Origin of the sequence: Mucilaginibacter myungsuensis, from assembly GCF_015222005.1 — a bacterium.
Lineage (GTDB): Bacteria > Bacteroidota > Bacteroidia > Sphingobacteriales > Sphingobacteriaceae > Mucilaginibacter > Mucilaginibacter myungsuensis.
Window position 1 is genome coordinate 173,015 of the sequence record NZ_JADFFL010000006.1, and the last position, 57,671, is coordinate 230,685.

General features: G+C 47.7%; 43 protein-coding genes (2 of these 43 running past the window's edge). 21 read left to right on the forward strand and 22 right to left on the reverse strand.

Annotation, left to right across the window (positions count from 1 at the left end):
- Window positions 1-1,754, forward strand: partial view of a leucine-rich repeat protein gene (locus IRJ16_RS16195; RefSeq protein ID WP_194112661.1) — the 3' portion only. It extends 1,066 nt beyond the left edge of the window; only the last 1,754 of its 2,820 coding nucleotides appear in the window; its start codon lies off the left edge, out of view; its stop codon occupies window positions 1,752-1,754.
- Window positions 1,755-1,860: 106 nt separating this feature from the next.
- On the opposite strand, the gene groL is transcribed toward IRJ16_RS16195, so the two are convergent.
- The 7 genes from groL to miaB form a co-directional block, all read right to left on the reverse strand.
- A complete protein-coding gene (gene groL, locus IRJ16_RS16200; protein ID WP_194112662.1) occupies window positions 1,861-3,495 on the reverse strand; it encodes a chaperonin GroEL in 1,635 nt (544 codons plus the stop codon).
- 125 nt (window positions 3,496-3,620) lie between these two features.
- Window positions 3,621-3,917, reverse strand: coding sequence for a co-chaperone GroES (locus IRJ16_RS16205; protein WP_194112663.1), 297 nt, complete (start codon window positions 3,915-3,917; stop codon window positions 3,621-3,623).
- A gap of 725 nt (window positions 3,918-4,642) precedes the next feature.
- Complete coding sequence (gene secG, locus IRJ16_RS16210; RefSeq protein ID WP_194112664.1) at window positions 4,643-5,005, reverse strand: preprotein translocase subunit SecG; 363 nt, start codon at window positions 5,003-5,005, stop codon at window positions 4,643-4,645.
- A 13-nt stretch (window positions 5,006-5,018) separates the two neighbouring features.
- On the reverse strand, window positions 5,019-6,842 hold the full coding sequence (locus tag IRJ16_RS16215) for a hypothetical protein (protein ID WP_194112665.1): 1,824 nt from the start codon (window positions 6,840-6,842) through the stop codon (window positions 5,019-5,021).
- A 17-nt stretch (window positions 6,843-6,859) separates the two neighbouring features.
- Window positions 6,860-7,381, reverse strand: a complete 522-nt coding sequence (gene lptE / locus IRJ16_RS16220) for an LPS assembly lipoprotein LptE (protein ID WP_194112666.1) — start codon at window positions 7,379-7,381, stop codon at window positions 6,860-6,862.
- Window positions 7,382-7,394: 13 nt separating this feature from the next.
- Window positions 7,395-8,657 carry a sigma-54 interaction domain-containing protein gene (locus IRJ16_RS16225; protein ID WP_194112667.1) on the reverse strand — a complete coding sequence of 421 codons (1,263 nt, stop codon included), beginning with the start codon at window positions 8,655-8,657 and terminating at the stop codon, window positions 7,395-7,397.
- A 62-nt stretch (window positions 8,658-8,719) separates the two neighbouring features.
- Complete coding sequence (gene miaB, locus IRJ16_RS16230; protein ID WP_194112790.1) at window positions 8,720-10,192, reverse strand: tRNA (N6-isopentenyl adenosine(37)-C2)-methylthiotransferase MiaB; 1,473 nt, start codon at window positions 10,190-10,192, stop codon at window positions 8,720-8,722.
- A 126-nt stretch (window positions 10,193-10,318) separates the two neighbouring features.
- Between miaB and IRJ16_RS16235 the strand changes: the two genes are divergently transcribed.
- Both IRJ16_RS16235 and IRJ16_RS16240 read left to right on the forward strand, forming a co-directional pair.
- Window positions 10,319-12,256, forward strand: a complete 1,938-nt coding sequence (locus IRJ16_RS16235) for a hypothetical protein (RefSeq protein WP_194112668.1) — start codon at window positions 10,319-10,321, stop codon at window positions 12,254-12,256.
- 7 nt (window positions 12,257-12,263) lie between these two features.
- Entirely contained in the window at window positions 12,264-14,072 is a 1,809-nt protein-coding gene (locus IRJ16_RS16240; protein ID WP_194112669.1) for a hypothetical protein, read from the forward strand.
- 50 nt (window positions 14,073-14,122) lie between these two features.
- On the opposite strand, the gene IRJ16_RS16245 is transcribed toward IRJ16_RS16240, so the two are convergent.
- The 6 genes from IRJ16_RS16245 to IRJ16_RS16270 all read right to left on the reverse strand — a co-directional run bounded on the left by IRJ16_RS16245 (window position 14,123) and on the right by IRJ16_RS16270 (window position 21,385).
- A complete protein-coding gene (locus IRJ16_RS16245; protein WP_194112670.1) occupies window positions 14,123-14,491 on the reverse strand; it encodes a YraN family protein in 369 nt (122 codons plus the stop codon).
- Window positions 14,491-16,413 carry a DNA primase gene (gene dnaG / locus IRJ16_RS16250; RefSeq protein WP_194112671.1) on the reverse strand — a complete coding sequence of 641 codons (1,923 nt, stop codon included), beginning with the start codon at window positions 16,411-16,413 and terminating at the stop codon, window positions 14,491-14,493. The genes IRJ16_RS16245 and dnaG overlap by 1 nt, the downstream gene beginning before the upstream one ends.
- A 195-nt stretch (window positions 16,414-16,608) precedes the next feature.
- Window positions 16,609-17,712, reverse strand: a complete 1,104-nt coding sequence (locus IRJ16_RS16255; RefSeq protein ID WP_194112672.1) for a carboxypeptidase-like regulatory domain-containing protein — start codon at window positions 17,710-17,712, stop codon at window positions 16,609-16,611.
- Between the two features lie 12 nt (window positions 17,713-17,724).
- On the reverse strand, window positions 17,725-18,840 hold the full coding sequence (locus tag IRJ16_RS16260) for a carboxypeptidase-like regulatory domain-containing protein (protein WP_194112673.1): 1,116 nt from the start codon (window positions 18,838-18,840) through the stop codon (window positions 17,725-17,727).
- A gap of 126 nt (window positions 18,841-18,966) precedes the next feature.
- On the reverse strand, window positions 18,967-20,127 hold the full coding sequence (locus tag IRJ16_RS16265) for a carboxypeptidase-like regulatory domain-containing protein (RefSeq protein ID WP_194112674.1): 1,161 nt from the start codon (window positions 20,125-20,127) through the stop codon (window positions 18,967-18,969).
- Window positions 20,128-20,221: 94 nt separating this feature from the next.
- Complete coding sequence (locus tag IRJ16_RS16270; RefSeq protein WP_194112675.1) at window positions 20,222-21,385, reverse strand: carboxypeptidase-like regulatory domain-containing protein; 1,164 nt, start codon at window positions 21,383-21,385, stop codon at window positions 20,222-20,224.
- Between the two features lie 130 nt (window positions 21,386-21,515).
- Between IRJ16_RS16270 and namA the strand changes: the two genes are divergently transcribed.
- Together namA and IRJ16_RS16280 are read left to right on the forward strand one after the other, a co-directional pair.
- The gene (namA, locus tag IRJ16_RS16275) at window positions 21,516-22,589 is read left to right on the forward strand and encodes an NADPH dehydrogenase NamA (RefSeq protein WP_194112676.1); all 1,074 of its coding nucleotides are present in this window, start codon (window positions 21,516-21,518) and stop codon (window positions 22,587-22,589) included.
- Between the two features lie 75 nt (window positions 22,590-22,664).
- Complete coding sequence (locus IRJ16_RS16280; protein ID WP_194112677.1) at window positions 22,665-23,084, forward strand: OsmC family protein; 420 nt, start codon at window positions 22,665-22,667, stop codon at window positions 23,082-23,084.
- A gap of 95 nt (window positions 23,085-23,179) precedes the next feature.
- Here IRJ16_RS16280 and IRJ16_RS16285 read toward each other — a convergent pair whose 3' ends face one another.
- On the reverse strand, window positions 23,180-24,292 hold the full coding sequence (locus tag IRJ16_RS16285) for an AI-2E family transporter (RefSeq protein WP_194112678.1): 1,113 nt from the start codon (window positions 24,290-24,292) through the stop codon (window positions 23,180-23,182).
- Window positions 24,293-24,588: 296 nt separating this feature from the next.
- Here IRJ16_RS16285 and IRJ16_RS16290 point away from each other — a divergent pair, with 296 nt between their 5' ends.
- Both IRJ16_RS16290 and IRJ16_RS16295 read left to right on the forward strand, forming a co-directional pair.
- Complete coding sequence (locus IRJ16_RS16290) at window positions 24,589-25,050, forward strand: peptidylprolyl isomerase (protein WP_194112679.1); 462 nt, start codon at window positions 24,589-24,591, stop codon at window positions 25,048-25,050.
- Between the two features lie 94 nt (window positions 25,051-25,144).
- Window positions 25,145-25,645: a DUF5606 family protein gene (locus IRJ16_RS16295; protein WP_194112680.1), complete on the forward strand. Its 501-nt coding sequence runs from the start codon at window positions 25,145-25,147 to the stop codon at window positions 25,643-25,645.
- 264 nt (window positions 25,646-25,909) lie between these two features.
- Here IRJ16_RS16295 and IRJ16_RS16300 read toward each other — a convergent pair whose 3' ends face one another.
- Together IRJ16_RS16300 and rlmH are read right to left on the reverse strand one after the other, a co-directional pair.
- Complete coding sequence (locus IRJ16_RS16300) at window positions 25,910-26,818, reverse strand: cation diffusion facilitator family transporter (protein WP_194112681.1); 909 nt, start codon at window positions 26,816-26,818, stop codon at window positions 25,910-25,912.
- Window positions 26,819-26,942: 124 nt separating this feature from the next.
- A complete protein-coding gene (gene rlmH, locus IRJ16_RS16305) occupies window positions 26,943-27,416 on the reverse strand; it encodes a 23S rRNA (pseudouridine(1915)-N(3))-methyltransferase RlmH (protein WP_194112682.1) in 474 nt (157 codons plus the stop codon).
- A gap of 95 nt (window positions 27,417-27,511) precedes the next feature.
- Between rlmH and IRJ16_RS16310 the strand changes: the two genes are divergently transcribed.
- Entirely contained in the window at window positions 27,512-29,314 is a 1,803-nt protein-coding gene (locus tag IRJ16_RS16310) for a MutS-related protein (RefSeq protein ID WP_194112683.1), read from the forward strand.
- Window positions 29,315-29,501: 187 nt separating this feature from the next.
- Here IRJ16_RS16310 and IRJ16_RS16315 read toward each other — a convergent pair whose 3' ends face one another.
- Entirely contained in the window at window positions 29,502-35,399 is a 5,898-nt protein-coding gene (locus tag IRJ16_RS16315) for a TonB-dependent receptor plug domain-containing protein (protein WP_194112684.1), read from the reverse strand.
- Between the two features lie 294 nt (window positions 35,400-35,693).
- Here IRJ16_RS16315 and IRJ16_RS16320 point away from each other — a divergent pair, with 294 nt between their 5' ends.
- The 3 genes from IRJ16_RS16320 (at window position 35,694) to IRJ16_RS16330 (ending at window position 37,662) form a co-directional block, all read left to right on the forward strand.
- Window positions 35,694-36,053 (forward strand): hypothetical protein, encoded by a 360-nt coding sequence (locus IRJ16_RS16320; protein WP_194112685.1) that lies wholly within the window; start codon window positions 35,694-35,696, stop codon window positions 36,051-36,053.
- Between the two features lie 214 nt (window positions 36,054-36,267).
- Window positions 36,268-36,939 (forward strand): hypothetical protein, encoded by a 672-nt coding sequence (locus tag IRJ16_RS16325; RefSeq protein ID WP_194112686.1) that lies wholly within the window; start codon window positions 36,268-36,270, stop codon window positions 36,937-36,939.
- A 111-nt stretch (window positions 36,940-37,050) separates the two neighbouring features.
- Window positions 37,051-37,662 (forward strand): hypothetical protein, encoded by a 612-nt coding sequence (locus tag IRJ16_RS16330; RefSeq protein WP_194112687.1) that lies wholly within the window; start codon window positions 37,051-37,053, stop codon window positions 37,660-37,662.
- 98 nt (window positions 37,663-37,760) lie between these two features.
- Here IRJ16_RS16330 and asnS read toward each other — a convergent pair whose 3' ends face one another.
- Genes asnS through IRJ16_RS16345 form a run of 3 tightly spaced genes read right to left on the reverse strand, consistent with a single transcriptional unit; the run spans window position 37,761 to window position 40,259 of the window.
- Entirely contained in the window at window positions 37,761-39,197 is a 1,437-nt protein-coding gene (gene asnS, locus IRJ16_RS16335) for an asparagine--tRNA ligase (RefSeq protein WP_194112688.1), read from the reverse strand.
- A 33-nt stretch (window positions 39,198-39,230) separates the two neighbouring features.
- Window positions 39,231-39,719, reverse strand: a complete 489-nt coding sequence (locus IRJ16_RS16340; RefSeq protein WP_194112689.1) for a hypothetical protein — start codon at window positions 39,717-39,719, stop codon at window positions 39,231-39,233.
- A 45-nt stretch (window positions 39,720-39,764) separates the two neighbouring features.
- Window positions 39,765-40,259 carry a hypothetical protein gene (locus tag IRJ16_RS16345; protein ID WP_194112690.1) on the reverse strand — a complete coding sequence of 165 codons (495 nt, stop codon included), beginning with the start codon at window positions 40,257-40,259 and terminating at the stop codon, window positions 39,765-39,767.
- Window positions 40,260-40,333: 74 nt separating this feature from the next.
- Here IRJ16_RS16345 and IRJ16_RS16350 point away from each other — a divergent pair, with 74 nt between their 5' ends.
- Window positions 40,334-41,200 carry a DMT family transporter gene (locus tag IRJ16_RS16350; RefSeq protein ID WP_194112691.1) on the forward strand — a complete coding sequence of 289 codons (867 nt, stop codon included), beginning with the start codon at window positions 40,334-40,336 and terminating at the stop codon, window positions 41,198-41,200.
- A 68-nt stretch (window positions 41,201-41,268) separates the two neighbouring features.
- Here IRJ16_RS16350 and IRJ16_RS16355 read toward each other — a convergent pair whose 3' ends face one another.
- On the reverse strand, window positions 41,269-41,739 hold the full coding sequence (locus IRJ16_RS16355; protein WP_194112692.1) for a universal stress protein: 471 nt from the start codon (window positions 41,737-41,739) through the stop codon (window positions 41,269-41,271).
- Window positions 41,740-42,020: 281 nt separating this feature from the next.
- Between IRJ16_RS16355 and IRJ16_RS16360 the strand changes: the two genes are divergently transcribed.
- From IRJ16_RS16360 to IRJ16_RS16400, 9 genes are all read left to right on the forward strand, one after another.
- Complete coding sequence (locus IRJ16_RS16360) at window positions 42,021-42,857, forward strand: hypothetical protein (protein WP_194112693.1); 837 nt, start codon at window positions 42,021-42,023, stop codon at window positions 42,855-42,857.
- A gap of 4 nt (window positions 42,858-42,861) precedes the next feature.
- Window positions 42,862-43,635: a hypothetical protein gene (locus IRJ16_RS16365; protein WP_194112694.1), complete on the forward strand. Its 774-nt coding sequence runs from the start codon at window positions 42,862-42,864 to the stop codon at window positions 43,633-43,635.
- Window positions 43,636-43,953: 318 nt separating this feature from the next.
- Window positions 43,954-46,227, forward strand: coding sequence for an NADP-dependent malic enzyme (locus tag IRJ16_RS16370; protein ID WP_194112695.1), 2,274 nt, complete (start codon window positions 43,954-43,956; stop codon window positions 46,225-46,227).
- 220 nt (window positions 46,228-46,447) lie between these two features.
- Window positions 46,448-47,032 (forward strand): Holliday junction branch migration protein RuvA, encoded by a 585-nt coding sequence (gene ruvA / locus IRJ16_RS16375; protein ID WP_194112696.1) that lies wholly within the window; start codon window positions 46,448-46,450, stop codon window positions 47,030-47,032.
- Window positions 47,033-47,056: 24 nt separating this feature from the next.
- The gene (gene sov / locus IRJ16_RS16380) at window positions 47,057-54,094 is read left to right on the forward strand and encodes a T9SS outer membrane translocon Sov/SprA (protein ID WP_228080250.1); all 7,038 of its coding nucleotides are present in this window, start codon (window positions 47,057-47,059) and stop codon (window positions 54,092-54,094) included.
- A 155-nt stretch (window positions 54,095-54,249) separates the two neighbouring features.
- The gene (locus tag IRJ16_RS16385) at window positions 54,250-55,326 is read left to right on the forward strand and encodes a glutaminyl-peptide cyclotransferase (RefSeq protein ID WP_194112697.1); all 1,077 of its coding nucleotides are present in this window, start codon (window positions 54,250-54,252) and stop codon (window positions 55,324-55,326) included.
- A gap of 115 nt (window positions 55,327-55,441) precedes the next feature.
- The gene (locus IRJ16_RS16390) at window positions 55,442-55,936 is read left to right on the forward strand and encodes a DUF5004 domain-containing protein (protein ID WP_194112698.1); all 495 of its coding nucleotides are present in this window, start codon (window positions 55,442-55,444) and stop codon (window positions 55,934-55,936) included.
- 76 nt (window positions 55,937-56,012) lie between these two features.
- Window positions 56,013-56,591: a phosphoribosylglycinamide formyltransferase gene (gene purN / locus IRJ16_RS16395; RefSeq protein WP_194112699.1), complete on the forward strand. Its 579-nt coding sequence runs from the start codon at window positions 56,013-56,015 to the stop codon at window positions 56,589-56,591.
- Between the two features lie 67 nt (window positions 56,592-56,658).
- The gene (locus tag IRJ16_RS16400) at window positions 56,659-57,582 is read left to right on the forward strand and encodes a restriction endonuclease (protein ID WP_194112700.1); all 924 of its coding nucleotides are present in this window, start codon (window positions 56,659-56,661) and stop codon (window positions 57,580-57,582) included.
- On the opposite strand, the gene IRJ16_RS16405 is transcribed toward IRJ16_RS16400, so the two are convergent.
- Window positions 57,564-57,671, reverse strand: partial view of a hypothetical protein gene (locus IRJ16_RS16405; RefSeq protein WP_194112701.1) — the 3' portion only. Its footprint extends 147 nt past the window's final position; only the last 108 of its 255 coding nucleotides appear in the window; its start codon lies off the right edge, out of view — the gene reads right to left on this strand; the stop codon is at window positions 57,564-57,566. The genes IRJ16_RS16400 and IRJ16_RS16405 overlap by 19 nt on opposite strands.

Below are 57,671 nucleotides of genomic sequence, written 5' to 3' on the forward strand. Positions count from 1 at the left end.
ACATAGAACTATTCGGCGATAAGCTGACCACATTGCCGGAGGGTGACTATCGTTGCAAGAAGTTGCGATCTGCTAAGATCATCTACTCGGCGCTGACCAATATACCCGAGGCTTTTACGTCCCTTACCAAACTCGAGGATATCAATTTCGGCAGCAATCAGATCAGTAGCATCCCCACACATGGTTGGGAACGCTTGACCAAACTTAAACACCTTAACTTAAGCAGTAATAAAATATCGGTCTACCCGGGTGGCGTGGAGCAGTTGACGGGCTTGCAAACGTTGGGCTTGTTCGATAACCGCATCAGCAGTATGCCCGATCTGCCAGGCAGTGGCTATCAGCTTACATCTTTGTTGTTGAGCAGTAATAACCTCAATGTATTGCCCGAACACATCGGTAAATATGATCAGCTGACCTTTTTGGGTATCTCGCAAAATAAATTGACTACCCTACCTGCATCCTTAGGCAATTGCACCAAATTAAGGCGATTTGAAGCGGCTGTATTCCCCAGACCAAAGCGTGCCGACGGCACTGCAGATAGTACTTACTATATTAACGCCCTGCCCGAGGGCCTGAAAAATACGCCCGATATGGAGGTACTTAACGTGAGCGGGAACCGTGGTATCGACCCGGCATCTGTGTTTAATGTGATCCTGGCTATGCCCCGCTTTAATTTTGTAGCTAATTGCTCGGACATTGGTTTAACAGAGATCCCCCCGAGCGATCAATGGCGCAATGTGGTGTTAGGCAGGTTTGATCTGGACAACAATCAGCTGACCACTTTACCGCCCCAATTTGCGGCAATGAAGACCGTCCGCAATATGGATCTGCGTAAAAATCCCTTCCCCGGCAACGCGGCCAATTTGGCAAAGAGCGAGATAGACAGTAAAGGTCAGCTAATCGCATTATATAACGAATTACGGGTCGCGCTACCGCAAAATATCGTGTCGGCTGCGGACTATGCTACGGGCCTCGCGTTAAGCATATCTGAAATGGTTGAGGCTAAAATGTTTGCCAAAGCAGTGGAGTATGCAGAAAAATCGATCAAACTGGACTCAGCCGCTTATAATAGAACCGTACGTTGGGACGATATTGCCGTTGCGCGCTATCATACCAAAGATTATACGGGCGCCATTACCGATCTGGAGCGTTATTTGCTTAAGGACAAAAAGAACTTTATCATTATAGGCGGTATGCCGGAGCGGGCGCTAAAGTATAAGGCCGGGGCGCACATCATCCTGGGGCAAAAGGAACAGGCTGCCCAAACTTTCGAGTATTTCGCCCGCCAATACCATGTTGCCGGCGCCTTGCAGAATGCTGCATTAACTTATAAAGAGATCGGCCGGGATGATAAATTTGATCAGTTGATGGATACGGTAATTAAGCACCAAAAATTTTCTCAAGAATTTAATATTAAACAAAAAAGAACAGATGTCGGCTCGATATTGGATCATGCCGAAAGCCTCATCGTGGCTGGTAAGCCTAATGAGGCGATCAAGGTCATTAATGGGTTGGATACTAAACTTTATACAGGTAACTACCTTCCGATCAACAACTACTTGTTAGCCACTGCCAACTACTTGCTGGCACCCGAGCAATTTGAACAGATAAAAACCAAGCTCACGGCCGACATCAAAACGAACGGCAAGATGAGCGGCTGGAATTTTGACATGTTCAACAAATGGGTGGAATTGAACTTTGCAGATGCTGATAAAAAAGCAAAATTAATGCAGTTGCAGGCGCTAGGTAAATAAGAGCAACGCAAAGAAAACGCAGTCGCGCAAGTTGATGAAACAGGCAAAAGGCGAAAGGTCATCAAAAACCTTTCGCCTTTTACCTTTATGCTTTGAGCTTAAATGATTACATCATGCCGCCCATGCCGCCCCCCATTGGTGGGTGGCCGCCGCCTTTATCTTCTTCAGGCTCGTCTGCTAACACACACTCGGTAGTTAACAACATCGATGCGATAGACGCAGCGTGCTCTAATGCTACACGGGCAACCTTAGTAGGGTCGATAACGCCTGCACCGATCAGGTTCTCGTAAACGTTGGTGCGTGCATTGTAACCAAAGTCGGCAGTGCCTTCTTTAACTTTTTGCACCACGATAGAACCTTCGATACCTGCGTTCTCGCAGATCTGACGCAATGGCTCTTCGATAGCGCGACGGATGATCTGGATACCAGTGTTCTCGTCGTCGTTCTCGCCTTTAAGGTCGGCCAAAGCAGCAACCGCGCGGATGAAAGCAACACCACCACCGGCTACAATGCCTTCTTCAACAGCGGCACGGGTAGCGTGTAAAGCATCGTCAACACGGTCTTTTTTCTCTTTCATTTCAACTTCAGATGCAGCACCGATATATAGTACGGCAACACCACCTGAAAGCTTAGCTAAACGCTCTTGTAATTTCTCTTTATCGTACTCAGATGTAGTGTTCTCAATTTGAACACGGATCTCGCTAACACGAGCCAAGATCTGATCCGGGTTACCTGCACCGTTAACGATGATGGTATTGTCCTTATCGATAGATACTTTCTCAGCCTGACCTAACATATCCAGATCAGCCGACTCTAATTTAAAGCCACGCTCTTCAGAGATAACGGTACCGCCTGTTAACACAGCGATATCCTCTAACATCGCTTTTCGGCGATCGCCAAAGCCCGGTGCTTTAACAGCAGCTACTTTCAGCGAGCCGCGGATCTTGTTAACTACCAAAGTAGATAATGCTTCGCCATCAAGGTCTTCAGCAATGATCAGCAATGGTTTGCCTGTTTGCACTTGTTTCTCCAAGATCGGCAATAACTCTTTCATCGACGAGATCTTCTTGTCGTAGATCAGGATGTAAGGGTTATCCAATTCAGCCTCCATTTTGTCGGCATTGGTCACAAAGTAAGGAGATAAGTAACCGCGATCAAATTGCATACCTTCTACGGTCTTCACTTCGGTCTCGGTACCTTTAGCTTCCTCAACGGTGATCACACCGCCGGTGCCTACTTTCTTCATCGCGTCAGCGATCATTTCACCGATCACTTCGTCATTATTAGCAGAGATAGAAGCAACTTGTTTGATCTTGCCAAAGTCGTCACCTACATCTTGTTTCTGTGCACGCAAGCTTGCAACAACAGCGGTAACCGCTTTGTCTATACCGCGTTTAAGGTCCATTGGGTTAGCGCCTGCAGCTACGTTCTTGATACCTGTAGTTACGATAGCCTGAGCCAAAACGGTTGCAGTAGTCGTACCATCACCTGCAATATCAGCAGTTTTTGAGGCAACTTCTTTAACCATTTGAGCGCCCATGTTCTCGATAGGGTCTTTCAGATCGATCTCTTTCGCTACCGATACACCGTCTTTAGTGATAGATGGTGAACCGAATTTTTTGTCGATAATTACGTGACGGCCTTTAGGGCCTAATGTCACTTTTACTGCATTAGCTAAAATGTCAACGCCTCTTTTCAGCGCGTCACGAGCTTCTACATTATATTTTACTTGCTTTGCCATTATTGTATTTTAAATTTTTTGTTGTTGTAAAGTTGAAATGTTGCAAGGTTGGAATGTTTTGTTTTTAAAGATCGAGCAGAGCGCAAGGCAACTTTTCAACCTTAAAACGTTACAACCTTAAACCCTTATCCTAATACTACGTAGATGTCAGATTCGCGCATGATCAGGTAGTCTTTACCCTCAAGGGTAAATTCCTGACCGGCAAATTTACCGTATAATACTTTATCGCCAGGTTTTACGCTGATAGGGATCAGTGTGCCGGTCTGCTCGGCATACCTGCCTTGGCCAACGGCTACTACAGTACCGCGTTGTGGTTTCTCTTGTGCAGTTTCAGGGATGTAAATACCTGATGCAGTTTTGGTCTCAGCCGGAGCAGCTTCAATTAATATCCTGTCTCCAATAGGTGTAACGTTTAACGACATTGTTTTAAATTTATATGATGTTCAGTTTTATTTCTGTATCACTATATCCTCATCAATTATGCCAATGCACGGCTCGTCCTGAAATTGTCAGGGCATACTGTTTAATTGTCAGCAAAAGGTAACCCGCAGGTTTTAAGCTTACAATTTAGTAATAAAAGCAGTGTCAGGTTGGCAGTTGAGGTATAATGGTAGCGCGGCAAATATAGGATAATTTGTGAGAGGGGGGCAATCCTAACATCGCAATTGTAGGTTTAACGCGGAGTGCCTATGATAACATAAGAGAGGGATAGTAGGATTTCAATTCTCTTCTTGGGGACTACCGTATGCCCACATCTTTGAAATTGGATCATCTGCCCAGAGGGGGCTACCTGTTTATAGCAATGATCGTAGAAAAAGAAATTCTTCCAGAAGAAGTACCCTCAAGCTAAGCATATCCACGAAGGGTAGCCTCTTTGAGGCATTATCATATTGACTTGTTTTTCTATAAACAGATAGTACCTCCGGCACATAAAAAGATGTGGGTACACGATAGTCCTTGGGGAGGGGTGCGGAGAACATGAGCGCAAATGCAGGGAGGGGTTTCGGCGATATGTTTTGTGACTAAACCCTCCCTGCATTTTCAGCACAAACTTATCCCACCCCTCCCCAGGGAGGGAATTAAAATAAAACAAAAAAAGGCCCCGGTTTCCCGAAGCCTTTCCATATTTCTTATTCCTGAAAGGAAATTATTTCTTAGCAGTATCAGCCGGTTTAGCTGCACCAGCGCCCGGCAATACCGGAGTAGCGGCAGGAGTTGTTGTGGTTGATGGTTTTGACACCTTCTCGATCAGCGCGTCGTCGGCAGAATTATCAGTGCCTGATGATACACCTTTAACAACAACGTTAATGCCCAGTGACAATACCATTAAAGCGATAGCCAGGAACCAGGTACCTTTTTCAAGGAAATCGCCGGTCTTTTGAACGCCCATTAATTGAGATGATGCTGAGAAGTTTGAAGCCAAACCACCGCCTTTAGGATTTTGGATCAGCACAATGGCGCCTAACAGCACACAAACAAGAATGGCGATCACTAACAGGATGTAAAACATTTTTTAAATATGATTAATTAGTACGTTTTTCTAAATTTTCGATACGGGATGCAAAGTAACGGCTTTTTTCCGGATATTTCAACATTAATTTTTTGTAAGTCGCTATCGCTTTAGGGAATAGCATCTGATCGGCATATATGCGGGCTAAAGTTTCGGTCACCATGTCCAGGTCGTCTTCTGATGAGCGTTTGGCTTTATTCTCGGTGTTCAATTTTTCACCTACCGGTGGGTGGATATGCGGGTCCTGTTCAATAAAACGCTGAATGATCAGGTCCTCTTTGCGCTCCATGTCAAACTCTACGGTCTTGGCGTCTTCGGCTACAAGATCTTCGGTCGTCAGGTGGAATATGTTCTCTACATATTGCTGCTGTAAAGCGTCGCCTGTCGGTTTTGAGGCCGGTGTTTCAGCCGCCGGGCGGTTAACAGGCGCTTTAGCATAAGGCTGATACAGGTTGCCATGCTCGCGACGTGTTTTGTCCAACCACCACATAAAGGTGTATGGCATCTTTTCGTCGTGATACATCGATACATCCTGATGCGTGTTCTCCGGCTCTCCGGCTTGAGCAGCAAATTGCTGATCTGCCGGCGGTGTAGTTTCGGTGGAAGGTCGTTCCGGCTCACCAAATGCCTTATCAAAACGGAAGAAATCTGTAGCTGCGATATTGCCCATGATCAGGCGCTCCTCATCGGCTGGTTTGGCCGGTTGAGCTGGCTCGGCTGCAAGCGGTGCTGCCTCTTCGGTCGTCTCCGCGATAGCCTCGGCAACAGGTTCAGCTATCGGTTCAATAGCAGGGATCGGCTGATGCTCGTAAGCAGCTTCGGCTGCCATTTGCGCCAGGCCAATATCTTCTATACTGGTTATCTCGTCGTAAACATCGTCGTGTATCGGTGTTTCCTGATAAGCATAATTAACGGGTTCGGGAGCTTGCTCAACCTCTTGCGCCGGGGCAGGTATTTGCTCTTCGGCATCGTACTCATCCTCTAACGATGCCCAATAAGCCAGCTTGGCGGCCATCTCATCGTCGATAGTATTGGTTTCTACAGGTGCGGTCACCTCCTCGGTCTGCCATTGGCTTTCTGCGGCACCAGGTGCAGTTTCTTCGGGCTGATCTAAGCTGTTGATCGGCTCTTCCCAGCCATAACGTTGGTCGGATGATGCTTCGGTAGCCACAGGCGCTTCCTCCTCGTCCTCATCTTCTTCCCATGGTGCACGGCCAAGCGGTTGCTCATCGTCGCCGATCTGCTCGGTCACGGTAGGCGTTATCTCCCATGGAGCCGGCTCAAATGGCGGCAGGGCAGGTGCTTCGTCGTGTTGTTCTATCTGCTCCAACTCAGGGATCGGCGGCGGAGTTTCACGGTCGTCCGCTACATGTTCGTCCGCGGGTAAAGTTTCCTCTACAGGGATAGCAGGCGGTTCGGCAAAGTCGTTACTTTGGAATGCCGCCGGGATATCGGCCGGTTTATCGGCATATATCGTGGTGTCGATATCGGCCAGTTGCTCAGGCGTCACAAAGTGCGGCTCGTCTGCCGGCATTGCCAGCGGCTGACCGAATAGTTTACCATCAGGTTGAATAGCCACTTGCTCGTTGGCTATCGGCGTCAGGTTATCATGGCGATATAGTAGTTTGTGCAGCGCGTTGCTGTCAAAATAACCACTGGCCACATGCGGGGCAGGCTCGTTCAAAGCACGGCCATATAGCGCGCGGAGCAGTCCCGATCGCGGGTGGATCTTCACCATCTCCTGCAAATTAGAAAGATAGGCGGAGCCTGTATCGGCCGGATCGGCCAACAGCCGGAGCAGAATTTCTTTTTGCCTGTTGTTTAAATAGTCCTCCACGGGGTTGAAACTACGTTTTATTCCCAATTTGCAAAAGCCTTATTGAAAATATCTTCTGTAAGTTGTTTGTTTATGGTAGCCACAAGGCCAGCTTCTTTTGATGCCAGATCGCCGGTGTAATCGCCGTAACGGGTAAAATCCTGTTCAAAATCCAGTTTCTTGTCTTTTTTGTAAGTGTACTTAATGTGTACCACAATGGTTAAACGGCTGGCATTAGCCAAAGGCGGCTGATTGGGGTTGCCCGTTGATTGTACCGACACCGGCGCGGCTGAATAAGAAATGATATTGCCTGTAAAAACACCATCGGCCTCGGCACTGGTGGTAATGCTTAGGGCCGTTTGCGAACGGATACGTGCTTTCAGCGCCTCGGTCATATCCTGGGATAGGGTCGTTTTTACCAGCGGGGCATTGTTCTCAAAGGTCGGGATGTTCACCGTTTTCATCTCTGGGGGGATGGATGCACCGCTCAGCGTGAACGAGCACGCCGCGAACATTCCCAACGCACTAAACAATAACAGACCGGCTACAATTCTTTTCATTGGGGCTATCACCTTACAAATTCAGTTCTTTTATTTTACGATACAGCGTACGCTCGGATATACCTAACTCCTGAGCCGCCATTTTACGTTTACCCTTATGCTTTTTTAAAGCCTTGCGGATCAGGTCCGATTCCTTATCGATCAGCGACAGGGATTCTTCTACCTCCTCGGCATTGTGGGTAATGTTAAAATGGTCGTTACCGGTATTGATAACATTGTTATTAACGGGCTGCTGCAAGGTAAATTGTGGCGTATCGCGATGATGGTGGTTGTCGTTATTGGGCAATTCGATATCGCGGTAAAGCTGATTGATGGTATGCGAGTGATCATCATAATTGGACACAACGCCGCCATGTTCAATAATATCGGCCACCAGTTTTTTTAACTCCACCATATCCCGCTTCATGTCGAACAGTACCTTATAAAGAATATCCCTTTCGGATAGGTCCTCTTTAGGTTGGTTATCCAAACGCATGGGCAGGTTGCGGCTGTTATTCTCTACCGGGATATAGTTCATCAGCGTTTGCGCGGTGATGGTGCGGTCACGCTCCAGAACGGCCAGTTGCTCGGCCATATTCTTTAACTGGCGCACGTTACCCGGCCACGAGTAGTTGATGAGCATTTGCTGTGCATCCTCATCCAGATGGATAGGCGGGGTACGGTACTTGTCGGTAAAATCCGAAGTGAACTTTCTAAAGATCAGGTAAACATCCTCTTTACGCTCGCGCAATGGCGGTATCTTCAGCGGGACGGTGTTCAAACGGTAATAAAGATCCTCGCGGAATTTTCCATTCTTCACCGCATCGAAAACATCAACATTGGTAGCAGCGATCACGCGTACGTTGGTCTTCTCTACTTTTGATGAACCAACTTTGATGAACTGACCTGATTCCAATACCCGCAACAAACGGGCTTGGGTACCCAAAGGCATCTCGGCTATCTCATCTAAAAATATCGTACCGCCGTTAACGGTCTCAAAGTAACCTTTACGCTCGCCCACGGCGCCGGTGTAAGCTCCTTTCTCGTGTCCGAATAGTTCCGAATCGATAGTACCCTCGGGTATCGCACCGCAGTTCACCGCAATGAACGGCCCGTGCTTACGCGGACTCATCTGGTGAATGATATGCGAAAACACCTCTTTACCGCTACCGCTCTCGCCGGTGATCAGCACCGAGATATCGGTAGGCGCTACCTGATTTGCAATATGTATAGCCCTGTTCAATAACGGCGAACTACCGATAATGCCAAAGCGTTGTTTAATTTCTTGTATATCCATGTTAGGTAGTGATCGGTTAACCAGTTGATCGGTGGTCAGTTAGGGCTGGTCGACCTGATAAATTATTCTACGATGGTGCCAATTAATGTCGCCGTTGTACATCTGTCTATCATAACGTTGGCGTATTGCCCGGGTTTGTAGCGTTCATCCACCGGGAAGATCACAACCGCGTTACCATCACTACGGCCTGAATAATCCTGATCTGATTTTTTTGATAAACCTTCTATCAGCACTCGTTGTACTGTCCCTATCTTGCGCTTAGAGTTAACATGAGCGTATTGCTGTTGCTTGTCTATCACCTCGCGCAATCTGCGGGATTTTACGTCCTCGGGGATGTCATCAGCAAAACGTTTGGCCGCTAAGGTACCCGGACGTTCGGAGTAGGTGAACATGTAAGCGAAGTTATACTCCACATAGTCCATCATAGTGATGGTATCCTGATGCTCTTCCTCGGTCTCGGTGCAAAAACCGGTAATGATATCGGTAGATATCGCACACCCCGGGATGATGCGTTTTATGGCATCGATCCTTTCCATATACCACTCGCGGGTATAGTTGCGGTTCATGATATCCAGTACACGGCTATTTCCCGACTGTACCGGCAAGTGTATATAATTACAAATGTTATCGTACTTGGCTATGGTGTACAGCACATCATCCAACAGATCCTTAGGATGCGATGTAGAAAAACGCACACGCAATTCCGGACTGATCAGTGCAACCATCTCTAACAGATTAGCAAAGGTAACAGTAGGGGTAGTTGCCGTAGCATCTGCGGCCTCTTCAGTTTCTGACTGCTCACTGCTCACTGACAACTGCTTACTCCATTTATAAGAGTCCACATTCTGTCCTAACAAGGTTACCTCACGGTAACCGGCGTCGAACAGATCCTGGCATTCTTTAACGATAGATAACGGCTCACGGCTACGCTCGCGGCCACGGGTGAATGGCACCACGCAGAACGAACACATATTATCGCAACCACGCATGATCGATACAAATGCGTTGATGCCGTTGCTGTTCAGGCGTACAGGGTTAATGTCCGCATAAGTTTCCTCACGTGATAGCAGTACGTTCACCGCTTTTTGGCCACCATCTACGGTATCTATCAGATTTGGCAGGTCGCGGTAAGCATCGGGGCCTACAACAACGTCAACCAGTTTTTCTTCTTCTAAAAATTTAGCTTTCAGGCGTTCGGCCATGCAGCCTAATACCCCTACGATCATGCCCGGATTTTTGGTTTTGGCTGCTTTAAACTCTTTAAGGCGGTTACGTACGCGTACCTCAGCATTATCACGTATCGAACAGGTGTTGATGAAAACCACATCAGCACCGTTAAAATCCTTGGTGGTCTCAAATCCGCTGTCCTGCAAAATAGAAGCTACGATCTCGCTATCCGAAAAATTCATGGCGCAGCCATAGCTTTCGATATATAATTTACGGCCGTTGTTCTTCCCTACAGTGGGCTCCAGCATTAAGGCCTCGCCCTGTCTCGCTTCATCATGCTCCTTGTTCGGGATCTCCAGGTCTATCATCTCGTTCGTCATACTTTAAGATTGCAAAAATACATAATTTTTGATCCCTTGTGTGACACTTTGTCAGCCAATTAACAAAATCATAAGTTTGTTGTTATACCTCACATTACAATAGACTATTGAGCAATGGAACAAACCCCAACAACAAAAAAAGGTATGCCGCGCTGGCCATTTGTACTTACCTTGATACTGGTGTTACTCGCCGGAGGTGGTTATTACGCCTACCAAAGATTTTTGGGGGGCAATAAATGGAAGACCTTACTACAGGAACAAATGAAGGACCTGGTGGCAAGTTCTACTGATAGTTTGTACCGCATAGAATACTCGGACTTCGACCTTAATATCACCTCGGGCAACGCCACGCTGACCGATTTTAAATTAGTGCCCGATACCAATGTTTACAACAAGATGGTGGCCGATAAGAAGGCACCGGATAACCTGTTCACCCTTGGCGTAAAAAAGCTGAGTATCAAAAATGTGGGCGCTAAAAAAGCGTATCAGGAAAAGGTGCTGAACATTCATGATATCATCATCGAGAACCCCGACCTGACCATCGTAAACAAACGGATGGCCTACAACGATACCGTAAAGGTGGGCAAGCCGAAGACCCCGTACGAGATCATTAAAAAAATATTTAAACGATTACAGATCGATACTATCGGGCTAAAGAACATCAGCCTTACCTATATCAACAAAAGCGGCCCGGTCACCAAAACTAACGCCATCAAAAACCTGGATATCGGCGTATCACAGATCCTGATCGATTCGTTATCGGCGCAAGATCCCGAACGTTTTTACTATACCAAAGGTGTGCAATTTACCTTGCGCGATTATAAACTGGCCACTGCCGATAGCCTGTACCTGGTGAAAGTTAAGCAATTGCAATTCTCTACCGCTCAACGCAGTTTGATACTTACAAAGCCCGCGTTGGTGCCGCGTTATGATAAAAAAGCTTTTTACCGTAAGATAAAACGTGCCGATGATAGGTTCGACCTGGCTTTTGAGCGTATCGCTATTACCGACGTTGACCTGCAGCGATTTCTGCGGGATCAAAAACTATATGCTGGTCTGCTTTACATTAACAAAGGCCGTGTAGAGATCTATCACGACGGGCGTTATAAAGGTGGCCCTAAAACCAGTAAGATCGGTAAAGACCCTCATCAACAGCTGCAAAAAGTGGCCCTGGATATGAAGATAGCCCGCATCCGTTTAGAGAAGACCAGTATCACCTACGCCGAGACTGACGCTACATCGGGCATCACAGGGGTGATCAACTTCGACCATACCACCGGCGACTTTACTAACGTCACCAACGACCCCGAGGCAAAAAAACTGAACCATTTTATGACGGCGCGTATCCGCACGTCGTTCCTTAATGCCGCACCCTTATCGGTCAACTTTAAATTTGATCTTAATGATAAGGCGGGGGCATTTAACTACAATGGAACGCTAAGTAATTTAGACGGCCGCAAGCTGGATAAACTGTTGCGCCCGCTGGCCATGGTGCATATTAAGTCGGCAGATATTAAAAGGCTGCATTTTAACGTTAATGCTAATAATTACTCGGGCAAAGGCGGTTTGGAGTTTTACTACAAGAACCTGAACGTAGAGTTGCTGAAGAAAGACACCGCCACTAACAAGCTGGTGGCCCAGGGTTTTATATCAAAAATTGCCAATAGTTTGGTGATCGATAACGATAACCCGGATAAAAAGGGTAATTTCAGGCCGGGCCCGATAAACTTGAAACGCGACCCGACAGTGTCGTTCTTTAGCTTTTTGTACAAGGGGCTGCTTGATGGTATTAAGCCAAGTGTTGGTTTTAGCAAAAAGACCGAAAACAATATCACCACGGCGGTAGAGAAAGTTAGCGGCGTGCTATCTAAGTTTAAGGAGTTTAAAGAGAACCGCAAAAAACGCCGCGAAGAGAAAAAGAAAGCCGAAGCGATAGAAGAGCAAAAAGAGCAAGAACAGAAGGAAAAAGAGAAGGCCGAAAAAGAAAAGAAGAAAGCTGAAGAAAAGGCCAAAAAGCAGCAAGAGCAAGAACAAAAGGAAAATACGCCCTAAAACATAAATGACCCTGAACCTGAATTTTTTAAAACAACGCTGGCAACGAGTGACGGCCCGGGTGGTGATCATTACAGCCGCCGTGGTTTTGATCGGGTCGTTTTTGATCAACTTATATTTTTCGCCCATATTGGGGCGTACAGTAAAAAATACCGTGCTGGAAGCTTCTGATAGCCTTTATCACGTCGATTTCAGCAGGGCCGACCTGCATGTGTTGCGCGGCAAGATCGTGATCTTCAATATCAATGTGCAGCCTGATATGGCAGTTTATAACAGGTTAAAGGCGCGTAACCTGCACCCCAATAACCTGTACCGCGTCCATATTAAAAAACTGGCGCTGAATCATATTCATCCGTTCACGCTATATTTTAAGCGCAAACTGAACATCGGCCAGATCATTCTTAGTGCCCCCGAATTGAATGTGCAGTATCAACAGAACCGCACTAAGGATACTACTCCTGTGGATAAACGCTCGCTATATGAGCGTATCAGCAAAACCCTGCATTCCATCAATGTTGGTTATATAGGATTGAATGATGTGCAATTTAAATACGAAGACCATAGCGGCAACAAGGTAGCCATATCCGAACTAAAGGAGATGAACTTAAGTGCTACCGACCTGCTGATCGACTCGACGTCGATGAAAGATACCAGTCGCTTCCTTTACTGCCGCGATGTGGTGACCGAACTGAATAACTTTACCGGCAAAGCCCCTAATGGCCTATACAAATACCGGATGAAGTCGCTGACGCTATCGACACGGTCGCGCCAGTTGAATATCCAGAACCTGCAACTGGAGCCGGTAGATCCTGACCGTTTTTTTGATAAAAGCAGGAATGACCGGTTCACCATCAATATGGACTCGGTACAACTGAACGATTTTGATTTCCTTAGCTATCACAAATATCGCAAGCTTAGTGCAAGTAGCCTTAAACTAACTAACGGACGATTGGGCGTGTTCAATAACCCATACCTGAAAGAGCGTAACCGAATAGCGCAGGGTAAAAAGCAGATAGGCGACCGTGCGGTCACGTTCCCCAATGCAGGAATCTATAAATTAAAGACCGATCTAAAGATAGATTCCGTTCAGATCAAAAACCTTCACGTTAGCTATACTGAGTTGAACGCCAAGTCGCAAAAAACTGGCTACGTTACCTTTAACCATACAAATGGCACTATCACTAACCTGACCACCAATGATGAGGCATTGCAAAAGAACAAGTATTGCAACATTATATTAAAGACCAACTTTATGAGCAAGGCGGCGCTTGAGGTGGCTTTTAAATTTGATATGGCGGGCAGAGATCTTGCTTATAGTTATAAAGGCCACCTTGGTGCTATGAACCTTGGGCGCGTTAATCCCGCAACTACAACTTTGGGCATGGTAAAGATACGGTCGGGCAATATGAGCAGCTTTGATTTCGATATTAAGGCTAACCGACACGGATCTAAAGGTAAGATCAGTTTTATTTACAGCGACTTTAAAGTAACACTGCTTAAGCCTGATACTGCCAAAAATAAAATGAAGAAGTTGACGCTGGCATCATTCTTCGCCAATGCGCTCATCATCAAACACAACAATCCGGATAATGTTGGCGAACTCCCGCGGGTAGGTTACGTAAATGTGGCCCGACCGATAGGTGATCCATTCTTTAAAACCATCATTCGAACTTTGATGTCCGGGATAAAGCAATGTATTGGCTACAATACAAAAAAAGAGAGCGAAATGATGTCGCACGAAGCTAATCGCAAAGCGAAAAAAGAAGAGAAGGAAAAGGAAAAAGAGCGCAAGAAGCGCCATGAGAATAAAAAGTAGTTCAGTGGCAGTGGGAGTAGTAGTTGCGCCGTTCGTGGTTAAACAAATAACTACTGACCCGCGGGCCAAAACGCATCCTCGATATGATTTAACCTGTGCGTGCCCTCACGTTGGATCAGGATAGCGATGATATCAAATCGTACTTCGCCCTGGTGGTTCATCAGGTAAATATACTCGCCGGCGGCGGTGGCTATTAGTTTTTGCTTACGCTTGTCCACAAAATCTTCGGGTTCGCCAAAATAATTACCGCTGCGGGCTTTTACTTCCACGAAAATGATCTGTTTGTTCTTGTAGGCGATGATATCGATCTCGGCTTTGCCGTGGCACCAGTTCTCGTCCATGATCTCGTAACCGGTAGCTTCCAAGTGGGCTTTGGCTAATGCTTCGCCTTTGCGGCCAAGATCGTTGTGCGATGCCATTATTTAGATATAACGGTGCCGAAATATTCGGTGATCTTCTTCTCCACCTTTTTCATAAAGATGTACTGGCTTTGCAGTATCTCCTGGTCTGTCTCGCTGGTGCTGGTTTGCAGATCGGCCAACAATTTATTCAAGATCTTGCCTACCTTTTGTTTTTTAAGGTGGAAGATTGCGCCCAATACCGCAGCCCGCAGTTTCAACTCCTCGCCCGGCACAAAAATGCTGTGCATATCCAGCCAATTCTCGCTCAGCATATAGCGGGTAGCGATCATATCTACCGTAAGGTCAACAACCTGCTTTTCGTGGTAGTGGATAAAGTACTGCTCATCGGGCAGTTTACCCTGATCAATCTCCGACTTATAAATATCGATAAACTGCTTACAGGACGGATGGTCAAATTCTACATCGCTCAATTCCGCTATCATGAACGGGCCAATGTAAGTATTGGTGATGCCATCCCAATCGATCATTTTGTTACCATACAATAACAGCAAGCGGATGATCTCTTTTTCCTGAGTTTCTCCATCAGCCTCGGTCGCCGTACGCTCGATCTCGGTAGCTATCGGCGCATCCTCGTAAGGCGTTTGGAAAGAGTCAGGCTGATCATTTTTGCGCATTTTAGCCTGGCGCATCTTGTTCAGTTCGGTAAGCAGGGCGCGCTCGTCTATCTGCATCACCCTGCTACATTCCTTAATGAATACAGACGCCTTGATCGAATCAGGTATCTTGGCGATGCTTTCTACCACCTCGCGGATCACACCTGCCCGCAGGATGGGGTCTTTACCGGCCTCTTTCAGCAGGATATCGGTCTTGTAAAGGATAAAATCCTTACGGTTATCGTCGATATATTTTTTAAAAGCGCTGCTGCCTAACAGGCGCACATAGGTATCCGGATCGTGTCCGTCGGGGAACAGGACCACCTTCACGTTCAGGCCTTCTTCCAATATCAGGTCCAACCCGCGTAGCGATGCTTTAATACCTGCCGCATCACCGTCATAAAGGATGGTCACGTTCTTGGTCAAGCGGCCGATCAGTTTGATCTGCTCTACCGTTAACGACGTGCCCGATGATGCCACCACATTCTCTATCCCGGCCTGATGTACCGATATCACGTCGGCATAGCCTTCTACCAAATAGCAATTATCCTCATCGCGGATGGCTTTCTTGGCAAAGTTCAATCCGTATAATACGTTCGATTTATGGTAGATCTCGCTCTCGGGCGAGTTCACGTATTTTGGTACGTTCTTATCGGTCTTAAGCGTCCTACCACCAAAGGCGATCACCCTGCCGGTATAGCTATGTATCGGGAACATCACTCGGCCACGGTAACGATCGTACAGGTTGCCGTTATCGCGCTTGACCGACAAACCACTCTCTACTATGAATTCTTCCTGATACCCTTCTTTTAAGGCTTGGGCCGAGAAAGCTTCCCACTGATCGGGTGAGTAACCCAGTTCGAATTTCTTGATGGTCTCAGTAGTAAAACCGCGCTCTTTAAAATAGCTGAGGCCGATAGCCTTGCCTTCGTCGGTCTCCCACATGCTATCTTGAAAGAACTTAGCGGCGTACCCCGATACGATCATCAAACTTTCGCGGCGGTTCTCGGCTTCTTTATTCTCCGGCGATGTTTGGGTCTCTTCAACCTCTATACCGTACTTTTTAGCCAGCCACTTTAACGCTTCGGGGTAGCTGAATTTCTCCAGCTCCATTAAAAAGGTTACCGCAGAGCCACCCTTGCCGGTAGAGAAATCCTTGAAAATGCCTTTAGCCGGAGACACCGTGAACGACGGCGTACGCTCGTTAGCAAAAGGCGACAGACCAATATAATTGGCCCCGCGTTTCTTCAGCTGAACGAATTCGCCGATCACCTCCACAATATCTGTGGCTTCCATTATACGGTCGATGGTGGGTTTGGTGATCATATTTGCAGGGTACAAATGTACGGGAAAACGCTTAACCCACGGCGCGAGTTACTATTGAGTATTCCACAAATGGCACCGCAAAAAGTTAATATCTTTTTAACGTATTGACTGCAAGTATGGTTCGTTGGTCGATCGGGTCTCCATTCTTTATTCCTGATCCGTCGCCCGTTTTCTCACGGGCGACTTTCGACCGCTTTAATTCGTTCCTTCGGGTTTATAGTCGCTTGGTAGCTGGTCGCCCAAACGCATCAGCCCCCATTTACCGTTCTGGCTGATGTTGCAATCGATACAATTGCCCGCCCTGTCTATCTTAACCGGGCGCTCGTCCATACTCAAAAGCGTGCTGGTCACGGCCCGCACTATCCTGCGTAGTTTAAATGGTTCCCCCTGGTTTTTAAACGACGCTGCTTTTTTAGGGTCGTAGTTGGCATACATCATCTTAAAATGCAGCGTTTTAAAAGCGTTGTCCACCACTTTTGTCAGCGTATCAAAATTGGCAGGGCGATGGTCGATATAAAGATATCCTGGTGCCGAGTTTTTAGGCTCATCAAAACGCGCGTGAACGGTAAAGCCCTCCTGCAATACGTTGCCTTTGTAAACAGCACGCAAAAAACGGCGGAGCGATCCTTTATATGTATCCGCCCGGTTTTTGGCCCATTGTTTTTTTTGCTTGTCGGTGCCGTCCATTTCTTCAAACACGGCGTCGCCGGCAATGGTGCTGTAATTGCTGCCAAGCGTATGCCTGAAACTTTTTAACTGGTAACGGATCTTATACCCCAGGCGGTTGTTCATCACGATCAAAAAGTCGTCGGCGTCGGCCGTTAAATATTGCCGTCCAGTGGTCAGGTTCACAACTTCTTCATTCAGCAATTTACAACTGCGGCCGTTATCGCTCTCGCCTAAAAGTTCGCGTTTAAATAGCGAGTAATATTCGCTCAGGTTAGCCTTGTTGCCGATCACTACTTCCCGCAATGCAGTGGGTTTAATCTTTAGGCTGATACTGATATCAGCCGACCTTTGTATCAATTCGACGGTTGCTGTCGCCGCGTGGTAGCCCAGCATTTGTACCGATACCTGATAGCTGCCCGGTGCCAGGCTTGGGAACGCGAATGTGCCGTTGTTATCCGTCGGCATAATGCGGGTAGTACCGTTGATGAATACGGTGGCGGCCCGCATCGGTTCGCCCTTTTCGCCGGTGACCTTGCCGCTAATGGTGAATTTAGTTTGCGCGCTTGCCAAAAGCGGGAGCAAGAACAGCAGTATACTCAGCAAAGGTGTTTTAAGATCGGGTAGTGTCATATTATTAAAAGGTTATTTACCGGGTTTATCGGGCCGGTACTCAAAAGGTAACTGATCGCCTATGCGCATGCGGCCCCATTTGCCTATCATCAAAAATGGCATCTCGCCGGCCACCTTGCCTCGGTTATCAATAATGGCCTCGCCCTCGGGCAGGCGCAGTACACTGCAATCATCGGTCATATCAACCTCGCCGCTTTGGCCGCCCTCATCTATCGAGAGCATATTGAGCGCCCCGCCCTTTGCGCTGTACTTGATAAAAAGGTCGGGGGTGAATTTCAAAGAAATGAACGAGGTATCGATCACCCGCAGGATGGTATCAAAGCGGACCGCCCGAGGGTTAATACTCACCGGCGGGCGCATGCGCGAGTTAAAGTCGGCATTACTGCTTTGATAGCGACCGATCAGTTGCCGCACTAAAAAACCTTCGTTAACGGCAGTACGCTTGTTGTTGAAGATGGTGCGGAAAAAATGCGTAGATGAACCGTAGTACGCTTTTAGCCGATTCTCACGCCATTTCTTTTTTTGAACGGCTGTTCCGCTCATATCTTCAAAGCTGGTCTCGCCATCGTAATTGGTGACACCCACGCGGCCGTTATACTCAAAAAACTTAAGCAGGTATTTTACCCGGTAGCCCAATTCCGGGTTATCCACGATCAGGAAGTCGTCGCTGCTACCCTTCAGCATCGATCGGTCATCCTCGTCGTAATTCAATCGTAGCACCTCGGGATTAGCAATCTTGCAATTACGCCCATTTTTTGTTAAGCCTAAAAAGCATTCTTTAAACAGCTTGTACTTAGCGTCCCAGTCCTTATCAGTAGCTTTTATCACCACCTCGCGCAGGGCTGTAGGGTTGGGTTTCATTTCGATCGTCATATCCGCCATACTTTCTTTAATGGTCACATTTTGAAAGTATGGCGTGTAGCCGATCATCTTTACGGTGATAATGTACGATCCCGCGCTAAGTCCTTGAAAACTGAATTTTCCGTCAACATCCGTAGGAGTGATCTTCATGGTGCCACCCAAAAACACGGTAGCGGATGGCATAGGGAGTTTCTGCTCGTCGATAACTTTGCCGGATATACTTAAAGTTTGTGCAAAAGCGGTACCCTGCGCAAAAAAACAGCACATAACAATAGTAAGGGTACGGATAAAAGACAAGAAGGTTTGATGCATGAGGCTTATCGGGGAAAGTAAAGATACCGAAAAGTTTGGATAAATGCAATAACGAGTCTGCCAAAAAGCAGGTTGAACATTTTACTTTTTAGGCGGATCGGGTTGATAGTCGAATGGTAATTGGTCCCCTACGCGCATTGAACCCCAGCGACCAGTTATAACCATTTTCGCATTGTTGGCTATCCTTCCACTCCTGTCAATAAGGGCTTCGGCAAAAGCATCTTCGCTATCGGGAGGTGTCAAAATAGATTGTTCATCATGATCAAAGGTAACTTCGCCCTTCCTGGCATTTTCACTGTTGGAAAGCTTCTTTAAAAGGCTTTTTTGGGGGTCATAATGGACGATAAGATCTCGTTTAAATCTTAATTCGATGAAAGAGGTATCTATCACCGTTACGATCGTATCGAATTTGATCGGGAGCGAGTCGGCCTTTGCCGGAAGCCGCAAACGTTGGCCAAGTTGCTCGTTCCTGACCTCCCACCATTTCATAATGCCGCGTGCCAAAAAACCTTCTTTTATCGGTGCCTGCGGACCATTATAAAGCGCACGGAAAAAGTGCATAGCCGATCCGTAATAGGCTTTAAACCGGTTTTGCTGCCACTTAGCTTGTTGTTGTGGTGAGCCTGTCATCTCCTCAAAGCTTTTTTCGCCATTAAATTTGGTGCCTTGCGAATTGAGGTCGTATTCAAAGGAATTAAGCAAAAACTTAATGCGGTAACCAAGTTCAGGATTTTCAATGATCAGGAAATCGTCGCTACTGGCTTTGAGCAGGTTCTTATTATTCAGATACCGTAGTTGTAGCACTGTGGGGTTAAGTATTTTGCACCGTAGACCGTTTCTGGTAATGCCTAAAAATGATCTTTTGAACAATGCGAATTTTTCCGGCCATTCCTCATCGCGGCCGCTGATGTTTACTTCGCGCAGAGCCGTTGGGTTTGGGTTCATCTGGATCACCAGGCCGCTGGGACTTTGCTTAATGGTCACGCTTTGGAAATATGGCGTGTAGCCGATCATCTTTACCGAAATGATGTACGCCCCCGCACTAAGTCCATGGAAACTGAATTTACCATCTACATCGGTAGCGGTTATCTTTTTTGTACCGCTCAAAAACACGGTAGCCGATGGCATAGGGAGTTTTTGCTCGTCGATAACTTTGCCCGATATGCTTAATGTTTGTGAGAAAGCGATGCTGTGCGTAAAGAAACAGCACGCAGCTATGATAAGGGTGCGGAAAATTGACATAAAAAATGGACTAATAAGGTTTAATAGTAGGCGAGTATATCACAAACTCGAAATGTTTTGACTAACGGCATAACGAAAGGTTTGATCTGTAAGTTTATCGGCTATTCCCCTGCGGATCTGGCCGGTATTCGAAAGGCAGCAGATCGCCAATACGCAGATAGCCCCACTTGCCCACGATCAGTAAAGACATATCGCCGGCCACCTTACCGCGGCTATCAATAATAACCTCGCCACCGGATAGCTGCATGATCGATGCCTCGGTGTCAAAACTCACCTCTCCGTTATTACCACTCTCGGCAATTTTCAGCATCTTTAAAGGGCCGCCATTTTTGTTAAATCTAATAAACATATCACGCTGAAATTTCAAGGCGACGAAGCCGCTATCCAACACTGTTACAATAGTATCCAGCTTGACAGGATGCGGATCAATGATCACGGGCGGTCGCATGCGTTGGATCATCTCGTTATTTGCTAAAGCGTAAGGTTCCATAATGCCCCGCACCAAAAAGCCTTCGTTAATTGGGCTTAGCTTGCCTGCATAAACCGCGCGGAAAAAATGCATCGGCGAACCGTAGTAGGCATCGCGCCGGTTCTGTTGCCATTTGGCCTTTTGTTCAGGCGTTCCATCCATGTCCTCAAAACTTGTTTCGCCATCGTAATTGGTGGTCACCATGCGGTGGTCGTACTCAAACTTTTTGATCAGGTATTTAACGCGATAGCCAAGTTCGGGATTCTCGATGATCAGGAAATCGTCGCTGCTGCCTTTCAACTGGTTCCTGCCATTCTCGTACCATAACCGCAGTACGGTAGGGTTAATGATCTTGCACTTGCGGCCGTTCTTGGTAGTGCCTAAAAACGACTGTTTAAATAGCGCGTACTTGTTGCGCCATTCTTTATCGTCGGCACTGATCTTTACCTCGCGCAGAGCGGTTGCGTTCGGTTCCATCTCTATGACGATATCCGTCATACTTTCCTTAATGGTGACGTTTTGGAAGTATGGCGTGTAGCCAACCATCTTGACGGTAATAATGTACGAACCCGGGCTAAGTCCCCGGAAGCTGAATTTACCGTCAACATCGGTAGCGGTGATCTTTTTTGTACCGCCTAAAAATACGGTGGCCGATGGCATGGGGAGTTTTTGCTCGTCGATAACCTTGCCGGATATGCTTAAGCTTTGTGCAAAGGCAGTACCTTGCGCAAAAAAACTGAACGCAACTATAGCAAGGGTACGGAAAACAAACAAGAAGGCTTGGCGCATAAGGTTTATTGGGGAGAATAAAGATAGCAAAAAATTTGGATAAATGCAATAGCCGGGTCATCAATAAGCGATATAAATATTATGACAAAACCCTAACCTTAAAATGAGGTTACTCAACTACATTTGATATATGGATCCTTTACTGTTCACTTCCTTCAAAATAAAAAGCGTTGAATTACGCAATCGCATTGTGGTATCGCCGATGTGCCAGTATTCTGCAACGGACGGGTTTGCCGATAACTGGCATCTGGTGCATTTGGGTTCCCGTGCAGTAGGTGGCGCGGGAATGATCATTACCGAGGCCACAGCAGTATCGCCCGAGGGCCGCATCAGCTTTGCCGATCTTGGTATTTACAAAGACGAGCACATCCCAAAGCTAAAAGAGATAACCGATTTCATCCATCAACACGGCGCCATAGCGGGTACGCAACTGGCCCACGCCGGCCGCAAAGCCAGTCACCAGCAACCTTGGGCGGGCGGAAAGCAGATCCCGTCTAATGAGCCGAACGGCTGGCAGACCGTAGCGCCCAGCGCTATCCCTTTCGGCAATGATGCTGAAGCGCCTGCCGAACTGGATAAAGCCGGCATCGAAAAAATAAAAGCTGATTTTAAAGCCGCAGCAGCCCGGGCCCTGCAAGCAGGTTTCAAACTGATAGAACTGCACGGCGCGCATGGCTACCTGTTCCACCAATTCCTGTCGCCGCTTAGTAATCAGCGTACCGATGAATACGGCGGATCTTTTGAGAACAGGGCAAGATTTTTATTAGAGACCATTGACGAGGTGAAACAAGTTTGGCCTAATGACCTGCCGCTGTTCGTCCGACTCTCGGCTACCGATTGGACAGAAGGAGGTTGGGATATCACAGAGACCGTTGCGTTAGCTAAACTGCTGAAACAAAAAGGTGTGGATATTATCGATACCTCGACCGGTGGCAACGTGCTGGCTAAAATACCCCTTAGTCCGGGTTACCAGGTGCAATTTGCCGATCAGATCCGTCGCGAAGCAGAGATAGCCACCGGGACCGTCGGCCTGATCACCGATGCACAACAAGCCGAAAATATTTTGCAGGAAGGCATGGCCGACCTGGTCCTGATGGCCCGCGAATTATTACGCGACCCTAACTTCCCGCTCCGTGCGGCGCATGAACTGGGTTACGAAATAAAATGGCCTGAGCAATATGAACGGGCGAAATGGCGCGATTAATTCAAAAGTTTAAAGTCAAAAATCAAAACCCTATATTCGGGTTCTTTTCACATCAATTATAATTATAACATAACCATGAAACGTACAGCAAATGCACATTGGAACGGCACATTAAAAGATGGCCAGGGCGAGATCAGCACACAAAGCACCGTGTTGAACAAAACACAATACTCTTTCAAGACCCGCTTTGCCGATGGCGTGGGCACTAACCCCGAAGAATTACTGGCTGCCGCACATGCAGGCTGCTTTACTATGGCTGTAAGCGCAGCATTAACTCAGGCTGGCTTCACTCCGGGCGATCTGACCACCGACGCTATCCTTGATCTGGATATGCAGGCCCTAAGCGTGACCGGCATACACCTGGAACTGAAAGCCAGTGTGATAGACGGCGTTGACGAAGCAAAATTTAAAGAAGTTGCAGAAGGCGCTAAAGCCGGTTGCATTATCTCAAAAGCATTGAGCGTACCTATCACTTTAAACGTGACCTACGCATAAGCTGGTCTGTAAAAACACATAGAGCATCTGACAAAACAGAAACGGCCTGAAAGAAGATCTTTCAGGCCGTTTCTGTTTTGTGTCTTGACTCTTACTCAACTCTTCCCTTCAACTATCTTTTCGGAAACACTTGGCTTGCGCCCCCAGCGTTTTACGTGAGTAGGGACGGTATCGCCTAATAGTTTGCCCCATGGTTTCAGGTCGTCTATACGGTCAAAAATGATCTTGAGCACTGCGATGATCGGGATGGAAAGGAACATGCCCGACACACCCCAAAGCTGATTGCCCAACAGCACCACAATAATGGATATCAGTGCGTTGATCTGCACTTTAGATGATACTATCCGTGGCACCAGGATATTGTTGTCGATAAACTGGATGACCGCGTATGCGCCGATCACTCCCAGTTGGGTAGTGAAACCGTCCTTGGTAACAGTGGCCATCAGTACGGGTAGTAATATCGCCACGATGCCGCCCAAGTAAGGGATCAGATTAAGTATAGCGCCAATGCAACCGATCAGTACAGCGTACTTAACCCCCAATAATAGCAATGCTACCGAATTCATAGCCGCCACGATGAGCATCTCTATCAACAGGCCTACAATGTAACTTTGGATAGCGCCTTTGGTCTCTGTTAAGATCTCGGCAACGTTCTTGGAGTTCTCTTCTTTAAATATCTCGAAGATGAAATTAAGTATCAGCGTTTTGTAATAAAGCATCAGGAACATGTACACCGGCAGCAAAAAAATAATGCTTAATGTACCTAACAGCGTCCCTACTGTTTTACCCACCATCGCCTGGCTGTTGTTCAAGGCATCCTGGATCATACCGGTCTGCTTTTTGGTAGCTATACCGAATTTGTGCTCTATCCATTGTTGCAGGTCGTGGCTCATACTGTCGAACTTAGACTTTAACATGGGCAACGACTCGGTGAATTGCGCTATCTGGGTACTTAAAAAGTAAAACAGGGCCGACACGAATATTACCGCTATAGTAAGGGTGAGGATAATGGCCAAGATCTGCGACACACCCCATTTTTGCAGACGGTTACATAGCGGATTAAGCAAAATGGAGAGGAAGGCGGCGAAGGCCAGTGGTACCAGCAGGTCGGTAAGTACCGAGCAGATGAATACGACCAATACCAAACCTAACAGCACGGTAGTGGTCTGAAAATAAAAAGGATACTCTTTTGTCTTAGGGGACGTCATGATCAATAGTTTTAATACACAGCAAAGCAGCAGATCGGCCCAATTGTTTTCAGGATGAAGGAGTTTTGTGCAGATCACAACCGATCGGCCTGATCCTGATAGCGGAGCGAAGCGATTGCTACGATAGCAGAGTGTACTTGCAGAGTCGACCCTTGATCGTATACATTGCTTCGTCCCTCGCAACGACGTGGTTCTGCAATTCAGTGACACAAAAATATCCACTTCGCCCCAACATTTTTTACCTATCCGCCTTTATTAAAAATCATTACCTTTGACCTCTTTTAAATTTAAGAACAATGAGCAAAGCAATAATCAAGACCGCCAAAGGCGACATGACCGTTGAGTTTTACGAGAACGACGCGCCTAAAGCAGTAGCCAACTTTAAAAAATTAGCTAAAGAAGGTTTTTACGATGGTGTAACTTTTCACCGTGTATTGCCTGATTTTGTGATACAAGGCGGTTGCCCTTTCTCTAAAGATCCGTCTACCGCTTACAAAGCTGGTTCGGGCGGTCCGGGTTACCATATCGATTGCGAATTGACCGGCGAGAACCAATACCATGATCGTGGTGTGTTATCAATGGCGCATGCCGGCCGTAATACAGGTGGCTCACAATTTTTTATCTGCCACAGCCGTAATAATACCGCTCACTTAGATCGTAACCACACTTGCTTTGGTAAGGTGATCGAGAACGTTGACCTTGTTGACGATATCAAACAGGGTGATAAGATCTTGTCTGTAGAAGTAATTGAAGGATAGTGATCAGTGACCGGTTGATCGGTGACCAGTTCTTATGTAACTGACCACCGGTCAACTGATCACCGGTTAACTGATTAACTGACAACTAACAAAAATGAATTTACAAGGAATAGTAGCGGTATCGGGCAAACCGGGTTTGTGGAAAGCGCTATCGCAAAATAAAACAGGCTTCATTTTAGAAAGCCTCGACGAGAAAAAGACCAAGCTGGTAGCCAACATCTCTACCGCTAAACTGGCCGCTTTAGACGAGATCACCATTTTTGGGGATGACGAAGACATCCGTTTAAAGGACGTGTTGGACCGTATCAAGGGCGTAGCATCTGTACCTGACGCTAAAGCTGACGGCACTACACTACGCAAATTTTTCCGCGAAGTTGCCCCCGGCCACGACGAGGAGAAAGTTTACGCATCAGACATGAAGAAGATCGTAAGCTGGTTCGGTATATTGAAGGGTTTACCGTTGTTTGACGAGGCTGATCCTGCTGCTGCGGATGACGAAACTCCGGCTGTTGAAGAGACCACTGCGGTTGAGGACAATGTAGATGAAAAAACTACTGCTAAGAAAAAGCCTGTTGCTAAGAAGCCGGCTAAGTAAGCTTAGCGAGCATAAAGGGAAAACCCGAGGTGATGAACCTCGGGTTTTCCCTTTTTACACAACATGTCGAGTTCTTAGATTCCCAAGCTGATATGACAAGGGGTGTCACCCTGAGCCCGTCGAAGGGCGACGTGCGCAGGGAATGGTCGATATGCACGGTTACCACTTGCAAAGTGTCAAGCCACCGCACCATGGTTCGACGCGCTCACCATGACACCCTAATAAAACCCGTGATGCGTAGGAACGAAGCAATGACGATCAGGTCTACTCACCCTTCAGGGGGTTAGGGGGCTCCGGCTCAAAGGTACAATGCGTTATACCCAAATGCTCCATCTTATGCCGAAGGTCATGCTTGATCTTGTCAAACGCATGCAGATCAGATGAGGCTATCCTAACATGCGCCGTAAGCGCGATCTCGGTAGTGCTTAATGCCCACACGTGTACATGCTCCACACCAACAATGCCGTCGACTTTTAATAATTCAGTTTTGATGGTCTCCAATTCGATATCTACAGGCACGCCGTCCATTTCCAGCCGCAGACTGTTCTTCAACAATCCCCAGGTACCGCCGATGATGACAATGACAATGATCAGGCTCACCGCGCCATCCACCCAATACCATCCCGTAAATTTTATGATCAAACCGGCAACCACCACGCCTAAGGATACGATGGCATCCACCGCCATGTGCAGGTAGGCACCTTTCACGTTCAGGTCGCGATCCTTGTCTTTCATAAATAACCACGCCGTGAAACCGTTGATCCCAATGCCTACGAAAGCCACCCAGGCTATCGTACAGCCTTCCATCGGTTCGGGGTGTCCGAAGCGGATGACGGCCTCGTAGGCAATAAAGCCTACAGCCACCAGCAAGATCAGCGCGTTAAAGAACGATACAAATATGGTTGACCGTTTATAGCCATAAGTGTAACGCTTGTTCGATTTTACCTTAGCCAACTTAAAAGCCATTAATGCAAGAGCCAAACTGGCTACATCGCTCAGGTTATGCCCGGCATCTGTCAGCAGTGACAATGAGTTGGTGATGAAACCCGCAGCAGCCTCCACCACAACAAAGCCCATATTGAGCACGATGCCCCAAATAAAGGCGGCATTCAAATGGTCCAGCTTAACGGCGTGGCTATGGTCGTGTCCGTGGTGATCGTGTTCGTGTGGCATGGTGCTTATCGTATATATAACGTTCCCTTCTGGCTTCAGTTTGCAACTGAAGCCTACCGATGACAGCAAGTCTCAGACTTCCGCTATCCCGAAGCTTCAGTCACAGACTGAAGCCAGCTTAATTTTACTCATGATGATAAGGCTCGCCCTTTATAATCGTGTGCGCCCTATACAACTGCTCCACAAAGAACAGCCGCACCATCTGGTGCGAGAACGTCATCCGCGATAGCGAAAGCTTGTCATTAGCACGTTGGTAAACCGAAGCATCAAAACCATACGGCCCGCCGATCACAAATACAATGCTTGAGGTCGAACTGATATTCTTTTTATCCAGATATGCCGCGAACTGACCAGAGGTGAATTCTTGCCCCTTTTCATCCAGCAGGATCACAAAGTCGGTATTGGTGACTTTTTTTAAGATCATCTCGGCTTCTTTTACCTTTTGCTGATCTTGGGTGAGGGCTTTGGTATTCTTCAGTTCGGGCAGGTCGATCAGCTCCAGCTTGGTGTAATGTTTCAGGCGTTTCAGGTATTTGTCTATCCCTTCGCGGATGTAGGCATCCTCTGTTTTACCGATACTGAGCAGCGTGACTTTCATATAAATTGGGTCCGTAAGTCGGAAAGACCGAAAGTCGGGAAGAAATTGTCAATAACCAAAGATCTGACGTAATTTGCGCTTCCATCATATTTACCATGAGCCAAACCATTATAGCCGGATACCAGCAACAAGCCCAAGCAGCGCAAACCAGTATAGACGAATTAAGTAAAGAGATCAACTCCTATTCGCTGATGCGTCTGGGTGTTTTTGGGTCGGTGGCGGTGGCGGTCTATTTGTCTATGCAAACTACGGGGATCGCTTTGTTCCCTTCGCTTTGCGCGGTGCTTTTGGCGGTCTTTGTTTGGCTGGTGGCTAAACAAAGTAAATTGGAGCAACAGCGCGAATATCACCGTGCCTTAAAAACAGTGACCGAGAACGAGATCAGGAGCTTGACCGACCGCGGCAATATCTACGATAACGGCTCGGCCTATGCTAACGATAAGCACCACTATACCTCCGATCTGGATATTTTTGGCAAGCTATCCTTATATCAACTCACCAACCGCGCCGCTACCTTACCCGGCAAAGATGTGTTGGCTGCCTGGTTATCATCTCCATCCACTAAAGAAAATATCCTTACCCGACAGCAGGCGGTAAAAGAGATCGCCGCCAAGAACGACCTGAAACTGGATCTGCAAGCCCGTTTGCTATTTGCCAACTCATCCGGCGCAGGTCAACTGGATAAATTATTTGTTTACCTCACCACACCGCTGCATTTACCGGGCGAGCAATGGTTGCGCACCTACGTTAAGCTTGCGCCTTATTTATTGGCGGGTTCCATCTTAGCGGCGGTATATGTTCCGTTGGTTACTTTGCTTGCGGTTGCGCTGGGCATTTTTAATATGGGGGTACTGGTATCGCGGGGTGGTTTTATTGCCAAGTCGGGTTTTGTGGCCGATAAAATAGGGCAGGTGCTGGGTAATTATGCTGATGTTTTTAAGGTATTAGAGAACGAGCAATGGGCATCGGAAGGCTGCAAAGTTTTGGCCGATAAATTAAAGATCAACGGCACATCCAAACGCATCGCCCAACTATCCATCCTCATCAATAAGTTAAGCTACAGCCTGATCATGGTCGTAGGCTTTATCCTCAACGTTTTCTTTCTGTGGGCGCTGAAGCAGATCATCGCTATAGAGGACTGGAAACGCGACAATAAAGACAGCCTGGAAGATGCCTTCAATGTGATAGGTGAGTTTGAAGCATTGATGGGACTGGCCGGTCTGCATAAAAACTTCCCCGACTGGACTTTCCCGACCATCGCCGCCGGCGACGGTTATACCTACAAAGCCACCAACATTGCCCATCCGCTCATTGCGCCTGGCATCAGCGTGGCTAATGATTTTGAACTAAGCGACACCTACAAGGTCGATATCATTACCGGATCTAATATGGCAGGCAAAAGCACCTTCCTGCGCACCGTTGGCATTAATGCCGTGCTTGGCCTTTGCGGTGCGCCGGTATGTGCCGATAGTTTGGAACTGTCTGTCATCCGGGTGATCACTTATATGCGGATCAAAGACTCGCTGAACGAGAGCACCTCCACCTTTAAAGCCGAACTCGACCGCCTGCAAATGCTCTTAGCCGCCGTTGAGCACGATGAGAAAGTTTACTTTTTGATAGACGAAATGCTTCGGGGCACCAATTCGGTAGATAAATATCTTGGCTCTAAAGCCGTGATCAAGCAACTCATCGCCAAACGTGGCGTTGGGCAGGTAGCCACGCATGATCTGCAGATAGCCAGGTTAGAGGATGAATACCCCGACTACGTCCGCAATTATTATTTCGACATACAAGTGCAGGACGGTGAGATGCTGTTCGATTACCGCATTAAGCATGGCGAGTGCAAAACCTTCAACGCGTCGATGTTGCTGAAACGCATCGGTATTGATGTAGCGTAGGTGTATACAGCGTGGGTGTATACACTACATACACCTTTAAGTGTCTGATTATCAATTTTAATATTTTTTTGATGTTTGTTAAACTTTTGTGGGATGGTTTGTTCAAAGCGGGCCTTATATGATAAAGCGCCGGGTACGTTGACTTTATCATATAAGCCCGCTACACACCAATTCAACCTCATCCCACTTACTCTATCCTCAACTTCTTCATCCCCTCCCGTCCGTAAAACACCGGGAAGTACATCATCTCGGCTTTGGCGGGGTTAACGGTGTAGTTGCCGCTGTAGCGGGGCATCAGGCTAATGGTAAAGGTATGTTTACCGGCGCTAAGCTTGCGGCAGAAAATGCTCACTTTGTTTTTAAAGTACTCGCGGTGAACCTCGCCGTTGCCGTAGCCCTGTGGTTTGCCGTTGTACGAGCATCCTGCCGGGATGGGTATCTCTACCATCACCATATCGGCGTCGGCACGGGCGGTAACTTCAGCGGTCAAAGTAATGGCATCGCCGCCTTTGGCTTGGGTGATCTTGGTACGGCCGTTATCAAAACGGGTATCTACGGTAAAGTCGCCGCTCACTTTGGCGGGGTTTGGGTTCCAAAATTTTTGATAGGCGGTAATGTACACCGACATATCTCCGCTTTTTTGGATATTCAGTTTGGCGTTACCGTCAAGCTTAACCTCGTAAGGGAATTTGGTCACTGTCTCTATTTTACTACCGCTAATGCTGAGCGATGCCGGGCGGGGCTTTTCGCCGGCTATCAGCATATCAGGCAAAATGGTCTCTAAGATCTGCGCCGACTCATACGTATTGCGCCAGCTGCCGTTGCCGCGCTGCTCTAAAAAATAGTTGCGCAGTTTGCCCAGCAGTTGCGGGTGCTTGCCCTCGGTTCTCAGGATCTTGTAAGCCAGCAGGCTATTCTGAATAGAGTTATTGAACAGGTAATAACCCTGCTGCCCCCAATACACATTACCGAACATGGTGGTCTTCATCCCTTTCAACAAACTGTCTATCACTATCGGCAGGCCAATAACCTGGCGGGCATGCATCAGTCTCAGTTTTTCATTGTCAGATACCATGTCTCTCAAGGACAGCTCCTTTTCATACCTGCTCATGATCAGCTTAAGATCGGCCGATGAACCCAGCATCTTCAGCAAGGCGATCACCCGCAATTTATCCTCGCCCTTGTACGCATCCGACTGGAACATCAGGTAATTGATCAGCTCGCGCTGGTTCACTGTTACCTCGTAACCCTGCGCTTTGGCGGTCAGCAAGGCCTCGCTTACGTGCATACTTATCCAAAGCTCTTCGGGGGTATCTTTCCACCAGCCCCAAACGCCTTGCCCTTTACGGTTCTCGTTCAGGCGTTTGATCAGGTCTTTAATGGCATTGTCCCATTTAAACGGTTCTTTCAAATAGGCGCGTATCTGTTTTTCGGCCAGCAGGGCTTTTAGTTTCGATGCCAGTTGCTCGTTACATAGGTACTCGTAATCGCGCAGGTGTTGTACCTCATCCAGCAGTACCGGCAAGGCCGACGCTTCGGCACGCAGGGTAACTTCTTTCAGGTTGGCATCGAACGTTAAGTTGATCGCCGTATCCCTTTCCAGCGTTTTAAAAATGCCTTTGGTCTCTAAGGTGCCCTGTTCAAAAACGGGGATAGCGCGGTACTCGCCATCGGCGTAACCGTTGGGGCGGTTTATGGTGTATTCAAAACGAAGGCTGTCGCTTGATGCTACCACTTTAAAAGTGTCGATGTAGGCATTCTTGATAGTCAGCTTGTTATCAGCCAAAACTTGCCCGTTAAATTTAAATTTGCGACCCACAGCCACAGTATCTGCCGTGTAGTTCATCAACTTACCAATGGTAGCAATACTATCGCATTTAATGGCGAATTGCGGTGCAGTAAAATTGGCGCTCACTGGCTTGTAAGCTTTTACCGAACCTTCGGTAAAGCCAGTTTGGCGCTTATCAGTAATGCCTACCATAAAGGTGCGCCAGTTGGTGATATCATCGGGGTAGGTCACCTTAAAGCGTACTTTACCTTCGGCATCGCTGCTGAGTTTGGGCTGCCAGTAGGCATAGTCAGAGAAATTGCGGCGCAACAACATACCACCGCCGGCCATCTCGGGCATCATTTTATTTTTCCCCTTAACGGTCGATATCAGGATCACCCCGTACGCGCCGCGCGATCCGTACAAAGCCGTAGCCGATGCATCCTTCAATATCTCCATCCCGGTTATTTCGTCCTGCTTTAGTTCCTGAAGCGGGTTGCCATCGGCAGGGATGCCGTCCACAATATATAAGGGGTTACCGCCCGTCCCGTTGCCTGCTGTAGATAAGCCACGGATGCTGACCGAGCCACGCATGCCCGGCGCACCGGTATTGTTCTGGATATTTAACCCGGCCACTTTGCCTTGCAGCAGTTGTTCTACATTGGCTACCGGCTTATCCTGGTCCTCGCGTGCGGTGATGATCGTAGATGAGCCTGTGGTCTGCTCGCGGGTGCGCCTGACATAGCCACGGATCATGGCCGCGCGCATAGCAATAATAGAGGTGCGTAGCAGGTGCACCGTTACGGCAGTATCTGTGCGGATGGCCGCCCGCTCGGTATCGTAAACATCAAGCGAAATGCGGATAGAACCTTTAGCCGGTACGGTGAGTTTGAACCTGCCATTTTTATCGGTAACCGTACGGTGCTGTGTCCCGGTCACCGTAACGGTCGCCCCTGCCAGCGGGAAACGATCTTTCAAATCTATCACTCTCCCGGTCATGGTTTTATTGAAGGTCAGCCAGTTGGGGTCACGATCAAAGAACGCCTCCCTAATGGCATCGCTGCAAGCTTTGACAGATGCGCCCTCTATCTGATCGATCAGTATCTGGCCTATGCGGTTACTCATGCTATCGGCCGGATGTGGCGTGATAGCGCCCAGGTTATAGTAATTGCCACCGTTGGGTTCAACCACAATGTTGTTTTGGATGTGATAGCTATTGCCATCCATCAAATACAGCATACGGTACTCCCCGGGCTGGTAACCAAAGAAATGCGTATTGTTGGCCGATACGATCTGCAAATAGTCGGCATCATCCTTTTTAAATATCAGCACGCATTTAATACGGTAGTTTGCCTGTTTGGGCAGCAACGGCCCGGCGGTCACATACAGTTTGGTATTGCCGCTCTGATAGCTGTATTGGTTAAAGTAATTAGACACACGCTGATCCAACTGCTTTTGCCACATAGTATCGATGGCGTTTCGGGTCAGCACATATTGCTTATAGGCATCGTAGCTGTAATTCCGCGGCAATTTAGTATCGAACGGATAGCCTGCAGGCAGCGACTTTTGCTTGATCAGCCCCGGCGAAATATCGAACGAGTAATTACCCTCGCTGTAGAAGCTTTGTTGCAGATAGTCCTTCATATCAAGATCTACCTTGTTTTGGGCAAATGGCCCCACCAGCACACCTACCGATCCGTTATTACGACTGTAGTTATCGCTGCTGCGCGAGTTAACCAAATGTATCCGCCCATTTTGCTCCAACGTAACCATGCGGTCGCTCAAGGAATACGGCGCCAGCTTGATCATGTAATTGCTCATCAGATCACTCTCATGCCGGGTGAGGGTATCGGGCATGGGCAATATCCTGGCTATCTTGTTCTGCACGGTATCGGCATTAACGGCTAAGATCAGTTTTTTACCGGCGGGGATCTTGATATTTTGCAATTCTATTAAATGGTTTTTGGTACGCATGCGAATGCTCCAGATCAGCGTATCCACCGCGAAACTGTATTGCGGATATTCCTGGGCCTGATCAAAAAATACAGGCTTATCGTTAATATACAGGATATGCACCGGCTGTATCTCGCCGTCCTTCATCACAAAGGGGGCTATTTGGGTAAGCTTATCGGACGTAGGCTCGGCTATTTTAAAAGTATCTTTTGGATGCGTGAACTGAAAGTAGCTGATGGTATCCAAACCCTGCGCAAGCCCCCAACGCTGCCAATTAAGTTTCAGCTCGCCATCGCGGTTGGGGTTGATCTGTTCGTTAACAAAAGGCTTTAGCTTACGATACGGATAGGTTTTACCCAAGTAAGGGATCGCGGGGCCGTAATACTGCTCAAATTTACCGGTGATCCCATAAGCGGTAATGTCGGCCCCGGCTACGGGTTTGCCTTTATGGTCGGTCACCTCGGCAACTACTTCGGCTTGCTGACCGGGATAAACGGCCATTGGTTTGGTCACTTTGATATTGAGTACCCTGTCCTGATAGGGCACTTGTTGCTCCAGATATTGCGGACGGCCGCCCCAAATAAAGTTGACCAACAACGATACGCTACCGCTGCTTTTGTAGCTGCGCTTGTAGTCCAGTTCGGTACCGCTGCCCTGGGCCAGCACCTTTTTACCGCCGAACACCGTGTACCAAAATTTAAGCTTTCGCGGATTGTTGACATGCAGAAAAAGCGAATCGGCCGTGCGGTAGCCTTGCGGATCTACATTGGCCCCGGTGTTGCTCACCACATGCAGGGCGTTCAGTTCGCCCACCTTTACCGAGTAACTTTGCAGCATGGGGTCGATGGCGATCTTTGCAGGTAGACTGATGGTGCGGGTAACCAGCGCGTCTTCTTGCTTATGCTGATACTCCTTTAATGTAGCCGTGGCAGGCGTTGATCTGCCCGATACCAGGTACTCCATCTTTAACGAGTCGCCCTCGGCTTTAGCCGAAAGGGTGCGGTTATCATAGTCCCAGTTAATGTTATGATACTCCACGCGGCTTTCGTTATTACTGTTCAGCAATTGGGTGCTCACGTTCAGATTCATTTTTAATTTGGGGAAGATCGAGTCGGGGATCATAAATTTGGTCTCGCCCACGGCATCCAGCGGTATTTGGAAAATACCCAGGGTATCGCGCACAAAATCATATGGGTTAAGGTACTCGCTCACATATCCCAGGCGCACAATAATGCGCACCCGTGCATCGGGAACGTTCAGCCCGTTATCATCCGTCGCCTTGAAGTAGAACGGCACCGGCACACCCGGCGACTGGCTGTACCCATCCTTACGGACGGTGAATTTATTGGTCTTTAGTTCGTACTCCTCTACCCTAAAGCTACCGGTATGGTATCCCGGAGGATCGCGGCGGTACTCTCCGTCGGCCCGCTTGTCTGTAGAGACCGGGCGACCATCCTTACCCATCGGCTCTAAATTTATCCGGTAGGTTTCGTCGATGTCCAGATCCAGGCTATCGTCCAGCTTAAATTGATATTCAAAGCCACCCTTGCGGTATGCGTTCACCGTGCCCAGCAATTTGCCGCCCGGCTTGCTATCAAGTATCCGCACTGCCAACTGCTTATCGTTGATGGGTTTTTTATTGCCTTTTTGCAGGATGAAGGCCTTAAACTTCACCGTATCGTTAGGGCGGTACTTAGGTTTATTAAAAATGATAAAGCCCGGATTGGTCCCCTGCGGAAAGTTGGTCTGCCGCGCCTTTGTTTTGGACTTTTTGCTAAACGGAGCTGTAATACGGCTCCACAAGCTGCTTTTCTTCTTTTTGCCGAAAAAATACCCTTCATCAAGCTTGTTCTCGCCGTATTGATGGAAATTGCTCACGCCCTGATACACGGCCTTGATCAGCATCTTATCCGGTTTTTGAGCGGTGTGGTAAGAGCGAGAGACCTCGTCATACCTGATCTGTTTTTTACCCACGGTTACCACCGCGGTGGTGACCTCCTGATAGGTGCTATCCAGTAACACAAAACGCATATCGACCCCGTTGAGCAACTGCTTAAAAATAACCGACGGCTTTTGGATAAGCCGGTATTGTAATTTATTGAGCGAGGCATATACTTCCAGATAATTACCCGGGGCCAGGCGCAGATCGGGCTTGGTGCCGGTGAGGTATTTGTAAACAGGCTCTTTCAGCAGCTCATCTTTAAAATCGTCTTCCTTTTCGTTGATGAATAACAGGGTCGAGGCATCGTCCAGCCGGTAGATGTAAGTATAAGGGCTATTGGTGCGGCTATCCGTCAACGGCTTTTGGCCGAAGGAAAGGATAGATGCGAAGATGAAAAGCAACAAGGTCAAAGACTTCTTCATGTAAAACAGGTTTACATCAAGATGCGCGGGTGGTTGACATTCCATAAAGTGGGGTGGGATTTTTTTCGAAGAGAAGATCTTACATGCATTGATCGCTTTTAGGCCAACGTCATCCCGGATCTAATTCGGGATCCGCGCGATAAGCTCAAGGGGGAAAATAGGTGTTTGGATCAATACAACCTTCTAACAATAAACCGTTTATCAATTTTTTTCACTTTTTAATTTTACCTTTTTATTTGCCCATAGTCCTACATAACAACTAACAGTTAATATTTTTAAATAAAAACACTTGTTATGAAGACGCTAAAGACATTAATAACCGCCATTATATTAACCGCCGGCTCGGTAGCCGCAGCTAACGCGCAAGTAGGTTTCCACGTAAGTGTGAACGCGCCGGGCGTGCACGTGAGGGCAGGCAATTACAGACCTGCATATCGCCGCCCTGTGGTGTACCGCGAGGTTTATCAGCCGGTCGTATATCGTGAGTACCGCCGACCGGTAGTTTACCGTGAAGTTTACCATCCGGTACGTTACCGTAAAGTTCACCGCCCGGCTTATCGCAGGCAGGTAGTGTATCGCAACTACCACCGCCCGGCTTATCGCCAGGTAGTTTACCGCGATCGTGGTAACCATCGTGGCCACGGAAGGTGGTAAGTTAGTGATCAGTTGACCGGTGATCGGTATATCAGTAAACGGTCGCCGTTAGACAGGTGCAATGCGCTGTTCACTAAACATAAGAAACTGAGGGAGCGATAAGTGAAGACGAAGACGCGGGACACTCCCAAAGCAGAGCGCCGACCGGGTATCCGGTCGGCGTTTTTTGTTTGCCGTCCCAATTTTGCTAAATTGCAGCCCTGATCTTTATCACATGAAAAAAAAGTACTTCACATTATTTTTATTGGTCATCATTGTCTCTGTTGCTTCGGCACAATCGGGTGTGCCTGCCAATTTACGGGGCGACTATAACAAGATGATGGCTAACCAGTCAATGATTCAATTTAACCAGTTGATGAGCCGTAACTGGATGATGGGATATCATAATAACCCGCAGGTGAATTTCAAATACGATTTTAAGGTAACTATGCGTGATAGTTCGACCAAGATCGTCAGATCAAAGATCTATGGCGATACGGCTAACCATAAGAGTTATATATTGTTGGTAGACAAAGATCTAAAACGATCCGATCCCGCACGCGAGCAAAAGATATATGCAGATCAAACATTGTCCATTAGTCGTGTACAGCGGGATATGCACGGTACGTACGCAGTGGTCGGTTTAGCTACCGACAGTTGCTGGCTTTTTGAAACCTTGAAGGGGCCTATCAGTGCTTACGCGAACGTGTCTGAATTAGCCGATGTAGGGGATGCTTACTTGCGGGCATTTCAATACGGTAACGATAAGGTCAAGCCGCTTGATCCGGCTGCTTTGGAGCCGATCATCAAAACCGACCCCAAAGCCCATAAATTATTTTTGAAAAAGAAATATCTACGAGCGATAGAAAAGTACAACGACAATATTTTAGAGCAAACAAAAAAATAAACGTCATAGCAAAGCAAAGCGCCGACCGGGTATCCGGACGGCGTTTTTTGTTTGAGGGTGTAACATTCGTGATCAACATTGCGTAACTTGCATACTTTACCAATTGTAACAATGAAAAAATTCTGTATCGCACTGCTGATGTTGGCAGTGATATCTTTTACGGCTGCGGCGCAGTCGGGCGTTAAGGCGGGAGAGGGCTGGATGTACGGCTACAAAAGCTCGAAACTGAACTTCACTTACGATTATACGGTGAGGATGCTGGATAATTCGGTAAAGGTGTTCAGATCTAAGATCTATGCCGATACTGATAAGCGCAAAAGCTACCTCATTATGGTGGATAAAGACCTTGACCGCAACGATCCAAAGCGTGAGCAAAAGATCTATGTGGATCAGACCGTCAGCATCACCCGTATACAACAGGATATGCGCGGCGATTACCCGGTGATGGGCGCTGCTACCGATAGCTGCTGGCTGTTCGGGGTGGTAAAAGGCAAGATAAACGCCTACTCTAATGTGCCCGAGGTTTTGATAACCAGCGACGAGCAACTAAGGGTATTCCAGGTGGATGACGGCGCGATGGCACCGGTAAGTTATGCAGCTTTAGCGCCGGTAATTAAAGCTGACCGCGCGGCCGACAAACAACTCCAAAAAAAGCGGCTGTATCGCGCTATCGCAAAATTCAACGACAACTATCTACGACGAGCGATAGACAAAGCCCAATAAAACAAATAACGCCGACCCAAAAGGTTGGCGTTTATTTGTTTATAGTTTTTCTTGCCGGTCGGCGAGGTTATCTCAAGCACGCCAATTCAGGACAAGAATTAAAACTCCGCATTCTTAGGGAACCTTGGGAAAGGGATCACGTCACGGATATTACCCATGCCGGTCACAAATAACACCAATCGCTCAAAGCCCAATCCAAAACCTGCGTGCGGACAAGTACCAAAACGGCGCGTGTCCAGGAACCACCAAAGCTCATCTTTAGGGATGCCCAGTTCGTCCATGCGTTGCTCCAGACGGTCGAGGCGTTCCTCGCGCTGCGATCCGCCGACGATCTCGCCAATACCCGGGAACAGGATGTCCATCGCGGCTACGGTCTTGCCATCATCGTTCTGGCGCATGTAGAACGATTTGATATCTTTAGGGTAATCGGTCAGGATAACCGGTTTTTTAAAGTGTTTCTCTACCAGGTAACGTTCATGCTCTGATTGAAGGTCGGCACCCCAGCCCTCGATCAGATATTGGAATTTTTTCTTCTTGTTAGCCGGCGAATCGCGCAGGATATCGATAGCCTCGGTATAAGAGATACGAACAAAATCATTGCTCAGACAAAACTGCAGTTTATCCAGCAAGCTTAATTCAGAGCGCTCGTTCTGTGGTTTTTGTTTCTCTTCCTCGGCCAAACGCTGGTTCAGGAATTCCAGGTCCTCTTTGTTCTTTTCTAAAGCCGCGTTGATCACGTATTTCAGCATGGCTTCGGCCAGGTCGGCGTTATCTTTCAGATCGTAGAAAGCCATCTCCGGTTCGATCATCCAAAACTCCGCCAGGTGGCGGGTGGTATTAGAGTTCTCAGCACGGAAGGTCGGTCCAAAGGTGTATATATCGCTCAGCGCCATTGCTCCCAGTTCGCCCTCTAACTGGCCAGATACGGTCAGGTTGGTAGAGCGACCAAAGAAATCTTGCTTGTGATCTATTTCGCCGGTATCCGTTTTAGGGATATTGTTCAGATCAAAGTTAGTTACGTGGAAGGTCTCGCCGGCACCTTCAGCATCCGACCCGGTGATGATGGGCGTGTGCAGGTAAACAAAACCACGGTCCTGCAAAAACTGGTGTATAGCAAAGGCCAACGTATTACGCACACGGAAAATGGCTCCGAAAGTATTGGTGCGGAAACGCAGGTGAGCGTTCTCGCGCAAAAACTCCAGACTATGTTTTTTTGGCTGGATCGGGTATTTCTCGGGGTCGCTATCGCCTAATATTTCGATGGTGGCAGCCGGTATCTCTACCGTTTGACCCTGACCTAAAGAGGCGATCACCGTGCCGGTAACGCTAATGGCGGCACCTACGGTGATGCGTTTAAGCAAAGCCGGGTCGGTATTTTCAAAATCGACCACGATCTGGATGTTATTATTGGTAGAGCCATCATTTAAAGCGATAAAACGATTTTGACGGAAGGCACGTACCCATCCCTTCACAGTTACTTCGGTACCGACATGTTCGCCGGTCAATAATGCTTTAATTTTAGTGCGCTGACTCATTGTAATAAATTGTATGAGCGCCAAAAATAGGGATTATTTAGCTAAAGTAATTTTGAAATTTCCGTTTGTGAAGGCCAACTTTTGCGGATAATAAGCATCGAGCGGATCGTAACGGTAACCACGTTGCAGGTTCAAAGTAAAATTACCAACGTAGATCTTATTGTCTTTGTCGTACCCAATAATGTTAAGTACGCTTTCGGCAGCAGGATCATCATGGTACTCCACAGCGGTCACGTCCCCGCCTATGGTCTCCGTATAATTAGCCTGGCTACCTTCAAGCACATACTTACCAACGCCGGTAAATTTTATGCGAAAGCGTAAATGTTGCTCGCCCACATTTCCAAAAACAAAAAGGGAATCATTGTAGGTGTTGATCTCCTGCGTTTTGGACACCCATTCTGCCGAGCCTTTTTTAGCTGTTAACAGATCTGGTTGCGGCCCTGCATCACAGCAATTTTTGCGGCAGGCGGTAAAGCTTAGCGCGGTAAGCAGTACTAATGATAGGATGGTAAGTTTTTTCATATCAGCCTTTACGCTTGCGGGATGCCTAACGCTACGATCATATTGTTATTTAGGCAGATATATCTTGAGCCGACCTTCGGTAAGGGCAAGCTTTTGCGGATATTGGCCACCATCAAATCTATCGTACCGGTGATCGCGGAACAAGTTGGCCTTGAATACGCCATAGATCCTCTTGGCGGCGGACGGGTAGTACTGCACATCTAAAACGCTCTCGGCAGTAGGATCAGCGTTGTATTCCATCACGGTCACGTTGCCATCAACCACGGTCAGTAACGCTATCTCGTTGCCGGTAAGCACGTATTTACCCTCGCCGTTAAACTTGATACGGAAACGAATGGTCTCCTCGTTCAGTTGGGCGGTAATGTAAAGGGAATCTTTGTAATTACTGGCTTCCTGTTTTTTTGACGTCCATTGCAACGACCCTCTTTTTAAGGTAAGTTCGTCACGATCGGGAGGTGTTGCGCAGCATAGCCGGTTACCGCAGGAGTTTATGCTTAGTGCCACCAGCACAAGCAGTGATAAAATGGTCAGGTGTCTCATATTCCTAATACGAGTACCCGTTGGCAAAGGTGATACTCGCCCAAATAAAAAATAAACACCTAAGTTTGCCCGACATGATAAACCCCAAACTCAGTCTGGTCATTGGTATTATCTGCATCGCGTTCTCGCCCATCTTTGTAAAGTTGGCCGGGGCCGACGCGGTAGCATCGGCATTTTACCGCATCCTGATCGCCTGGGTATTGCTGGCCCCGTATTGTATCATCAAACAGAAACTGAAGATAGCGCCAAAAGATATGTGGCTGGCGCTGTTAGCAGGCGTGGTCTTCGCATCCGACATTGCGGTTTGGAACACTTCTATCCTGATGATCAGCGCTACCGTATCAACCCTGCTGGCCAACCTTGCCCCGGTTTGGGTAGGGCTGATGAGTTTTATTTTTTTGAGGAAAAGGTCGGGCTGGTTGTTTTGGCTGGGAACGTTCGTTGCTATTGGCGGGATGCTGGTGCTGGTAGGTTTTCAGGATCTGATCAACCTTAAATTTAACCTTGGCATTGTACTGGCAGTAACGGCAAGTTTACTTTACTCTATCTACATTATGCTCACCAAGGGGCTGCTACAGCGGGTGGATACCATCACCTTTATGTTTTACAACATGCTTGGTTCAGCTATATTTTTATTGGCCGTGGGGATGGTGAGGGGAGTAGAGATGATCCACTTTGCAACTAACACCTGGCTAAATTTTATTGGCATGGGGGCTATTTGCCAACTGCTGGGCTGGCTGACTATCAACTACGCTATTGGTAAGTTACAGGCCACCAAAACATCGGTAGCCTTGCTCAGTCAGACCGTGTTCACGGCCATCTTTGCCGCCATTATGCTGAACGAAAAGCTTGCCGCTAAAGAGGTCATTGGCAGTGTAGTCGTGCTGGCGGGGATAGGAGTGACGTTCGTTAAAATGAAAGGAGCGAAAACAGCATCCTGATGCCCTTTCCGCTCCCTGATCTTTTAATTTTAACTTTTGCTTAAGACTTCCGGCTTAGAACTTCCAACTTAGCCCTCCTTGGTCGGCACTACCAGCACGGGCACATCAGAATGCCTTACCACATGCTCGGCAACGCTGCCCATAATAAAGCGATCGATCCCGGTTCGGCTATGGGTCCCCAGCACGATCATATCCGCGCCGAATTGTTTGCTACATTCCAGGATAGCATCGGCGGTGTCGCCATACTCGGTAAAGCGGGTCACTTTAAAGTCGTCGCCGTATTTGTCGGCGAATTTTTGCAGCACTTTTTTAGATACCTCCTGTTCAATGTTCATCAATTCTGGCGTAACTATATCCATGGTATTGTCATAAGACATCCCCATGGTCGAGTCTACAGGCCCCATCGGGACGCCGACCGCAGGTTCTATCACGTGGATCAGGCCAACTTCGGCTTGTAATTTATGGGCCAGTTCAAAGCCATATTCGGTAGCATGCTCGGCAAATTTGCTTTCGCCAATGCCTATCAGTATTTTTTTCATTTTTATAGTTGATGATGATGAGTAGTAAATATACAAACAATTGCCGGGGAATATGTTTTGCGGGGAGGTAGAGATGCTGCCCAGGATATCATCTTTTGGGAGTGCCTGCCTTGTGCATCGCGGTTAATATTCTGAGCCACCCGTCAAAGTCGGCTTTATATCGGATAAATAAAACTAAAAAAATAGTTGCAAAACTAAAACCGCTGTTATACATTTGGAGAGAACACGTCGCAGACGCATAGAAAAATGTGCTTGCGCGATCCGCAAACCGATATCCCCTCATGAATAGAATATTTTTTACCGGCATTATTGTAACCCTAAACCTTATCACTTTTACCTGCATCGCCCAAGCCCAAAAACTACCCAGCAAACAGACCAACAGTTTACGTGCCCCGGCCGATATTAAGATAGACGGCAAGGCGACCGAATGGAAAGATCAGTTGCAAGCGTATAATGATGCGGTAAGCTTTTCGTACACCTTATCCAATAACGATAACGAGCTGTTCTTGACCGTCCGTTGTGCCCTGCCATCGGTAGTACGCAGGATCATGAACGGTGCGATAAGTTTGAATATCTATAAATCGGGGCAAAAGACCGAGAAGGACCCAATCAGTATCACTTATCCATTATTTGAGGGCAACACGAGGTTCAGGCCGCAATTTTTTGCGCCCAAACCCCACCCGGGCGGTGTGGTCATGTTCCCGCCGCCGCAGGTGGTAGCGTCGGAAGAACCGCCATTAAAAGACCCGATACCTGATTCGTTGCTGGAGGTTAACAATACCAAATTCGCGGCGCTGGCCAAAGTGATCGGCATTAAAGGAATACCTGGATTGGATGCCCAGCTATCCGTTTATAACGATGATGGCATTAAAGCCGCCGGCCGTTTCGATAACCTAATGGTTTATACCTACGAGCTATCGGTATCGCTCAAACACCTCGGACTAAAGGCAAGTGACGCACATAAATTTCTTTATCAGTTAAAAATAAATGATGTAGAGCCAGCCCGCGCCAAACCCGTAAACAACGGCAGAGGAGGCACAAGTTACGAGGTGACCGCTGATACCCGCCTGGAACAACCCGCTACCTTTTTTTGGGCAGACTATATCTTAGCCAAATAACACCATGAACAACCTGAAACTGGTCCTGCTTTTAACCCTCGTCAGCCTATCGGCGTACGCTCAAAAACTGCCTAACAAGCAAACGGCAAGCCTTCGCGCACCTGCCACTATTAAAATAGATGGAAAGACCGACGAGTGGAAAGATCAGTTTCAGGCGTTTAATAGTGCACTCTTGGCCAACTATACCTTATCAAACGACGACGAGAACCTGTACCTGATCATAAAAGTAAAACCCTTCCTGGTGGTAGATAAGATCATACGTAACGGCGTTGTTTTTACCATCAACCATACTGTCGACAAAAAAGACACAGCGGCGGTTGTGATCACCTACCCCATGTTACAACGCGCCGACCGCAACGCCATCGCCAATAAATTTAATATGAGTATCGGCGTGCACGATGCAACTGATGATAAAAGCGATCCCGTACAGACGTTGAATACGCTCATGGCTAAGCGCTCAAAAAACATAGGCGTTAAGGGTATCAAGGAAATTGCCGATGACAGCATCTCTGTTTATAACGACACCGGCGTTAAGGCTGCCGCCAAATTTGCCAAGCCGCTGACCTATGTTTATGAATTGGCCATCCCGTTAAAATATCTCAACCTGCCCAATAATGGCGCAGGGGCGTTCAGTTATCATATCCAATTTAAAGCCGGTGCCGGACTCGGTAATACTACGTTCGTATCTACAAGGTCAGATCTGCTGCCTCCGCCGCCGATCAACAGCGTTTCGGTGGCCGATACGGATATGTGGGGACAGTATAAGTTGGCGAGGTGATGTATGCTAACTTTCTCCTGCTAAACTATTTCTTCTCCCGTTTCTTTAAGATCTTGTAATATTCGACTCTCATCCGCAACCATGTAGTTGCGCATTTGTAAAACATCATCAGTTTTGTGAAATAACATCAAAAAATGCATGTTTTTTAGTGTTTTTTCACTCCATCTTTAACCGTGCTCTGCTGTGATCTTGCTGCATTTTTACACATTCGACTGGTAATTCTACGATCCGGAATGGCGTAATTTAGGTGTGCGCATTCCGTCAAAAAAAGCATCCATCCGAAAAAAGAATTGTAATTTTGCGGTTTGATAACCAGTTATGAATAAACCCGATCGTAAAAAGGACGCCTTAAATTATCACTCGAAAGGCCGCCCCGGTAAGATACAGGTTGTACCTACCAAACCAACAAATTCGCAGCGCGACCTTACCATGGCCTACTCGCCGGGTGTAGCCGAGCCTTGCTTAGAGATAGCTAAAAACGTAGACGATGTTTACAAATACACCGCCAAGGGCAACCTGGTAGCGGTGATTAGTAACGGTACTGCCGTACTTGGCTTGGGAAATATCGGTCCCGAGGCCAGTAAGCCGGTAATGGAAGGTAAGGGTCTGCTGTTTAAGATATACGCTGATATTGACGTGTTTGACCTGGAGCTGAACACCACCAATGTGGACGAGTTCGTTAAGATCGTTAAAGCTTTAGAGCCAACCTTCGGTGGTGTTAATCTGGAGGATATCTCGGCGCCGACCTGCTTCGAGATAGAGACCCGCCTGAAAGCCGAGATGAACATCCCTGTAATGCACGATGACCAGCACGGTACTGCCATTATATCGGGCGCTGCGTTGATGAACGCTTGCGAGATACAAGGCAAACAACTGAGCGAAATTAAACTGGTGGTGAACGGTGCCGGCGCGGCAGCGGTTTCATGTACCAAAATATATCTGTCCTTAGGGGTAAAGAAAGAAAACCTGGTGATGTTCGACATCAACGGATTGCTCACCACATCCCGCACCGATCTGGACGAAATGCGTATGCAATTCGCCACCGACCGTACCGATGTCACTGATCTTAAAGGAGCGTTGGTGGGTGCTGATGTTTTCATCGGTCTATCTGCCGGTAACGTGGTTACGCCTGATATGCTGAAAGGCATGGCACCAGATCCGATCGTGTTCGCGATGGCCAACCCTAATCCGGAGATAGCTTATGATATCGCGGTCGAGGCCCGCCCGGATATGATCATGGCTACCGGCCGGTCAGATTTTCCTAACCAGGTGAATAACGTGTTGGGCTTCCCGTTCATCTTCCGTGGTGCGCTGGACGTACGTGCTACTGCCATTAATGAGGAAATGAAACTGGCGGCTACGCAAGCCATTGCCGAGTTAGCCAAAAAAACTGTTCCCGAAGAGGTGAACATGGCCTACGGTACCCGTAACCTAAAATTCGGTAAAGACTACATCATCCCTAAACCAATGGACCAACGTTTATTGGTAGAGGTATCGTCTGCCGTGGCCAAGGCGGCTGTGGAAAGTGGCGTTGCCCGTAAGGTGATCACCGATTGGGATGCTTACGCCGAGGAACTACGCGGCCGTATCACCAAGGATGATAAGTTGATGCGTAACCTATCGCTTAAAGCTAAAGCCGATCCTAAACGGGTGGTTTTTGCCGAGGCCGATAACTATAAGATATTACGTGCCGCTCAGATCGTTAAAGACGAGGGCATAGCTACACCTATCCTGTTGGGCAACCCCGATAAGATAAACAAGATCCTGAAAGAGACCGAACTGGAACTGGGTGATGTAAAGATCATTAACACCCTGGGCGAGTGTGAGAACGCCGAGATCTACGCGCAAAATTACTTTAAGAAACGCCAGCGCCGTGGCATCACCGAATACGAGGCACGCAAACTGATGCGCGACCGTAACTATTACGGTGCCAGTATGGTAGAATTTGGCCATGCTGATGCTTTGATATCCGGCTTGACCAAAAATTATGTTACCACAGTAAAACCTGCCTTGCAGATCATCGGCACCGAGCCGGGTGTGCGCAAGGTGGCGGGTATGTATATCATGATCACCCCTAAAGGTCCGGTGTTTTTTGGCGATACCACCGTTAACGTTGACCCAAGCGCGCAGGATCTGGTAGATATCACTGTGCTGATAGAGCGTTCGGTAAAACAATTGATCGATCAGCCAAGGGTGGCATTGCTGTCCTATTCTAACTTTGGATCTAACGAAGGCATTGTGCCCGAAAAGACACGCGAGGCTGTTAGGATATTACATCAGGAGTATCCCGACATGATCGTGGATGGCGAAATGCAAGCCAACTTTGCTATCAACCCTAAATTATTAGAGGGCAATTTCCCTTTTAGCACACTGACAGGCAAACCGGCTAACACATTGATATTCCCCAACCTCGAGTCGGGCAATATTGCCTACAAGCTATTGCAAGAATTAGGCGGTGCCGAAGCTGTCGGCCCGGTACTATTAGGCATGAACAAGCCTGTACACGTACTGCAATTAGGCAGTTCGGTACGCGAGATCGTGAACATGATCACCATTGCAGTAGTTGACGCGCAAGCAAGGGAAGAGAAATAAGTTTTTTAGGTGAAAGGCGAAAGGTAAAAGGCGAAAGGTTTGAAGAGAAGACCTTTTACCTTTCACCTTTATCCTTTCTTTGGTCATTAAAACCCGGTTAGAATTTTCTGAAAAACCTTTGACCTTTTGCCTTTGACCTTTATCCTTTAACTATTATCTTTCGTCGTTAATAAAAAAAAGACCTTTTGCCTTTACCCTTTCACCTTTAAGCTCGAAAAAAATGTACGCATACATAGATGGCAAACTGGCTTTTAAAAGCCCCGCTTACGTGGTGATAGACGCCGGGGGCGTTGGTTATCACATCAATATCTCGCTAAATACCTACTCTCAACTTGGCGATTCAGAAAAATGCAAATTATTTACATGGCTGCACGTTAAAGAGGACGCGCATACGTTATATGGTTTTATTGACGAGGGCGAGCGGCGCTTATTTTTGCATTTGATATCAGTTTCGGGCATTGGGGCTAATACGGGGAGGATGATCTTATCGTCCATCACTCCGCAGGAGATACAGGCTGCCATTATTGGCGGTAACGTAGCGCAGATCCAACGGATAAAAGGCATCGGCCCAAAATCGGCTCAGCGGCTGATCCTGGAGTTACAGGACAAACTGAAAAAGGATGGTCCGGATACATTGATCGCTATGCCAAGCAACGTTACGGCTAAAGACGAGGCCTTATCGGCCCTGGTAATGCTGGGCTTTGCACGTAACGCGGCCGAAAAGGTTCTTGATCAGGAGCTTAACCGAAATGGCGGTACATTAACCGTTGAGCAACTGATCAAATCAGCCCTCAAAAGTTTATAATTACCATTATTCAAGGCTACTTAGTTGGTTAAAAATTTTACTGTTAAGCTGTGGGTGTGTGCGTTGCTGGTGTCCGTTTTGGGCGGAGTTGGCCATGCTATTGCCCAGGTGAAGCAGGATTCGTCTATTATCAAAGTACCCAACATCCCGGCCGCTACCCGCAACAATCTGTCGCGCAAAGGCTACTTTGATGAGGACCCTCCGGGGTTGACCCGCACCATCGAGTACAACCCCATCACCAACCAATATGTGCTGATCCAGAAGGTGGGCAATATGATGTACCGCCCGCCACAGTACCTCACCTTTGCCGAATACCTGCAATTGCAACAGCAATTGAACCAGCGGGCCTATTTCAGGCAGTTGTCTGATAATTATGCTTACCAATCGCAGCAGCCGGGTTTTATCCCGCAGATACAGGTGCGCAGCCGCACCTTCGAGCGCATATTTGGCAGCAATACCATATCCATTACGCCCCGCGGACAGGCAAATATGATCTTTGCCGGGCAGATAAATAGTAACGAGAACCCGCTCTTTAATACCCGTCAGCGTAAGCAGTTCAACTTTAATTTTGATCAGAACATCCAGATGAACCTGGAGGGCGCCATTGGTGATAAATTGCGTATCAATACCAATTACAATACCGACGCGCAGTACCAGTTCGAGAACCAGATCAAGCTGGATTACACCGGCCATGCCGACGAGATCATTCAAAAAATAGAGGCCGGTACGGTAAGTATGCCATTGCCAACCACTTTGATCACGGGAACGCAAGCCTTGTTCGGTTTAAAGACCAAACTGAAATTCGGCAAGCTGGATGTTACGGGTATATTTTCGCAACAGCGGTCGCAGGCGCGTACCATCACCGTATCTAACCAAGCCCAGCAGGGCGAGTTCCGGGCTTTAGCGACGGACTACGAAGCTAACCGACACTTCTTTTTGGCCCGATACTTTCGCGATAATTATAACCGGGCGTTGGCCAATATCCCTATCATCAGCTCTAACGTAACCATTACCAAAATAGAGGTTTGGACCACCAACCGTACCAACGTTGTGACCGACTCGCGCGACGTGATCGGGTTCCTGGATCTGGGCGAGAACAGGCCTTATAATACTACTTTGGTGCAAGGTGGTACTTCGGGGTTGCCGGCCGGTTTTGTGGGGCCGGGCTTTACGCAGCAATCCAATAACTTACTCGCTAACCTGCCGGCTGCCGCCCGCGAGACCAATTCTACCGCCCTGCAATCTTATTTTGCAAGCACTGGCGGGGTAGACAACTATGGCAAGATGACGTATGCCCGTAAGCTGAAACCAGAGGAATTTGTGCTGCACCCGCAACTGGGTTATATTTCGCTGTTAAGTCCGCTGCAGAACGATCAGATTCTGACCGTGGCTTACCGCTATACTTATAATGGTGTGGAATATCAGGTGGGTGAGTTCTCTAACGATATCCCTGTCGACCCTAATAACCCCAAGGTGCTTTACACCAAATTGTTAAAGAACGAGATACTAAAGACCACCCTGCCAACCTGGGACCTGATGATGAAGAACATCTACTCGGTAGGTGCGTACCAGGTTAACCCGAGCAATTTTAAGGTAGTGATCTCGCGCCTGGATGAGAAATCCAACATCGAGAAAGCCATTATGGACGAGGGCCAAAATACCCGCAGCAAGCTTTGGCTGCAATTGATGGGACTGGATAACCTGAACCAGCAACAGGATAAAAAACCCGATGGTTACTTCGACTTCATCGAAGGCATCACCATCGACTCGCAGAACGGGCGTATCATTTTCCCGGTAGTCGAGCCATTTGGCGATGACCTTGCCCGGCAATTCGCCCCCGGCGAGGATGCCTTGGTTGCCCGCTATGCCTACCGCCCGCTTTACGATACCACGCAGGCCATTGCCCAGCAATTATACCCTAACTTGAACCGTTATGTGATCAAGGGTAGCTATTCGGCCACCAAAAGCTCGACCTATCAAGTGGGGATGGGTAATATCCCGCAAGGTTCGGTTATTGTGGCGGCGGGTGCTTTGCGCTTGCAGGAAGGTATTGATTACACCATGGATTACAGCTCGGGCCAGTTAACGGTGCTCAACTCATCCATCCTGCAATCCGGCCAACCGATCACCATTAAGATAGAGAATAACGAGTTGTTCGGTGTGCAACAAAAATCCTTATACGGTACCCGTTTTGATTATCGCGCCAGCAACAAACTATTATTGGGTGCTACCATGTTGCACCTGACCGAGCAGCCGATCACCCAAAAGGAATTGACGGGCGCGGAGTCTATCTCTAACTCCATCTACGGCTTCGACGTGAACTACAGCACTAACTCGCGTCTGCTGACCAGGCTAGTGGATAAATTGCCGTTTGTAAGCACTAAGGTGCCATCCACCTTTAATTTTACGGGCGAGTTTGCCAAACTGAACCCGGGCACGCCAAGCGCGCTTAACTTTGCCGGATCTACCAAAGGCACATCCTATCTGGACGATTTTGAGAACAGCCGTACCGTTATAGATATCAAGAGCGCTATTAACTGGCAGATATCGGGCACGCCACAAATGTTCCCCGAGTTCCGTAACATTAACGATCTGAGTTATGGCTATAACCGTGCACGACTGGCCTTTTATAATATCGACCCGATATTTTATAACCTGTCCGGATCTAACGTGCCGCAATTGAATAACTCGAGGGCCGAACTTTCTAACCACTACGTTAGGCAGGTGTTGGAGCAGGAGGTATTCCCTTACAAGCAGTCAGTGACGGGTCAGGCGCTGATATTGCCAACGCTGGATCTAGCTTTTTACCCAAATACCCGTGGTCCGTACAACTACACGCCCACAGGTTTTAATGCTGATGGTACGCTGCAAAACCCGCGATCGCGTTGGGGTGGTATCTTCCGCAAGTTAGAGACTAACGACTTTGAGTCGCTTAACGTAGCTTTTATTGAATTTTGGATGCTGGACCCATTCATCTACAAAGACAATTCGGCTGGTGGCGACCTGTACTTTAACCTTGGTAACATATCCGAAGATATTTTGTACGACGGTCGCAAAGGGTTGGAGAACGGCCTGCCTGTTGACGGCGACCTGAGCAAGGTTGACGAGACCACCTGGGGCCGCGTAGTGAAACTGCAACCGGTGATAAACGCTTTTGACAGTAACCCAACCAACCGCCTGCTACAAGACGTTGGTTTGGATGGTTTGGGTAACGCCGATGAACGTGCCAAATTTGCTACGGTGCTGAACCAGATCAAAGCACAACTGAACCCCGCCGCCGCCGCCGCGCTGGAGGCTGACCCATCTTCGGATGATTTTCAATACTACCAGGGCCCCGCGCTGAACGATGCACGTACCGGTATTTTGGCCCGCTACAGCCGTTTCAATGGCTTGGAGGGTAACTCTAAAACATCCGAACAATCGCAAGCCGAACTTGGTCTGCCAACCTCGGCATCAACCTCATTACCCGATGGTGAGGATATTAATCGCGATAACAACATGAACCAGGCCGACGAGTATTTCCAATACCGCGTGTCTGTACGCCCGGGCGATCTGGCCGTGGGTACCAATAACATTGTTGATAAGGTGACCGCTAATGTGCGCTTGCAAAATGGTACCACCACCACGGCTAACTGGTATCAGTTCAGGATACCTATTGCGGGTTATACCGCTAAATTCGGAAACATACAGGATTTTAAGGCCATCCGATTTATCAGGATGTTCACCACCAACTTTGCCGATACAGCGGTGATGCGTTTTGCTACCCTGCAACTGGTGCGCGGCGAGTGGCGTAACTACAATGCCGAAGGTTCGGCCAGCAAGGTGATCGCCGATCCGTCGCTGATCAACCCGCCGGTAGATAACTCATTGCTGAATGTTGGTACTGTGAATATTGAGGAGAATGGTACCCGTAACCCTATCCCTTACGTTGTGCCGCCGGGCATACAACGCCAGCGTGATTTTAACAACCTGCGTACCGATACCCGGTTGAACGAGCAATCGTTATCATTATCGGTATTTAACCTGCGCGATGGTTATTCGCGTGCAGCCTTCCGGACTTTCAATAACGATCTGCGCCAGTACAAACGCCTGCAAATGTTTATCCACGCCGAGGGCCAGGATGTGCGTAATGGTGAGATCAGCGCGTTCATCCGTTTGGGTGTCGACTATCAGGATAACTATTACGAGTACGAAGTCCCGCTGGCGATAACCCCGCAAGGCAGCCGTGATCCGGCCGCCATCTGGCCCGATGCCAACGCCATGAATATTGAGTTGGAACTGCTTACCCGGGCCAAACTGGCCCGTAACATGGCTACGCTGAACGGGCAGGCCTGGCCAATAACAACCCCATTCACTTTTGTAGATGGCAACAATCGCATCACCATTAAAGGCCAACCCGATCTGAGCCGTTTGCGTGCCATTATGTTGGGTGTGCGCAACCCCTTAAAGCCGGCTAACTCTACCATTGATAATGGCTTGGAGAAGACCGCCATTGTTTGGTTCAACGAGTTGCGCCTGACCGATTTTGACCAGAACGGCGGCTGGGCGACCAGTGGTTTGATGAACACCAAATTGGCCGACTTTGCCGATGTGACCTTAGCCGGCCGCATGAGCACCATCGGTTTTGGATCGATAGATCAGCGGATGTTCGAGCGTAGCCGCAGCGAGGATAAGGCCTACGATTTTTCTACCACGTTGCAATTAGGCAAGTTCTTCCCGGACCGGACCAACATCCGCATCCCGATGTACATTAACCTATCCAACCAAACCCGTATGCCGCGCTTTGACCCGGCCATGCCCGATGTGGAACTGAAACATACCCTTGCAGCCGCCCGTAACAGCCAGCAACGCGACTCGATCACCCGCGCCGCGCAGGACTATACTATGCGCCGCAGCTTCAATTTTACAGATATAGGCAAGGTGCGATCACCGAATAATACCAAGCCTATCCGCCCTTGGGACGTCGAGAACTTTAAAGCAACGTACGCATTTACCAATTTTGAACACCGCGATTTTAACGTGGTTAGCGAGTTGCAGAGCACCTACCGGGTAGATCTGCGTTACGATTATGGCGGCACACCGGCATACAAAACACCGTTCAATAAGATCAGGAGCGAGAAATTGGCACTGATCAAGGATATCAATTACAGCCTGTTCCCGGACAGGTTGAATTTCCATATCACCTTTGATCGTTTTTACTCGGAGAATACCATCCGTAACAACGACCCTAATAACTTTATCCCGATCCCGACGAATTACAATAAGAACTTTACCATTAACCGCGTGTACGGTATCGGCTGGAAACTGACCAAGTCGCTATCGATGGATATCGACGCTACGAACCTATCTGTTGTGGACGAGCCATCGGGACGGATCACCGGCGTTAAACGCGATACCCTTTGGGAGAACCTGAAACGTTTAGGCCGTACCGTTAACTATAACCACACCATCCATTTTGCTTACGAAACACCGGTGAGCAAATTGCCATACATGGATTGGACCAAGTTTACGGTAGATTATCAAACCAGTTTCTTTTGGAATTCGCAGCCGCAATTTGCCATTAATTCGCCTACCTACAATGTGGGCAACACCCTGCATAATGACCGCACTATGCGCTTCACACCGGTGCTTGACTTTAACAAGTTTTACAATAAATTCCGTACCCTGCGCGATCTTAATGACCCAAGCAAAGGCACCGGCCTTACCCGAGCCTTGTTAGGCTTCCTGACTGGATTGAAACGTGCCGAGGCGGATTATACGCGTACCGAGGGAACCACACTGCCTGGTTATTTGCCGCAGTCCAACTTTTTTGGGCAAGACTTTAGCTACAACGCCCCGGGTCTTGGCTTTTTATTAGGCAGCCAGGCAGATCTGCGCCAACGGGCCATTGCAGGCGGCTGGCTATCGCGCGATACCTTGCAGAACCAACTCTATACCAAAGGCCTGATCGAGAACCTGGTTATCCGGACATCTATAGAACCATTTAAGGACTTCCGCATCAATTTGATCAGTAAGCGATTGGAGAATAAAAATTTCCAAACCAACTTTAAATTTCAGGAGGGCGTAGGTTTCCAAAACCAAAGTCCGATCACATCCGGTAACTACAGTATCTCGTTCTTCTCGCTGCCAACGGCATTCTCTAAGCCTTACGGACAGGGTAACGAATCGAGCATATTCCAAAAATTCCTTGATGCGAGGCAGGTAATATCCGAAAGGTTAGGTCGCCAGAATTTGAACTCAGCAGGGCGTAACGCCGCTACCGGTTTCTATGATGGCTATGGCGCCAACTCGCAATCGGTACTGGTGTCGGCGTTCATGGCAGCCTATTCGGGTAAAGATCCTAATACTATCGGCTTGAACAACTTCCCCAATATCCCTATCCCTAACTGGGATATCGACTATCAAGGCCTGAGCCGTGTGCCTATCCTTGCCGAAGTTTTTAGTACGCTACGGTTATCGCACAGCTATCGCTCGCAATACACGGTGAACGCCTACAGTTCGCTGATCCGTTACCAAGAGGTCAATGGCGCATCTATTAACCGCGATGTGAATAATGACTTTTTGCCTAACTACCAGTTCACCCAGGTAACGATGGAGGAAGCTTTTGCGCCGCTGATCAAGGTAGATGCCGTGTTCGCTAATAACATTAATACCAGCTTTGGTTACAACAAAGGCCGGGTGCTGAGTCTGAGTTTGCTGAACAGTCAGCTGGCGCAGATGAACGATAATGTGTTCGATTTCAGCTTCGGTTACCTCACTCGCGATTTCCGTTTTCCGTTCGGCATGTTCCAGAACGTGAAATTTAAGAACGACATGGAGTTTAAAATGACGGTATCTTATCGTGATAACAAAACGCTGATCTACCGCGCGGATGTGCGCACTGCCGAAGTATCATCGGGCCAGCAGAACATCACCATGCGCCCGTCGATAGATTACAAGCTAAGCGACAGGTTCAATATGACGCTGTTCTATGATTCTAATATCACCAAGCCATACACCTCGCAAACCTTCAATACATCAGTGACCAACTTTGGTGTGAACATGCGGATGAGGTTTCAATAGTTTGGAGTTAGCAGTTTGAGTGGGCAGTTGGCCGTTCTTGAACAGGGAGGAAACCAAAGACTTTTGAAAGACTATAAGGCGGTATCCCCGATAACTTTTATATTCGGCAAAATTTACAACAAACCCTTGGCCTGCTAAGCGGTTAATTAAATGCAATGAAGAAACTCGCCATACTATCCTTAAGCGCTATAGCCCTTTTTGCTGCAAGTTGCGGCGATAACAAAGTGGCGGATACCGGGATCACCCTAACACCCGAAATGGGCACCACCTACAACGCAGGAGCACCGGTAGATATCAAAGTGAACTATCCCGACGAGATCAAACCCGATTCGGTGGTTTACCTATTAGATTCGGTACGATACACCACGGCTAAGGATGGCTCAGGATTTGCGCTTAAGACCGGTAGTATGAAGCTGGGAACGCGCCTAATTACGGCCAAGATCTTTCAGGCCGGTAAGAGTATCGATATCTCGACCAGCTTTTCGCTCTACGCTGCTAAAGCGCCCGAAGAGTTAAAGTTTGTAGTAGAAAAAGTTTTCCCACACGATACAGCAAGTTATACCGAAGGATTGATCTATCAGGACGGTATTTTATATGAGAGCGACGGTGGCCGTGCAGGTGAGCAAACAGGCCGTTCGAGCTTACGCAAAGTTAATTTAGAGACCGGCAAACCAATAAAAGAGGTGCCCGGCGACCCGAAAGTGTTTAACGAGGGTATTGCCATAGTCGGCGATAAGCTTATCATGATGACCTACACCGAGCGCATTGGTTACGTTTATAATAAGAACACTTTAGACTTGACCAAAACTTTTCCTAACAATGTTGGGGTAGAGGGCTGGGGCTTATGTTCTGACGATAAGCAGATCTACATGGACGACAGCACCAACCGTATCTGGTTCCTGAATAAAGACAATTACGCCGCGCAAGGATATATTGATGTGTGCGATGATAAAAGCCCCAAGATGCAGATCAACGAGTTGGAGATGATAGACGGGAAAATATACGCCAATGTTTACACCACTAACGATATTTTGGTGATCGACCCTAAAACCGGTGCTGTACTGCAACACGTGGATATGACCGACCTGTGGCCGCTAAAAGACCGCCCGGCAGATTTTGACAGCGTAGATAAAGTATTTAACGGCATTGCCTGGGACGCCAAAGGCAAACGCCTTTTTGTGACCGGTAAAAAGTGGCCGCATCTGTATCAGATCAGGTTAGAGAAGAAATAGGCCGTCCCCTGATTCCCTAAAGGGGAATGAACTGCGGAGGCTGCATTGTTGGTGCTTGCAGATAATTTAAGGATGTTGCATGCGTTTAATGCATATTTGCAGCGTTAAAGTATTAATGAAAAAGAGGTTTAAATTATCGGTATTGTTTGGTTTAGCAGGTTTGTGCCTGTTGTTGAACTCTTGTAAAAAGGATGCCGAGGGCACAGTAGAGGCTTTGCTGGCCCGCGGGAGCTGGCAACTGGCCTCGGTGATGCGTTATAACTACGTAGGCGGTAACAACACCAGTATAGACACACTGAATGCTACCTGCGGGTTGAACCAGACCTTCACTTTTAATAAGGACAACACTTGTTCTTACACCGATTTTTCGTGCATTAGCCAGACCGCCAAAGGCAGTTGGCAATTGGCTGAGGATAAGCTAACGCTGCTATCTTCATTAAGCGCTCAGGATACTTTGGCTGGTGCGCGGGTCACTGCCAAGCCCTTCACTTATGCGCGTATCATTAACCTTGGTCAGTATTCGATGGTACTGGAGACGGGCGACCTCAGTTCGTACTATCTGTCTACAGATAAGCGCCATATTAAACGCTACGGTTTTATCCGGAACTAATTTGTACGTAATTTTTACAAAAGATCTTATATTTGAGCGTGTCGAACTGTTCGGTATAAACTAATACTACACCTGCTTGAAAAAACGTATCGCTATTTTTGCTTCCGGTTCCGGTTCTAATGCTCAAAAGATCATGGAGCATTTTAAACGCCATCCCGATGCCGAGGTAGTTTTGATCCTCACTAATAATCCCAACGCCTACGTACTGCAACGGGCAGATAACTTTGAGATACCGACCCACATATTCAACCGTGAAGAATTCTACAATACCGATGACGTAATCCGTCTGCTGAAGAACCTGCAGGTGGATCTGATCGTACTGGCCGGTTTCCTTTGGTTGGTTCCGGTTACGTTATTGCAAGCATTCCCTAATAAGGTTATCAACATACACCCCGCCCTGCTACCAAAATACGGCGGCAAAGGCATGTACGGCGACCATATCCACAAAGCCGTATTAGCCGACGGTGAAGAAGAATCGGGCATCACCATTCACTTCGCTAACGAACACTTTGACGAAGGCGAGATCCTGCATCAATCTAAATTCAAGATAGATGCCGATGATACTTTAGAGGTAGTGAAATTTAAGATCCAACAGTTGGAGCATCACCATTTCCCAAGGGTGATTGAAGGGTTGTTGAAGAAGATGCGTTCTTGAGAAATTAGAGGGGAGTTATCCCGATATCTATCGGGAAGACGTTAGGTAAATTCCGTATATTTACCCTATGCCAATTCCTGACTACCAAACCATCATGCTGCCCTTATTGAATTTGCTTGCCAATAAACAGGCTTATTTATTAAAAGATCTTATTGAACCGTTAGCTCGTCATTTTAATTTAACTGATGATGATCTGAATGAATTATTGCCGAGTGGCCAGGGCTTTCTGTTTGCAAACAGAATCGCATGGGCAAAAACCTATCTCAAAAAAGCTGGTCTTCTTGAATCTCCTAAGCGCGGTATCGTAGTATTGACGGCAAGAGGCGAGAGTGTACTCAAAGAGAAACCTGTAAAAATTGACAACGCACTTCTGAGACGTTTTCAGGAATTTATCGATTTCCAAACTTATAAAAAGGATGGAGCAGAAAATACGACAGTAACAGAGGCCAATTCAGATATTGATGAAGAAACTCCGGAAGAAAGGATAGAAACATCTTACCAGACGATACGTCGCTCTTTAGCTTTAGAATTATTAGATACGGTACGTCGTTCGTCCCCTATGTTTTTCGAACGTTTAGTGGTAGAACTGTTGGTGAAAATGGGGTATGGAGGTTCGATAAAGGATGCAGGTAATGCCATTGGTAAGACAGGTGATGAAGGTATTGATGGGACCATTAAAGAGGATAAATTAGGTTTAGATATCATCTACATTCAGGCAAAGAGATGGCAGGCTGGAAATGTGGTAGGTCGGCCCGAACTTCATAAGTTCGTCGGCGCATTAGCTGGCCAGGGAGCTAAGAAAGGTGTGTTTATTACTACATCAACATTTACCAAAGAGGCTTTGGGTTATACACCACGAAATGAAACTAAGATCGTTTTGATCGATGGCGAGCAATTAGCGCAATTGATGATCGACTATAATTTGGGTGTGGCCGCGCAACGGGTATATGAAGTTAAAAGATTGGATAGTGATTATTTTGAAGAGAATTGACGTTTGACATCTTCAATGCTTATCCATTTAGACTCATCATTTTCATCTTCTTCGATTTTTAACAGATATTCCGTCAGTTCGGCATCCGT

What these genes read in the sequence shown, in the direction of transcription:
- IRJ16_RS16325 (WP_194112686.1), top strand. Translation starts at nt 36,268, where the DNA reads ATGAAAAAAAAGTACTTCACATTATTTTTATTGGTCATCATTGTCTCT.
- lptE (WP_194112666.1), bottom strand. Translation starts at nt 7,381, where the DNA reads ATGAAAAGAATTGTAGCCGGTCTGTTATTGTTTAGTGCGTTGGGAATG.
- IRJ16_RS16345 (WP_194112690.1), bottom strand. Translation starts at nt 40,259, where the DNA reads ATGAGACACCTGACCATTTTATCACTGCTTGTGCTGGTGGCACTAAGC.
- IRJ16_RS16355 (WP_194112692.1), bottom strand. Translation starts at nt 41,739, where the DNA reads ATGAAAAAAATACTGATAGGCATTGGCGAAAGCAAATTTGCCGAGCAT.
- IRJ16_RS16360 (WP_194112693.1), top strand. Translation starts at nt 42,021, where the DNA reads ATGAATAGAATATTTTTTACCGGCATTATTGTAACCCTAAACCTTATC.
- asnS (WP_194112688.1), bottom strand. Translation starts at nt 39,197, where the DNA reads ATGAGTCAGCGCACTAAAATTAAAGCATTATTGACCGGCGAACATGTC.
- miaB (WP_194112790.1), bottom strand. Translation starts at nt 10,192, where the DNA reads ATGATAGACCTGGAGATCCCGAACAAGGAGCATGATGAAGCGAGACAG.
- namA (WP_194112676.1), top strand. Translation starts at nt 21,516, where the DNA reads ATGGATCCTTTACTGTTCACTTCCTTCAAAATAAAAAGCGTTGAATTA.
- ruvA (WP_194112696.1), top strand. Translation starts at nt 46,448, where the DNA reads ATGTACGCATACATAGATGGCAAACTGGCTTTTAAAAGCCCCGCTTAC.
- IRJ16_RS16300 (WP_194112681.1), bottom strand. Translation starts at nt 26,818, where the DNA reads ATGCCACACGAACACGATCACCACGGACACGACCATAGCCACGCCGTT.
- groL (WP_194112662.1), bottom strand. Translation starts at nt 3,495, where the DNA reads ATGGCAAAGCAAGTAAAATATAATGTAGAAGCTCGTGACGCGCTGAAA.
- IRJ16_RS16290 (WP_194112679.1), top strand. Translation starts at nt 24,589, where the DNA reads ATGAGCAAAGCAATAATCAAGACCGCCAAAGGCGACATGACCGTTGAG.
- IRJ16_RS16385 (WP_194112697.1), top strand. Translation starts at nt 54,250, where the DNA reads ATGAAGAAACTCGCCATACTATCCTTAAGCGCTATAGCCCTTTTTGCT.
- IRJ16_RS16330 (WP_194112687.1), top strand. Translation starts at nt 37,051, where the DNA reads ATGAAAAAATTCTGTATCGCACTGCTGATGTTGGCAGTGATATCTTTT.
- IRJ16_RS16390 (WP_194112698.1), top strand. Translation starts at nt 55,442, where the DNA reads ATGAAAAAGAGGTTTAAATTATCGGTATTGTTTGGTTTAGCAGGTTTG.
- rlmH (WP_194112682.1), bottom strand. Translation starts at nt 27,416, where the DNA reads ATGAAAGTCACGCTGCTCAGTATCGGTAAAACAGAGGATGCCTACATC.
- IRJ16_RS16240 (WP_194112669.1), top strand. Translation starts at nt 12,264, where the DNA reads ATGACCCTGAACCTGAATTTTTTAAAACAACGCTGGCAACGAGTGACG.
- IRJ16_RS16235 (WP_194112668.1), top strand. Translation starts at nt 10,319, where the DNA reads ATGGAACAAACCCCAACAACAAAAAAAGGTATGCCGCGCTGGCCATTT.
- IRJ16_RS16320 (WP_194112685.1), top strand. Translation starts at nt 35,694, where the DNA reads ATGAAGACGCTAAAGACATTAATAACCGCCATTATATTAACCGCCGGC.
- IRJ16_RS16280 (WP_194112677.1), top strand. Translation starts at nt 22,665, where the DNA reads ATGAAACGTACAGCAAATGCACATTGGAACGGCACATTAAAAGATGGC.
- IRJ16_RS16265 (WP_194112674.1), bottom strand. Translation starts at nt 20,127, where the DNA reads ATGTCAATTTTCCGCACCCTTATCATAGCTGCGTGCTGTTTCTTTACG.
- IRJ16_RS16365 (WP_194112694.1), top strand. Translation starts at nt 42,862, where the DNA reads ATGAACAACCTGAAACTGGTCCTGCTTTTAACCCTCGTCAGCCTATCG.
- IRJ16_RS16295 (WP_194112680.1), top strand. Translation starts at nt 25,145, where the DNA reads ATGAATTTACAAGGAATAGTAGCGGTATCGGGCAAACCGGGTTTGTGG.
- IRJ16_RS16315 (WP_194112684.1), bottom strand. Translation starts at nt 35,399, where the DNA reads ATGAAGAAGTCTTTGACCTTGTTGCTTTTCATCTTCGCATCTATCCTT.
- IRJ16_RS16225 (WP_194112667.1), bottom strand. Translation starts at nt 8,657, where the DNA reads ATGGATATACAAGAAATTAAACAACGCTTTGGCATTATCGGTAGTTCG.
- IRJ16_RS16340 (WP_194112689.1), bottom strand. Translation starts at nt 39,719, where the DNA reads ATGAAAAAACTTACCATCCTATCATTAGTACTGCTTACCGCGCTAAGC.
- IRJ16_RS16255 (WP_194112672.1), bottom strand. Translation starts at nt 17,712, where the DNA reads ATGACACTACCCGATCTTAAAACACCTTTGCTGAGTATACTGCTGTTC.
- IRJ16_RS16205 (WP_194112663.1), bottom strand. Translation starts at nt 3,917, where the DNA reads ATGTCGTTAAACGTTACACCTATTGGAGACAGGATATTAATTGAAGCT.
- IRJ16_RS16350 (WP_194112691.1), top strand. Translation starts at nt 40,334, where the DNA reads ATGATAAACCCCAAACTCAGTCTGGTCATTGGTATTATCTGCATCGCG.
- IRJ16_RS16270 (WP_194112675.1), bottom strand. Translation starts at nt 21,385, where the DNA reads ATGCGCCAAGCCTTCTTGTTTGTTTTCCGTACCCTTGCTATAGTTGCG.
- IRJ16_RS16260 (WP_194112673.1), bottom strand. Translation starts at nt 18,840, where the DNA reads ATGTGCTGTTTTTTTGCGCAGGGTACCGCTTTTGCACAAACTTTAAGT.
- secG (WP_194112664.1), bottom strand. Translation starts at nt 5,005, where the DNA reads ATGTTTTACATCCTGTTAGTGATCGCCATTCTTGTTTGTGTGCTGTTA.
- IRJ16_RS16370 (WP_194112695.1), top strand. Translation starts at nt 43,954, where the DNA reads ATGAATAAACCCGATCGTAAAAAGGACGCCTTAAATTATCACTCGAAA.
- IRJ16_RS16285 (WP_194112678.1), bottom strand. Translation starts at nt 24,292, where the DNA reads ATGACGTCCCCTAAGACAAAAGAGTATCCTTTTTATTTTCAGACCACT.
- IRJ16_RS16245 (WP_194112670.1), bottom strand. Translation starts at nt 14,491, where the DNA reads ATGGCATCGCACAACGATCTTGGCCGCAAAGGCGAAGCATTAGCCAAA.
- dnaG (WP_194112671.1), bottom strand. Translation starts at nt 16,413, where the DNA reads ATGATCACCAAACCCACCATCGACCGTATAATGGAAGCCACAGATATT.
- IRJ16_RS16310 (WP_194112683.1), top strand. Translation starts at nt 27,512, where the DNA reads ATGAGCCAAACCATTATAGCCGGATACCAGCAACAAGCCCAAGCAGCG.
- IRJ16_RS16400 (WP_194112700.1), top strand. Translation starts at nt 56,659, where the DNA reads ATGCCAATTCCTGACTACCAAACCATCATGCTGCCCTTATTGAATTTG.